The organism is Paenibacillus sp. UNC451MF, assembly GCF_000686845.1.
Taxonomy (GTDB): Bacteria; Bacillota; Bacilli; order Paenibacillales; family NBRC-103111; genus Paenibacillus_S.
Map to the genome: position 1 here is coordinate 159,343 of NZ_JMLS01000005.1, position 57,671 is coordinate 217,013.

Genomic DNA, 57,671 nt, shown 5'->3' on the forward strand with positions numbered 1-57,671 from the left:
GCGTTTTTGCTTGGGAATTGAACATGATACAATGAAGGAATGGATAATTCGGTCTGAAAGAGGTGAGAACATGAACTTCGAGGGTTTTACCGTCAAAGAACTGCTGCGTTTACCTGTTCTAAAGGACGCGAAATTGATCGGCGGCGAGAAGGGGTTGGACCGCATTGTGCGGTTTGTAGATATTATGGAGGTACCCGACATTAAGGGGTGGCTGCGGGAAGGTGCGCTCATCTTGACGACCGGCTTCTCGATACGCCATGATCCGGATTTGCTAATCGATATCGTAGAGCAGCTGGACAAAGCCAATGCTGCGGCATTAGCCATTAAACCGGTGAGGTTCCTGGCTGAAATCCCTCAAGAAGCGATCGATAAAAGCAACCTGCTGCACATTCCCTTGATTCAACTTCCCTTAGGTATGGCTTATATTGATATTACCTACACGGTGATGGAGCAAATTTTGGATCAGCAGGCAGTCTTGCTTCGGAAATCGGAAGAGGTATATAAAATGCTCACGAACCTGGTTCTAAACAACAGTGGGATTCAGGTCATGGCCGACGATGTGGCGGAGCTCATCAAATGTCCGATATGGGTGATCAGCAACACGGGAGATGTTATTGTTTCCTCACCAGCAGATATCCCATACGTTGCTGATACAAATACGCGCTATTGGGATGTTACGGTGGATAAGCAGTTCGTTGGCAAACTGGTCGTGGGTAAGGAGCACCTGGACGAGTTTGAGCAGGTTTGCGTAGAGCAGGCAAGGCTTGTCTTTTCGTTGGAATTGATGCGGAGGAAGATTGCCATGGATACGGAGGTTAGGCTGCGGGGCAGTTTTTTTGAAGAGCTCTTACTGGGATTGCCGCTTTCCAAACAGGAAGTGGAAGACAAAGGACGTCAGTTGGGATTACTCTCGGAATGGATCTGGGAGGTTGCCAGAATTGAAGGGGAGGCTTCTTATTTTGAAGAGCAATCCGCTTTCATGCTGGAATTGAACGAACTCATCAGGCGCGAATCAGAGAACCGGAGAGTCAAGGTGCGTTCTCACATACAGAAACAGGGCGATCGTTTGGTACTGCTGCTGGCTACGGGTAACGGAGGGGATCCACACAAGAAGCAGCAGGTCGGCAATGAAGCTACCGTCAAAGAATGGTCCCGTGTGCTGACCCCGTTTTTGACAAAATGGAGTGGTATCCATACGGGGTTCGGAAGCAAGTGCTCCTTATGGGAAGCCCATCGCAGTTATATCGAAGCGAAAAAAGCGATATTCATAGGCACCAAGCTGGACCGCAATAAAACGGTATTTGCTTTCAACGAAGTGGAAATGTTTCAGCTGCTGCTGGACGCCTCTGAGTATGTACAATTCGACGCGTTGATCGAGAAAAAAATTGGAAAATTATCCCATTACGATCAAGAAAATGGAACTGATCTCGTATCCACATTGTATTATTATTTGTCGACCGGGGGCAGCCTGATGGAAACGGCGAACCAACTGTACGTCCACCGGAATTCGGTGAAATACCGGATGGACCGAATCAAGGAAATAGCTGACGCAGATTTGGACAACCCGCTCAGCCGGTTTGTATATTATTTATGTACGGCGTTTTTTTTATTAAGGAGAACGGATTGAATAGGACCTATTGTGCTGAAAGCACAATAGGTCTTCTTTAGTTTTGGCGGGCCAGTACATTGTTGAATTTTTCGTGAACCTTTAAAATTTATTTATATATTCAGTCTATTAAGAAAAATATAAGTTTGAAAGGGGATGAAGGTAATGATTGGACTAATTCGTGTGTTAACGACAGATGATGAGCAGGTGCTGCAAGAACATGGACGTTTAATAACGGAAAAGTATGGAGTTCCTGTAGTAAGCAAATGCATTCCGGATCAACCGCTCGGTATTTACAATGATGAAACCGAGGAAATGGCAAATCCGAAAATTGTCGCATTAGGAAAAAGCTTGGAACAAGAAGGCTGTAAAGTGATTGTCATCAGCTGCGCGGCCGATCCTGCGATTGAACTGCTGCGCAACAATGTATCCGTTCCTGTCATTGGTGGTGGTAGCGCGGCTTCCTATTTTGCCAGAACGATTGGAAAACCAGTGGGAGTTATGGGAATTACGGAAACGCTTCCACCCGTCATGAAGAACATTTTGGGCGATTCTTTCATCGAGTATACACAGCCTAAGGGTGTAAAGAACACGACTGATCTCATGACGCCGGCTGGGCGAGAAAAAGCGATTTTGGCAGCGAAATCATTAATGGAAAAAGGGATTGAAGTGATTGTTTTCGCGTGTACCGGATTTTCCACTATCGGCCTTGCCGACGTGTTAAGAAAAGAGCTGAACATTCCGGTCATCGATGCGGTGGAAGCCGAAGGGTTGTTTGCCTCTAACCTTTATAAACAGCTCACCGGAGTGTAAGCGGTTGTCTACTTCTGAAGGTTCATTGCCCAAATCGTACGCGCTTCTGTTGGTTTCAGTGTTTTTATGGGCGCTCAACTACATTTCCAGACAGATTCTATTACAAGAATTTTCTCCTTTTTTTCTTTCAGCGCTTAGCCTCACTGTCGTTTCCTGTGTATTTTTAGCTGGTGCTTTCTTAACCAAATCGTTTGTCTCCATTACACGAAAAGAATTGCTGTTGTTGCTGCTGTCGGCAACGATAGGATTGATCGCCAACCAAATCTTTTTGTATAAAGGGCTGCAGCAGACGACGGCAACGAATGCATCTCTGATCTTTACCTTATCACCGTTGATGACCGCGGGGCTTGCCGCTGTTTTTCTGAAAGAGAGAGTCACCTGGCGGATGATTATAGGGTGCCTGATCGCCATCTTAGGTCTGTTTCAAGCGCTGAATATGTCGGGATTTCATATGCAAATCGGCGATTGGATGATACTGGGTGCGACGTTCACCTTTTCGTGCAATCTGATATTTGTCCGTATTCTATCGAAGCGTCTCTCGCCATTTATGGTTACAACGTACAGCTTTGCTGTCAGTTGCATTTTTTATGATCCGTTCGTTCTTTTATTTACCAAGCCGGAATGGAATCATTCCCTATCCATATGGACATTGGCTATTGTATCTATCCTTGTTGCACAAGGGCTGACCAATGTGATGTGGAACAAGGGGATGAAAACGGTCGGGGCCGCCAAAGCCGCGATCGTACTCAATTTGCAGCCGATGATGACGATGCTGCTAGAATTCATCCTGCTAGGTCATATCGTTACTGCCAAGCAAATCTTCGGCGTAGCTCTTGTGTTTGTAGGCGTTCTTCTCGGAACCATGCAGCGCAGCTTCTTTAAGCGGAAACGGCCAGCGGACATCAAGCACAACCTGAATTAGAAACAATGCTATCCATTACATCATAGCTCAATGACAAAATCGGGGGTTAATCATGGAAGAAAAAGAAAAGAAACATCCGAGCATATTTGAACCATTTGCTCTGATTCTGAATATCGTCACAGCGGTGCTCGGTGCCATCATTGGGATGCAAATCGTGACCACACTAGGGGTAACCCCGAGCACTGCCATTATCGGAGCACTTGTAGCCATGCTGATTGCCCGTATCCCGGTTGCGATTTTTAAGAAATACAAATCCATCCATCGTCAAAACCTTGTCCAAACGTCTATCTCTTCGGCTACCTTTGGGGCAGCCAACAGCTTGTTGATTCCGATCGGTATTCCGTTTGCAATGGGAACGCCCGAGTTAATTGTACCGATGCTGATCGGTGCAGCGCTTGCGATGTTTGTCGATGCGGCGATTTTGTACAAAATATTCGACTCCAAGCTGTTCCCTGCTTCCGGCACTTGGGCGCCGGGTGTAGCTACCGCTGAATCGATTTTGGCCGGAGACAAAGGCGGAAAAAGAGCCGGATTGCTTGGCGCCGGTACACTGATCGGTTTGATCGGTTCCTACTTCCATATTTCGATGTCTGCCTTTGGCGTTGCGTTTATCGGTAACATTTGGGCATTGACCATGTTCGGTATCGGTCTGATGATCCGGCAGTATTCCATACCGTGGTTCAATATCGACGTAAACCAACTGTACATTGCGCACGGCGTTATGATCGGTGCCGGAATCGTCGCATTGATACAAGTTGCGATTTTAATTTTCAGTAAGCATAAGAATGATCAGAAAGCGAATGCAAACGAACCCGCGGCTTCCGACGAAAAGCTGACCCGTCCGATCAAGGAAGCGAAGCGTGCGCTAGGCTTTGGTTTTGTCGCTTATCTTATCATTGCCCTGATCATCGCCCTACTTGGCGGGCTCATTACACACATGTCCTTGGGGATGCTGATTGGATTTTTGTTTTTTGCCGCATTTGCTGCCTTCGTTCATGAATTGATCGTTGGGATCGCGGCGATGCACTCCGGCTGGTTCCCTGCTTTTGCCGTGGCGTTTATCACGCTTCTCTTTGGAATGTTGATCGGCTTCCCGCCAGTGGCGCTTGCAATGCTAGCAGGCTTCAGTGCAGCTACGGGTCCAGCCTTTGCAGATATGGGCTACGACCTGAAAACCGGGCACATTCTGCGTGGTAACGGTGAAGATCGGGAGATGGAGCTGCAGGGCAGAAAGCAGCAGTATATTACTGGGATGATTGCCTTTGGCGTTGCTTTGATCACAGTTGTCTTTTCCTATAAAGGATACTTCGCGCAAAATCTCGTACCGCCGATTGACAAAGTGTATGTCTCGACGATTCAAGCGGGTGCTTCTCCGGAAATTATGCTGCAGTTGTTCCTGTGGGCAATCCCGGGTGCGATTTTGCAGTTGGTCGGAGGTCCGAGCCGTCAAATCGGGGTATTGTTCGCTACAGGTCTTTTGATCTTGACACCAAACGCTTGTTGGGCGGTGTTAGCGGGTATTGCTATTCGATTGATCGTATTGAAGATTTGGAAAAAAGAAGCAGAAACACCGATGACCATCATGGCCGCTGGTTTCATTGCGGGCGATGCGTTGTACAGCTTCTTTAACTCCATATTTAAATTCAGAAAGTGAGGCGTATGACATGCCAAAAATAAAATTGGATGAAAAAATGATAGAATATGCAGTCTACGGAGGAGCCGTTCTGGGTGGCGGCGGCGGCGGCTGGATCGAGGAAGGGCTGAAAATCGGGCGCTTGGCGCTCGAGGTTGGACAGCCTGAAATGCTCACCATCGACGAATTTGAAGACGACGATTTGCTCGTTACCGTATCGATGGTCGGCGCACCGGCTGCCAAGGACCAGTTTGTAAAGCCAATTCATTATGCTAAAGCATTAGAAATGTTGTCGCAAAAAATCGGAAAGCCGATTAAAGGGCTCAACACGAATGAAAACGGAGCCGGAACGACCGTCAATGGCTGGTTCCAATCGGCTGTTACCGGAATTCCGCTTGTCGATTTTGCTTGTAACGGACGTGCCCACCCGACGGGAGCCATGGGTTCGCTCAATTTGTCCGAGCTGGACGGCTACGTGTCCCACCAATCTGCTGTTGGCGGTAAAGACGCGAACTATGTCGAGCTGAGCATTTCTGGCACGCTAGAGAAAGCTGCTTCGATGATTCGCAAAGTTTCCGTTGAAGCGGGTGGACTAGTAGCTGTAGCAAGAAATCCGGTTACGGTAGCCTATGCCAAGCAGCATGGTGCGGCAGGCGCCATTTCGCAGGCAATCGAAGTCGGTCGGGCTTTGCTCTCCTATAAAGGGGAAGCGGCTATTGAATCGGTCGTCGCCAGCCTTGGGGGGAAACTGATTACCGCGGGTACGGTAACGGACTTCCAGCTCGAAACAACAGGTGGATTCGACGTGGGTACCGTACAAATTGACGGAGCGTACGAAATGACGTTCTGGAATGAATATATGACCTTGGAAAAGGATGGGGAGCGATTCGGCACTTTCCCTGATCTCATCATGACGTTGGATGCCAAGACGGCAAAACCAATCGTGACTGCAGCCGTTGAAAAAGGGCAGCAGCTTGCCGTCATCGCGGTTCCGAAGGAAAAATTGCTCTTGAGCAGCACGATGAGAAACGAAAAGCTGTTAAAACCAGTGGAAGACATTATTAAAAAGTCCATTATTGCTTATTTATAACATCAGAATTTATACATTTTCAGCGGAATGAACCATTCTTTCTTTTAAACACGTACTGTACAAATTTTATAGAGAAGATAGGAGTGTAAGATTATGGCATTGAAACAAACCCTTATCACATTTGATGTAATGGATGATGGATTCGTAAACGGGGAGAAAGTCAAAGCACTGTTCAGCGGGTATCCTAATGTTGCGGTGACCGTTAACAAAGTTACTGGGCAAAAAGGCAGCACGGATTTTATTAAAATCGTCATTCCAGGGACGAACGGAAAGCTCAAAGGCGGCAATGCGCCAACCTTCGGTATTATCGGTCGTCTCGGCGGCATCGGCGCGCGCCCGAGCCGGATCGGACTTGTCTCCGATGCAGACGGAGCTATTGCTGCCGTTGCTTCTGCCCTCAAGCTGGCGGATATGCAGACAAAGGGCGACGCTTTGAAAGGTGATGTCATCGTCTGCACCCACATTTGTCCTGATGCACCGACGCTTCCGCACGATCCAGTCGATTTTATGGATTCACCGGTCGATATTTTAACGATGAACCAGCATGAGGTCACTCCTGAAATGGAAGCCATTCTCTCCATTGATACGACCAAAGGCAACCGGGTCATCAACCATAAAGGCATTGCCATTTCCCCGACGGTGAAGGAAGGCTACATTCTTCGCATCAGCGACGACTTGGTGCGGATTATGGAGATGGCAACAGGGCAGTTCGCCGTCACGTTCCCAATCACGACGCAGGATATTACACCTTATGGAAATGGTTTGTACCATCTCAATTCCATCCTTCAGCCTTGCGTAGCGACTGATGTTCCGGTTGTCGGGGTTGCCGTTACCGCGCAATCAGCTGTACCGGGCTGCGGCACGGGCGCAAGCCATGAAACCGATGTTGCGACCGCCGTACGCTTTTCGGTCGAGGTTGCCAAAGAATTTACGAACGGTACCTGCCAATTTTATGACAAGGAAGAGTTCGATCGGATCACCAAGCTTTACGGCTCCATGAAAGTATTGCAAACCGGCGGAGAAAACGGCCCCCGGGGATAAAGGGATGTCATGTCCTATTCGAGTGGAGGGGTTCTGAATGGTACGATTAGGTATGATTACAATCGGTCAAGCGCCGCGTGATGACGTGGCGCCGATCGTGCAAAAATATTTGGAGGACCGTGCAGAGCTTGTGCAGTCCGGCGTGCTGGATGGGCTCTCCAGACCATATATCGAAGAGCATTTACATCCGGAAGAAGGCGACTATGTACTGACTTCCCGTCTGACGACCGGCGAATCGGTGGTCATGGCAAGGCAAAAAATGCAACCGATCCTCCAAAGCAAGATCAATGAACTGGAAGCGCAAGGCATCAAGCAAATTTTGTTGCTGTGCACGGGTGTATTCCCGGGGCTTAGCACCAACACTTCTTATTTGATCGAGCCCGACCAAATCATACCGCCTGCGATCAAAGCTATGGTCGGCTCCCGCAGGCTGGGGGTTCTGGTGCCGTTGGCAGAGCAAATAGATTCGCTTCGCTCTAAGTACGAGCCTCACGGACTCGATCCTGTCTTTGCCGTTGCTTCGCCATATAAGAATGATGAGGTCAATTTTCACAAAGCAGCTCAGGAGCTGAAGGAAAAAGTGGATCTTGTGCTGCTGGACTGCATGGGGTATACGGAGCAGGCCAGGAAGCTGATGGCTGAGGCTACTGGGCTTCCCGTTGTGCTGTCCAATGCAGTTATGGCCAAGCTCGTATCCGAGATGATCTAACGGAGGTACCGATAATGAATCCACAGCTTACCGAAATCAGCAAAAATGTACTTATTAATTGTTTAGGTCTGCAGGAAAAGGAATCGTTTCTCATTGTAACCGACGATGTTAAAAAGGAACTGGCGGAAGCGGTCTACGAAGCGGGTAAGCAGCTCGGGGCAGAAGCGATGATGGTTGTTATGAAGGAACGGTTGAAATCCGGCGAGGAACCGCCAGCGGCGATATCCATAGCGATGGAGAATGCCGATGTCGTGCTGTGCATAACCCAGCATTCGCTCACACACACTCAAGCCCGCAAAAATGCAGCGAAGGCAGGAGCGAGGCTTGCGACGATGCCTGGCATTACTGAGGATATGTTCCTGGAAGGCGCGATTGCCGCGGACTACTCCCAGGTCAAGCAATTGACCAACGAGGTCACGGAGCTATTGACGAAGGGCAGCCGGGTAAGGATTGAGAAGGACGGTTATGCTTTGTCCTTTTCTATTGCGGAGCGACAAGGCATTCCTAGCACGGGTGTATATGTCAATCCGGGTGAATCTGGAAATCTGCCTTCCGGCGAAGCGTACATCGCTCCTGTCGAAGGTAGCGGATCAGGGCAAATCCAGATTGACGGCTCAATCGCCGGCATCGGCAAATTAAGCTCCCCTGTACTGCTGACGGTTGAACAGGGACGAATTGTTCAGGCCGAAGGCCAGGAAGCGGAACCATTGCTTCGTATACTGGGCGATGGAGATGGCAGGCAGCTCGGGGAGTTCGGGATCGGGACCAACAACAAGGCGAGAATTACCGGCGTGGTGCTTGAGGACGAGAAGGTCTACGGAACGATCCATGTCGCTTTCGGCAGCAACAATACCTTTGGAGGAACGATATCGGCTGGTGTCCATATTGACGGCGTAGTTACGAAGCCGAACGTTTTTATTGATGATGTATTGATCATGGATCAGGGGAAGTTCATCGCTACTCCTTGAGAGGAGATTGACAATGGGGAGCCGTATTGTGCGGAGCAGGCTGGAGCTTGAAGGCATTGAGCTGCCAGAAGGGCTGTTGAATCCGACGCTCGAGATTATTGCAGGACACGAATCGGTGAGGGGCTTTCAGGAAAAGCCTCTCTCGGATGAAGCGTTGAAGGCGATTCTTACGGCTGCGCGAAGCGCACCGACCTCATCAAATCTTCAGGCGTACAGTATTATTGTTATCACGGCAAAAGAGAGCAAAGACAGGATGGCGGAGCTTTCCGGCAACCAGGGCTTTATCCGGGAAGCGCCTGTATTTCTTGTATTTTGTGCGGATATTTACCGCTTGAAGTATATAACCGAAAAGCAGGGCCACCGTTTCGGTGGCGAATCGCTTGAAATGTTTTTGCTTGCTTCCGTCGATGCGGCGATTGCGCTTCAAAACGCACTGGTTGCCGCTGAGTCTCTGGGTCTGGTAACGGTTCCCGTCGGCTCGGTTCGAAACAACCCCGTGGCGATGGCCGAGTATTTGGAGCTGCCGCCGGGCGTGTTTGCGCTGGCAGGGTTAAGCATTGGATACGAAAAAGAAGGCGTACGTCGAGGTGTCAAGCCCCGACTTCCTGAGAAGGTTACGGTCCATGAGGAGAAGTATTCGACCCGTTTGTTGGATGAGGGATTATCGGAATATGACCAAACGATGATCGACCGGCGTACGTATGACGGTCGCAGGGTCTCCATAGCGGGAGAGCCGGAGCGTGAAGGCATCGATTACGGATGGTGTGAGCACTCGGCAAGACGATGCAGCCGGCCTGAAACGATTGCCGTCTCGGCAAGCTTGCGGAAAAATCTGAAAACGGTGTTGGAACAGCTCGGATTTTCCATTAGGTAAAGTGAATAGTAGAAGGCTGAACGAATGCATAAGAAGCTATAGTAGTTAGAGTTGCACAAAATCCACAACCGGATGAGTTGTGGATTTTTTTGAGTTCAGCATGTGTGCATGTTGATGGCCGGTTGAAGAAGGCAGCCCTCCTACGATTCTACCTATCTTGAAATCGATAGAATAAGATATAATATAGAGAAATGATGTTCACAGCCATACTAGGGGTGCGACCATGATTTTACGTACCAAACTTCATATATCGCAATCGAGATGCTAGAGCAAGAATGCTTGCAGGCCAGCATAAGACGCTATTAAATTTTTATTTAAGTTTATTTCTGTGATGAGGGTCCGTTCCTGTTAGTGAGAATGTAGACAACAATGATAGACCAGTAGGAACTGAGTTCTGGGGTTGTACGAAGTATTCAAGGGAGACAGACAAAATCCTATGATTTACTGAACTTCGAGTTAGGCACTACAGTTTCTCCATATCACTTTAGGGGCGATTATCTTGAGTATACCTGATTTTCAAACCATTATGCTTCCCTTTTTAAAGCAAGTAAGTAATCTTCAAGAGCACAGACACAGGGATACCATCGATGAATTGGCAAAACAGTTTCAACTTACTGGTGAAGAACTTGATGAAAAACTACCGAGCGGTCGTCAGTCTGTTTTCGACAACCGTGTTGGTTGGGCGCGTACTTATATGATGAAAGCGGGGTTGCTTGAATACACTCGCCGAGGTTACTGTAAAATCACTCAACAAGGTTTGGATGTCCTAAAAGGAAATCCTAGTTTCATTAATGTGTCCTATCTACGTCAGTTTCCAGAGTTTAATGATTTTCATAATGCTAAGCCGAACGACGATCAAAAGTCACATGAACAACCTAATATTCCAGAGCAACGTACACCAGGAGAGAACCTAGAATATAGCTATCTGGTTTTGCGTAAAGAGCTTGCTTACGACCTCTTACTGCGGTTAAAAGCGGGAAGTCCCCAATTCTTCGAGAAGGCAGTTGTAGAATTGCTTGTTAAAATGGGATATGGAGGATCTATTTCAGACGCTGGGAAAGCCGTAGGTAAAAGTGGAGACGGGGGCATTGATGGAATCATTAAAGAAGATCGTTTAGGACTGGACGTTATATACATACAAGCAAAGCGCTGGGAAAGTGTAGTAGGACGCCCAGAGATTCAAAAGTTTGTTGGTGCATTGCAGGGCCATAAGGCACGTAAAGGTGTGTTTATAACAACATCTGATTTTACAAAAGAAGCGCGGGATTATGTTACTTACATTGATAACAAAGTTGTATTAATAGATGGAGATCAGCTTACTCAGCTTATGATTGATTACAATCTTGGGGTATCAACGGTAGCGGTATACGAAGAGAAGAGGATAGATCAGGACTACTTCTCGGAAGAGTAACCAAAAAAGGGGGGGACAGTATAGATATCGTGCAATCATCGAGATTTCTAACCCCCCTTGTCACCATAAACTACACAAAAGCATCGACCTTCCGGGTCGGTGCTTTCTGCTTTTTTAACATCTAGTCACGAAAAAAAACGAAGGGGCTTCATATTAGATTACTAGGTACATAGTAATAATATAACAATATTTCCAGTGTTAAAAGGACTTATTTATGATATGTCGAATTTGATAGTATGAATAGAAATAAGCTAAATAAAGGTAAATTCAAGTCGATATTAGTCGGCAACTAAGGGAAAGGTGGTTCAATGAGGAAACCCATTATTAATGCCTCCCAAAAAGTAGATTTGCAGCTAAAAACAGATACAGTTACGAGAACAACAGTCGAATTAACCGGACTCGCTCTTGAGAAGCGACTTAAGCAGAAACGTTCACAAGCATTTGTGGAATCGATGGTTAAGCTGGATGCGATGGGGGCAATTTGCGACCACTCCAAGGTTCAGGAATTAATTCAATCGATCCATAACGAATTTGGGGAACTTAAACCACATCAATTTTTAATTGGTATTGTAGCTGAATGTTTTTTGGGATCCCCGTATGAGGTTCATACTCTCGATTTGAGACAAGAGATCGTTCAGCATTATAAAGTTGGGGAACCGTTGCCTTCGGGTATGGAAAAGGCAAGAGAGCTTGCAAAGCATCCAAGCTATGCCTATATAGAAGTATACACGGACCACATTGGCGCAGTTTCTTCTACAGGGTATGTAGCATTTTCAAGGGGGGCTACATATGTCCAATGAACGTATTATACACACCGCGGATTTGCGGAGCATTGAATCAAGCTTAGGCAATTTACGAGGCGAAATCCAGCACATATCGGGACAAGTGCAATCGGTTGGTCAGTATGTGGAAGCCGTTGGTCAGGAAGTATTGGATGTGCAACAAAGAGTAGATGCTTTGGCTAAGGATTTCCATGAGTTCGTCAAAAAAGATCAGATGGCTAAAGAATTGCAACTTGCCGAGACGCGAGTAGTGAAGATTCGACAGGAAATCGATATTAAATATGGGCATTATGAAGAAGTTCGAAGACGGGTAACCGGAATATTGCAAGCAGTTGATATAAGCCTCGTTAAGAAAGAAACAATTGAAAATACAACGGAAGAGCATATGTTAGCTGCTCCGAGATACTGGCTGGCTCCTTGTTTAATTGCATTAGCAGCTTGGTTGAATGATAACAGGGAACTGGCTGATAGGGCTATGATGGAAGCTCTGCGGCGTGATGACGAGAAAACATCTCTCTTTTTCGCATTGGTGACGAGAAGGGGGACACGCTACAAAGCGAGCCGGGAATGGTTGGACAGGTATTTTGGACTTCAGGATCCTCATCAATTAGAACGGGAAATGATAGTCTTAATTGATGGATTTACAAATGGTATTTTTGGACCTGAGGCTCGAGCAAAATGCGGTAAGCATATTAATGAATGGATTGAAGAGCTTTCGCAAAAGGTCGGATTTGTCGAAGAGCAGCAAGAGCAGTGGAAGGTCGCTCTAGAAGCCAAGGCTAAAAGATTGAACGATGAAGTATATCCTTATTTGAGGCAGTACAGTAGTACCTGGCCTGAACTCGAAACATCATTGCAAGGGGCTAAACTTCACCTTGTAATTCACAATTATTTTAAGGATATTTTCAGTAAAGAGATTACACCTGCAAAAAGTATAGCAGTTGCCGTAGATGCACTACTGGATACATTGGTATCTAAATTTGACGATGAAGAACTCCCATTACGCAAAGATGAACGACTGCAGTCATTAATTATCGAGGAAAACGGAGATCGGAACACGGCGCAGCAACGCTTTAATGCGGAGAAAACGCTTGAACATAGAGTGAGTTTTACTCAATTATTGACGAATTTTGCAATGCATCCTGATGTATCGCAAGCATCGATTGCAACGCAGAAGTTTTCCATAGCTCTATCCAAAGATTGGATACGTCAGGCTCATGACGATTTGACTTTGAATAACCGGGCCGCAGTTCCTAAAAAAATTGATCTGCAGATTGAAGAGTGGACGGGTTCTACGATTAATGGAGATAACGAACAGGAGCTTGTCGAGTCATTAACTAATCATATTCATGACCGAAGAGATAAAGATTTGGCCCAAGTGCGCCTGATGCTTAAACATTGGGTAGGACTAGCAGCGGGAATTATATTTGTTTTCATGGGGTTTGGGGTACCCTTCTTATTTGTGTTTGCGTTAATTGGTATTTTGTATTTCTTTGTATCTAAGAGGAATTTGGCTAAAACCAAAGAAAAAATGAAGCAGGATTATGACAAGCTTTTGCAAAGCTGTAAGGACATTTTGCGGGCTGTTTTGTCGGATGTAGTTGACTGGCGCAAGGAATATGAAGCAGAGGACTTAAATGCAGTGAAAGTAAGTGAGCTTCTGGATGAAATTACTCCGGAACAATATACGTTTTCCGGTCTAGATAATGCTAGAGCTGTTATCAATAATTAAGTGAGGTAGAAGGCCCATGGGTAACACTAATGAATCCAACCCTATGATTGTACAGCGTAATAGAACCACGGATGATTCAAAACGGCAGGAGGGGAAAGTAACCCCCGAAATAATTCAGCGGGTAAATACTAATGATGCTTTAGCAAGTCAATTCCCTGAATGGGATTTGACACCTCCTGGCCAGTTGATAAGAAGAAGGAGTAGTAAATTACTATGAGCGACCCTCGAACATACGCTGATTGGGTACGGTGCTTTGATGAATTAAAATCAGGTGATAACGATGAAGAGATGCTGAATCGAATGGAGCAGGGGAGCATAGAATGGACAGCTGGCATAGCTGAAAAGATGACTCAGCGGCTTTACGAAGTACTGGAGTTCAGATTGAAGCATGCCTCGCAGCAGATGAATCTCGAGTTCTCAAGAGTTCGTGAGCCTAACATTGACGTGGTGAGGGCTCTAATGAATGCTAGAAAACGATTTGCCATAATGAAGCGGTTGGTAGTTATTCCTGCTTTTCCCGAACAGGTGCGAAGCACCTTGACGGACGTTTTGTCCAACTATGTGAAAGATACGCAAGCAGCACTGGAAGACAGCGCTAAGGATGATCGTTCAGGGCATTTGCGGATGCTGATCAAAAATAATTCGCTGCTTGGCTATAATCAGATTGAGCTGTCAATGGAAGATAGAGCACCAGCTGCTAATCCTGGAATGCAGGGTGCAAATCAAAAGAGAAGAAAGGTAATATTCTAATATGAGTGATGCAAAAAGCTGTTTGGAAACGTTGGAAAGATACTTAAAGGCACGGATCCCTTTTATATCGGTTCGAACGCCGGAACGTGCTAGAGCTCTGGAAATACTCGGGCGAATAGCGCACAAACTGAGCATTCCTATATTTTATCATACCATTTCGCAAGGTACGCGAGACATTAGCTCTAATCGACTAGTGAACGATGATCGCTCTGTAATGGGTGGGTTGGATTTTGCCAGTCAAAAAATAGGGCAACAGCAAAATTTATCCTTTATATTTACAGAAGTTCAGGACATAGAAGATGATACAGCGACTGCTAGGCAGTTCCAAGACGTAGTGATGCTTGCTATCGAGACAGGTGGCAGTGTTATTGCTATAACTAATAAACCGGTATGGGGACCATTGCAAAGACATGGGATGTCAATAACTCTTGATCCTCCTAATGAGGATGAAATGCTCCAAATTATACAAGACCAAATTTCGCCCTATCGCAGTGAAATTACTATTGAATGGGGTATTGAAGAAGAAAAAAAAGCAGCAGCCATACTGTCAGGCATTAGCCAGATTGAAGGAGAGAACGTGATAGCTACTCTTCTAGCAAATGGATCAATCCGGAATGATGATTTGAAAGAGCTAACATACGCCAAAGATCGAATATTCTCAGATATATCAGGGATAGAGCGAGTTCAGGTACGTGAGGATTATCAGGTAGGTGGATTGGAAGGGCTTAAGCTGTGGCTTGAAGCCAACGAAAAACTGCTAACCGCTGATCTAAGAGACCGGGGAATTAGACCTCCACGTGGTATTTTGCTTGTGGGCGTGCCCGGTTGCGGGAAGTCTTTATCCGCCAAAGCTATTGCCGCGGCATGGAATTTGCCGTTATATCGACTCGATCTATCCACCATTCAAGGTCAGTACTTAGGCCAAAGTGAGTCTAGGTTAAAAGAAGCGCTGTCTACCGCTGATCATGTAGCTCCTTGCGTGCTATGGATTGATGAAATCGAGAAGGGCTTGGCAGGGGCCTTAGGAAGTGGTGACGGAGGCACATCGACAAGAATGGTCGGTCAATTCCTATTCTGGCTTCAAGAGAGCCTAGCTCGTGTGTTTGTCGTAGCAACGGCCAATGATGTGTCAAAATTACCGCCGGAATTGCTCCGTCGAGGACGGTTTGACGAATTGTTCTTCGTTGATTTACCTACTCCAAAGGAACGGGAAGAGATCATTCGTATCTACGTAAAGAAAGGCATGAGGATGGATTTAGAGGTAACACTGATGGAGCGACTTGTACGGTTATCCGAAGGGTTCGCTGGAGCAGACTTGGAAGCTGCAGTACGCGATGTAGTCAAGCAAGCAGTCGTCAGAGGCGATGAAACAATAACGGATGAGACGTTTATCCGATTTTTTGAGAATGTGGTTCCTTTATCACAGACGAGTCCAGAGCAGATCGATCAAATTCGGGCTTGGGGACGTGAGCGTGCGGTACCTGCAGGTAAGTCATTTGAAGAATCTTCTATTGAAACTGATGATTTTCCAAAAAGAAGAGGCTTTAGAAACGTACTTGTTTAGTAAAATACTGAAAATTCATTTTACAGTTGGTCTTCACAAAAATACCAAAAGCACTGACCATTCGGTCAGTGTCTTTTTTCATTATGGGGTTGAAAGGGGAGGCGACCCAGAACATGCTAAATATAGTTTACCAACAGGTTATTCACATTATAAACAGTCTGAAAATCCTTAATGTGCATAACTTCTTACAAGGATATGAACATATCCACAGCAATAGTTATTCACAAAGCAATCAAGGACAAAAGGCCAATAGTCCTCATGCGTTTCACTATCATCTATCTCGTCTTATTTGAGTGTGTAGGGGCATAGATTATGCTGGCTACTAATACAATAATTTATTATTAAGTCTGTCCACATACTCTTTTACACTAATAAGGGACTCTGATACGATAGAAGCGAGAACAGATCCTTATACAAAGATAGGATGAAACCAACATGACGAATAAGGCGAAAGTCAGCCATTATATAAAAATCAAGGAATACTTGGACGAATTAATGACGGGTGGAGAGCTCAAGGTAGGGGACCGTTTGCCTACAGAAATTGAGCTGGCCCAACAATTTCAAGTGAGCCGGGAAACCGTACGAGCTGCGATGAAGCAGCTGGAGCAGGAAGGAAAGCTGGACGTTAGAAAAGGCGTCGGACGCTTTGTAATACGGCCTTTAAGCTCCATTCCGAGCAGCATCGACCGTTTCATGTCCACGGAAGAAATTATTCGTTCCGCCGGACTAGTGGAAGGGCAACTAGAACAGTTCATCCGGACAGAGCCTTGCCGAGAGGAATGGGCGCAGTTTTTGAAAATTCCACTGGGTAGTCCTGTGATCATTAATGAGCGGACGCGAACCGCTAATGAAGAGCCGGTGGCCCATAATATTAATATTATGCCTCTGGCCTTAGTCGAGCATGCTTTTCAAAACAAGACGCTTACCGGATCCTTGCTTCGATTTCTTGAAGCCGAGTGCGGCATCCGACTGACAGGCACAAGCACCGAGCTGATCGTTCCGCATCACACCGATCCCATCTGCCGCAAGCTGCAAGTGAAGCGGGATTCGACGGTGCTCATGATGAAGCAAATCCATTTTGATCAGCAGCACATGCCTGTGTTATTTTCGTATGACTATTTTCGAAATGATGTGTTTCAGTTCTGGGTGAACCGGCGAAGGTAAGCGAATTCAGCTAAGTCTAGCTTAATAATTTCTTCTTATATCAATGACATACTGTTAACAAAACCCATCTATAATAGGGATAAAGATGTCTAGACAACGCATCTAATTCGAAAAGGGTGGGGAATATGAAGAAATTCATGAACGTGCTTTGTGCTCTAACGGTAACGACGGTTGTATCGGCTGGATGCGCAACGAATACTACTGCACCAAATGCACCTACTTCCACTAGCGGAACGAACGGAAACGGAGCTGCTGCGGAAGCACCCAAGAAATACGAACTTAATCTCATCACAGCTGGTGACACGAACATGACCGATCTTCAAGAAAAGAGCGTAGTTCTCAGCTTCCAAAAGCAGTATCCAGGCGCTCAAGTTCGCGTGGTCAATTCAGGTGCCGGAGATGGCGGAACACAAAAAATATTTGAAAAATTAAAAGCGCAAAAAGATGCAGGCAAGAAGGAATGGGATATCGATCTTGCCATTGTGCATCAAAGCGGTATGCAGCAGCTTATTGATAACGATCTTTTGGACAAATGGGTTCCCCAATCTGCCAACAAGCAGTACGTCGTTTCCTCTGACAGCAAAAATAGCTTGGGCACCAACGTGGAAGGCTATGTTATTCCTCTGTTCCACAGTCAGGTTGCCTTTGCTTACAACCCCGATAAAGTGAAGAAATTCCCTGCAAATTTTGAAGAATTAACAGCATGGATCAAAGCGAATCCGAAGCGTTTCGGATATAACGGAATCCAGAATGGTGCAAGCGGTGTCGCCTTTGCCACTGCCTATACATACTGGAAATCCGGCGATTATAAAAAGATGAGCGAGGGTCCGTTTGATGCGACACTTGAGCAAAAATGGCCGGCGATTCTGAAAGAGCTCAAAGCACTGCCTGTGACCTACACGAATGGGAACAATGGTACCCTCGATATGCTGAACCGCGGCGAGATCGACATGGGACCCGTATGGGTTGATATGTTTAACTTATGGGTGGATGAAGGCCGCATGAATCCTAATTTTGGACTGAAAATCCTCGACCCAGGTATGCCTGGTCAACCGATGTACGTAGTCATTCCTAAGAATGCCAAAAATAAAGAAGCAGCCTTAAAATATGCCGATCTGCTAACCTCCCCGGAAACCCAAGCCAAAGTCATCGTGGAGAAAAACAGCTGGTATCCAGGTATTGACGCAACAGTCGTACTTCCGAAGGTAAGTGAAGAGGGCAAGAAAAAGTTATTTAAAGATATTACGGCAGAGGACCTAAACAAACGAGGGCAGTCTTTCCCGATTAATACTTATTTTGATCATCTAAAAACAGCCTATGAGAAAAACTAGTACACCCTCCATCGTCTTTTGGCACAAGCTGGGCGGAGTGGGGCTTGTTACTCCTGCTGTTGCCGTTGTCGCGCTGCTCTTCGTGTATCCGTTCACGCTCTCCTTTATCTCCAGCCTGCGTTCGCAGGAAGGGGCGTGGACGGTTGTTAATTACGTAGAAGCGATTTCATTGTATGGCGGAGACGTGGTATTTACACTTTGGGTTTGCTTGGCGAGTCTTGCCATACTTACTGTATTTACCGTAACGATTGGCGGGTTTCTGCGACTTGGTGCGTACCCGTTGCTGGAGTTTATATTCAAAATCCCGTTGTTTGTGCCGTTCGTCGTTGCAGGGCATGCGATGCGGGTATTTCTGGCGCCGCACGGCACGCTCAATTCGGCCATTGCCATCACAGGTTGGTTTAACCCGGATGCACTCCCATCCTTTGCGTTCACTACGCTCGGTCTCATCGCCGCTTTGGTTTGGAAAAATCTCGGTTTAGCGCTCCTCTTGGTGCTTGGGGGCTTTCGATCTGTGAATGAAGGCATGCTGGAAGCCGCACGAGGAATGGGAGCAGGCAAGTTAAGGTTGATCTGGCATTTTCTCGTGCCCATGAACAAGAGCAGTATCGGGGTCATGGCGGTACTGACCTTCACCTCCATGCTGGGCTGCTTCTCCATCCCTGCGATGCTGGGTAATGCTGGTGGTCAGCAAATGCTGATGATGGATTTATACCATCAAAGTGTCTATCAGCATAATTACGGCTTAGCGAATGCGATTGGCGTTATTACCTACATTGCGTCTATGGGTGCTGCCATTTACTACTTAAAGGGGTTGGCGAAAAAATGAATAAAGCCATTTCGGCAGCTGCTTCCACCGGCTCTCTGGGGCTGAATGAGAGAAGAGCGCCCATCGCCCGCATGACCCGCCGCCTGCTGATTTATGCGGTATCGATTTTTTTCATTTTTGGTCCGCTTTCCAGCCTTATTCTATGGTCGGTAGCGGAAAAATGGTTCTGGCCTCATCCTTTCCCGAACGCTTGGGGCTTCAAATATTGGACTCAAGTATTTGAAGGGAAGATGCTCTCTTCTCTCGGATTAAGCTTCGTTATTGCTATTACAGTTACGCTGATTTGTCTGGTACTCACTGTTCCGTTATCTTATCTCATTGCCCGCAATCGGCTTCCGTTAAAGCATTTGATCCTGCTGCTGTTTTTGCTGCCTCAAGCATTTCCTCAGCTGCCGGTATTCACGAATGCGATGACCCTCATGTATCGCTTTGACCTCGTAGGCACGTTGACGGGGCTGACTCTAATCCATTTGGTTGGAGCCATTGTATTCTCTGTATGGACTTTGGTATCCGTATTCCAATCTGTCGCAGAATCGATGGAAGAGGCCTCGTATATGCTGGGCGGCGGCAAGGTGTACACCTTTTTTCATGTGGTACTGCCTATGGCTGCTCCGGGAATCATTGCGAGCTCTTTATTAGTGTTTTTGTACTCGCTGGACGAATTTACGGGAAGCCTGCTGATTGGGGCACCTTTTCATATTACGATGCCGGTCTTTATGTACAATGCAGCGAACGGCTACGAGATGCAGGTCGCATCGGTAACGTCCGTGCTGCTAATGATACCGGGAATCGTGCTGCTGTTCTTCCTGCAGCGGTTTATGCGTTCAGAATATTTGGCTGCTTTCGGGAGGGTATAAGATGGGTATTACCATTCAAGGCTTGAATAAGCGCTACGGCAAAAAGAGAGGGATTACGGACATCAATCTACAGCTGCCTGTGGGTGGGCTCACGGCCATTGTAGGGCCGAGCGGATGTGGTAAAACAACGCTTCTAAGGACGCTGGCAGGATTTTTAACGGCAGATGAGGGCCATATCTTGTTCGGCAACCGGAATGTGACCCACACATCACCCCAGCAGCGGAAGGCAGCAATGGTATTCCAGCACTATGCTCTCTGGCCGCATATGACTGTGTTCGACAACGTGGCTTATGGTCTTAAGCTGCAAAAGGTTTCCAAGCAGGAACGTGAAACCCGTGTGCGCGATGTGCTGGAGAGGGTGGAGATCGATACATCGGACGTGACCACCCGGTATCCGCAGCAATATTCCGGCGGACAGCAGCAGCGCATAGCGCTGGCCCGCGCTCTAGTTGTACAGCCTGAGGTGCTGTTGCTCGATGAGCCGTTATCTAACCTGGATGCAAAAGTGCGCCAGAGACTTCGGGTCGGCATTCGCGATATTCAGCAATCTTTTGGTATTACGGCTGTCTATGTTACTCATGATCAGGAAGAGGCTTTATCGATGGCGGATTATGTGATTGTGATGAATGAAGGCCGGGTAGAGCAAGCAGGAACACCGGAAGAGATTTATCGGCAGCCTTCCACTTATTTCACGGCCCATTTTCTCGGGGAAAGTCATACGCTCTCCCTTTATCGCGAGGGTACGCTGCAAAGACTCGTTATTCGTTCGGGTGACTCCAAGATAGAGCCGATCAATGAAGCGGGACAGAGTGAGCAGAAGGATCGGCGAGCAAATCAGGTTGACGCCGGTAAGCAGCAGGTTCAAGAAAAAGATGGGCATTTCGTACTGAAAGGTACAATTCGCAATCACTTATTTATGGGGTCGTATTACCGTTATATGGTGGAAATCGAAGGCCAACCCATATTTGTTGACGATGATGAGCTTCTAGCAACAGGTCCTTGTGTCGTGAAGATACCTCAAGCCAGAGCCTATTGGTTCCCTGTATAACTGACGTATATCCTATCTATTGGAGGTCTTATATTTATGCGATTTATTATTATGGGAGATTTGCATTATTCATTGATGGGCGACAGTGCCGCTGACATATTGGAGGCTAGAGATAGAGTCTACGAGGAAATGCTGGAGCATTTTGTAGGACTGGATGCGGAGTTTCATATTTCTATAGGGGATCTTACGCACGAGGGACTCCCTGAAGAATTTCATTATGTGTTCAATCGAATAGGGAGTAGCGAGCGCAATTTTATCCAAGTGCTAGGCAATCATGATGCTTACAGGCTTCCGAAAGCAGACATTACGGCGCTTACCGGCCAGCAGCGTTACCATGTCATTGATAGTGATGAGGTTATGCTGATCTTTCTCGATACAACCAAAGAAATGAACCGGGACGATTGGGGAGGGGAAATGGAGGCGGAGCAGCTGGAATGGTTAAAAGTCCAGCTTGATCAGTCGGGCCATAAACCGGTATTTATATTCGCCCATCATCCGGTGTATGGAACGACTGCACATTCTACCATGGAAAAAATGTCTATTGATCCAAGTATCGATATGCTAGATCTACTGAACAGGAAGAAAGGTCCCGGATTCTACTTCTGCGGACATAACCACATCAATTCGATCGTTCAAAAGGAGAACTGGCACTATATTCAGACCGCCGCTTGTCTGGATGTTCCTGCTTTTCGGACGGTTGAGCTCACTGACCGAGGGATTCAAATAGATCTTGTTGCGATAGATAAGACAGAATTGGCGGAGCATATCGCGCTCTTTAATTCGAAAATACCGGGTTTCACTCCATTTTCAAGCGCACTAGGAGAGTCTGCGGATCAGAGTCTGCATGTTATTTTCTGAAAAAGAATACACAAAACAGAAAAGGAGTTCTGCCGATTAGTTCCGAGGGCAGGCTCTTTTTTTTGCGCATTAGTACGGAAAGTTGCAATAATTAAGTATTATTTGTATTATAATAAGTAATACAAAGTAGGATTAGAGGTGAATGCATAGACATGGTTATTTCCTTGCAATTAGACAGTGAAACCCCTCTATATGAACAGCTTCGCAATCAGATCGTTATCGGAATCGCAACGGGTGAATTAGCAGCTCAGGAGAAGCTTCCAACCGTCCGGCAGCTGGCCGATGATCTAGGCATCAATACGATGACGGTGAATAAGGCCTATTCACTATTGAAGCAGGAAGGTTATATTGTGATCGATCGGCGGCACGGCGCTAAGGTAAGTCCAAGACCGCAAGACGGTCCCGATCCTTCCCCGCAATTAGAAGCGCAGCTTCAATTAATTATCGCGCAAGCTACGATTCAAGGAATGGATCAGTCACATTTTCAAACAATATGCTCACAGATTTTTTCTAAAATGACGTATCGGCATTCCAACGCTTAATGGAAGGAGTTGAGTCCAATACTCACTGCAATTTTACTTGGCGCAGCCATCATCAATTTCATTGTGTTGTTAGTCACTTACAAGCCTCAGGCTAAATACAGCAAAGGCATGCTGTTCGCTGTTACCCTGCCTGCTCATGTGATGGACGATGCGAATATCCGGAGCATTCAAGCGCAGTTCAACAAGCGGCTGACCAAAGCAAGCCTTTGGATGGCCCTATTTCTCATTCCATTGGTGCTGCTCCATGAATGGTCCGCCTATCAAGTGATCTACTTTTTTGTATGGTTTTCCGCATTCTTTATTTGGATGACGGTTCCGTTTCGCCGTGCTTTTCGGGATACTTTAGCATTGAAACGTGAGAAGGAATGGTTCGTCGGTACGAAGCGTGTTATACGGAGCGATCTGCGTACAGCGTATTTAAAAAATCAAAGCTCGGCTTCCTTGTGGCTGTTCGCCATCCCTTTTGCTATGGCCATCTTTTTAATGCTATGGGGTGCAAGTGAACCGGACCTCCTGAGCCTCGCGGTTAGCGGGTTCGCCCTTACCGTTATGTTTGTCCTAATTTCCCTCATAATGCGCAGAACCAAGGCGAAAGTATACAGTACGAACAGTGAAGTCAACGTAAGCTTGAATCAAGCAAGACGCAGATACACCTCTTACTTGTGGTTATTTATGGCGATTATCGAGAACATACACTTTATGCTCATTGGCTTGTTAATTACTAGTGAGAATGAATCGATGATGGGTGTATGGATGACGGTTACTGTGCTGTTCATTGCAATCCCCGTTGGCCTTGTGATCTATGTGTATCGTAAAATCACTTGTTTAGAGCAAGAAACGTTAGAACAGGACGGTAAAACCATTTACACGGACGATGATGAGTATTGGAGCAATGGATTTACCTATCATAATCCTCAGGATAGAAGTATTTTGGTTCCTAAGCGCGTAGGGGTAGGGGAAACTATAAATACGGGTACTTGGGTCGGAAAAATGATCGCAGGGGGAAGCGTCGGGTTGGTAGCAGTCGTTATTATCGGTGTTTCGTTTATGTTAATTCGTTCTGAGATGACCTCACCTGTTTTAACGGTCACACCCGAGCATAGAATCCAAATAGATTACCCGATGTATTCCTTTGGCTTCAATATGGCAGACATTAAACAAATGGAGCTTGTTGACCGTGTTCCCTCTGGGATCAAAACGAATGGAGAAGCTACGGAGAAGCAGTCTCGAGGACTTTTTCGTCTTAAAGAACTAGGCAATTCAAGACTATATATTTTCAAAAACAATCCACCGTATATTCGGATCAAGCTGGATGATGTGTACATTTTCTATAATGAGAAGGACCCATTGCAAACGCAGCAGCTATTCGAGCAGCTACAGAAGCAGGTTAAAGAGTAACGGCTTTATTAGAGTTCAGAAGTGGTGGGATGTCCATCCACCTGGCCTCGGAATAGCCCGTTTCGTCCTTTGTTTTTGGCGATATAAAGGGCCTTGTCGCAAGAAGTATAGAGTGTTTCCAATTGCGTATGGTGATCGGGAACGATAGTGAGAATACCCATACTGATAGAATACGCAATCGGCAAATCCCGGCTGGTCGCTCCGTTGAGTGATTGTATAATCTGTTGGGCAATCTCGGTGGATTCGGCTTCATCTTTTCCAGGCAGCAGAATTCCAAATTCATCGCCTCCATAACGAACGAACAAAGCGTCTTCCCCTAAATGCTGCTTGATACGAGTTGTCAGATCTTGCAGCACTTGGTCCCCGATGTTATGACCATAAGTATCATTAATGGTTTTAAACCAGTCAATATCGAACAGCATGTAAGAGAGGGGTTTCTTCTTCTTGGCATAATCCGTGAGGTATTGTGCTGCATAGGAGGTAAATGTTCTACGGTTCAAAGTACCTGTCAAATCATCATAGCTGGCCAAGCGGATCAATTCCTGGTCCGCTTTTTCTTTCAATAAAAGGATAAATCCTGTATTTCCCAAAATCATAACAATATAAAGGGCCAGAAAGGCCATTGTCTGATAGACCCCCGGTATAAAGAGGCTTGTCTTTTGGGGGGAAAGTAGAGCTACAGTCCCTCTAATCAAAGAGGTTGCAATAACAAAGAGATAAAGATAACCCATCATTTTCATAAGCAAGGTGCGGGTTTTCCCAAGGATCATCCGATAAACAGGGATTACGATTGCGGCGGTTATAATCGATGAGTAGGCTATCCGCACATACTCTTCGTTATAAAAGAGCACGATCAGTTGAAATCCGATAATACTAAGGGCCGTCACGATAAAATATATCTTTTTCGTCATGGGACGAAGCGCACTTTGCAGACTTAGAATGGCTAAAACTTCTAACGTGGCCCCAATAAATAGAATCGAGTTAGCTAGAGATATAGACAAAGCGTCGGGGATTTTTCCGCGAAAGGCTTGAAAGAACCATGTTGTGGTCTGTGCGCATTTTGCTAAAAAGAAGGTTTTTACGGTTATATCCTTTGCATGGTCATGCCAATACGCACTAATAAGGATTAAAGTAAATAAGTGCCCGATTCCTAGCGATATAAAAATCGTTTTCGCATCCAAGAGTAAATCCATGATGAGCCACCATCTTCTAAAGGAATTTCCAGTCTATCTGAGTATAACAAACGTCGGGACTCTTATGTACACCTATGTCTTTCCATTGTTACTATCCCGGAATGGAGGGAATATCTTAGTTGTACATTATACCTAAAGATATTTACCCTGTGTAAAACCAAATAAAATTTAATTAACTATTCCACTCGGTTTTATGTATTCCTGATCTTATATGATAATTGTAGGAGGAATTTGGAAAGCTATTAACATTGGACCGAATTTCGGGCACGGCATTTTTACTGAATTCATGAGCGGTGAGAAAGAGGGGATGACGACGTAATGGTATCGCTTCTATTGACTTTGAAACGTTTAATAAGCGGAATATGGCGAGCTTTCAAGCTGAAAAACTTCCAAGCTCTTTTCATATTAGTAATGATCATGCTGTTGTCAGGTACCATTTTCTATGTGAGGGAAGAAGGCCTCAGCGTGATCGATGCTATGTATTTCTGTGTTACTACGCTCAGTACAGTAGGGCATCCTAATTTCGAGCCCCGAACGATAATGGGAAAAGTGTTTACGATGGTCTATATTGTTGTGGGCACAGGGTTGTTCCTAGGGATGATAGGGTACATCGCTTATGCTCTGATCAAGCAGCCAGAAGGCGAAAAAAACAAGAAGTAACGAGGGGATTTCAGTAGGAAATGGCATTTTTTGTTTTTCTGCGGTTATTTTGTAGTAGAATAAGGAGGAAATAAGGTATAAGTTGTAGAATCTTGGAGCAAGTGATTTAGAGCATAGGCTTCAGTATTGTTCACTAGGCCAAGCTACAACGAAAAAAGGATGTGACCTTGAAATGGACAACTCCAAGTATGAGAAGCACTATTCGGAGCAAGGATTTTGGTCCAAGCTAGGTAAATATGCTAAGGATGCTGGAGCCAAAGTGGTATACAGTGGGCTGCTCCTCTTTTACGCTCTTCAAAGTCCTAAGACATCGACGAAAGCTAAAATTCAGATCTATGGGGCACTCGGTTATTTGATTCTGCCTATCGATATAGTTCCCGATCTATTGCCTGTCGTTGGATATGTAGATGACTTAGGTGCCCTGATGCTGGCTATAGGTGCAGTGGCAATGAGCATAGATAGCTCAGTTAAACAAAAAGCAAAAGATAAACTGAAGGATTTCTTCGGTGAAGATGCTGTCAATAACCAGGATATTATTGATGTTGATGCGCACATTGTAGATTAAAGATTTGGGAAGCAACATGTAATTCCTGGCCCCCATTGTCATATTGCGAAAAAGGAGCTTTGTCACTGTACGGTGGCAGGCTCCTTTTTGCGTTTGTTTCAAATTAAAGCTTGGTGGTAATTATTGGGGTAAGTTTATTCCGCTTATGAGGAGGATTTCTATGAAAAGCCAAATCAAAGTGTATCATCCCTTTGCCGGAAAATATGATCCATGCACACCGATCGCAGAAAAATCGTTCGTCACTCCCCCTCAATTATTTTTCGATTATCAGCCAGAAGACTTGAAGCAGTATAGTCCGAAAGAAGCATTGAGAAAAGGTACCTTGTGGCCGGACTTATTCAGTCCCTATGAGTCCAAACGTGAATAGGAGGGATTTTTCATGACGAAGAAAATGAAGCCGTTACCAGAAACTTACTATACAAAACTTGAAGGGCTGCAAGCTATTGATTTCACGTTATTAGAGCTTCAGCTTTATTTGGAGACCCATCCAATAGATACAAAGGCACTTCAGCAGTTTAAAGATCTAACCGAGCAACGTACCGGTTTGGCCGCCGAGTTTGAAGCAAAATATGGTCCATTGCAGCATTACGGACGAAGTAAAGTCGAGAGTAGTACAGATTGGGTGGCTTCTCCATGGCCTTGGGAAGTGTAGAAGGAAAGCAAGCTTGAATCTATCATAGAGGAGTGGGTGTTCATGTTCATTTATGAGAAAAAATTGCAATACCCGGTTAGGGTGGGCAAATGCGATCCTCAGATGGCTAAATTTCTTATTGAACAGTATGGAGGAGCGGATGGGGAGTTAGCCGCTGCTCTTAGATATATGAACCAGCGATACACGATTCCCGATAAGGTGATCGGTCTACTGACCGATATTTCTATGGAAGAGTTTTCCCATTTGGAAATGATCGCCACCATGGTCCTTAAATTAACGAAAGATGCTTCTGTCGAGCAGCTTAAAGAAGCGGGATTGGGCGATTCTTTTGTGAACCATGGGGGAGCTTTGTTTTATCAGAATGCCGCAGGGGATCCTTGGACAGCCAGTTATATAGCAGCCAAAAACGATCCGATCGCCGATCTTTACGAGGATATTGCAGCAGAAGAAAAGGCTCGTGCCACTTATCAATGGCTGGTTGATATGACGGATGATGTGGATTTGCAGGACAGTCTCAAATTTTTGCGAGAGCGTGAAATTGTTCATTCCATGCGCTTCCGTGAAGCCGTGGAAATGTTAAAGGAAAATAGAGAGAGTCAGAAGGTGTTTTAGAAGAAGGCTAAGGCTATGTGGAAAGCACTGACCATCAGGTTGGTGTTTTTTTGCTGTTACGCTACCATTTCATGAAAATCTTTGGTCTAGGGCCGAGAAGGAAGGTTAACAAGACTTTCGGTGCGTAGCTTTCGATCTTTATTTCGGGTCTATTTTCCTAATGGATAAGAATTACTTTAATTTATTAAATTTAATTAGTTCAAATGTTATAATAGTTGTAATTGCTTTCGGTCTCTCTATGGCAGCTTCTACTTTCAAGGCCTGAAGGACGATAAAGAAGAAAAGTTGATTATATAGTTCTTGACTAACAGGAGTAACCTGCCACATATAGAACAGGAGAGTGCAGGCTTCATGATTGAATTACCCGGTTACCGAACACTGCATTTAATAAGTGCTAATGGAGATATAGAGCTATATAGACTGTTGCGTCAAGAAGATGGGCAGAGCTTTGTCGGTAAGACGACAAGCGAACCGTTTCCCCGACCTGCCATGGTGGATGCATTTCAGTACGAATATGATATTCTTAGGAATTTAAATGGACAAGGCGCGATAGAAGCCTACGCTCTAGAATTTGCAGCCAATAGGCCTGTTACACTCCTTAGAGATATGGGAGGTCAGTTTCTCGATCAAATTTTGAGAACACGAGCCAATACTTTTGGGCTTGTGGAGCTACTTAGTATTACAGCAGCTGCGGCTGATTGTCTTCTACAGATCCATCGCGCAAATATTACGCTTAATGAAATTACCCCCTCTCAATTTTTCGTCAATCCCGACACACTTGAAGTGAAGTTTATCGATATCCGCATGTGTTCAACCCATCTGGATATAAGTCCGCTATCTCTATTGACGGATCGGTCTGACATTGTACTGCCTTACATATCACCGGAGCAAACAGGCAGAACCGGGTCAACACCGGATTATCGTTCGGACTTCTATTCACTGGGTGTTACCTTATATGAATGGTTGTCGGGCAGTTTGCCTTATAAGCTGCATGATGAACTGGATTCCATCTATCATCATCTTGCCAGCAAACCGGAGCCACTTCATCTTAGGGTTCCATCCATACCTAAAACGGTCTCTGACATTATCGGCAAATGTATGGAGAAAATGTCTGATAAGAGGTACTTAAGTGCGTTTGGAATCAAGTCCGATCTGGAGGAATGCTTGAACCGTGTTCTGACATCGGGTACTGTTGAAGCCTTTGAGCTGGCAAGCAAGGATATCCCAGACCGCTGGATTATTCCTAACCATTTTTATGGACGACGCACTGAACAAAGGCTGTTACTAGAAGCACTGCAGCGAAGTACGGATGGGGCTGAGGAGGTTGTTTGGGTCTGCGGAAACGGAGGAATCGGGAAAACAACCCTTGTCAATGAAACTCTGGCAGGCTCATTGTTCGAAGGTTTTTTCGCTAGAGGGAAGTTCGATCCGCTTCATACTGCACGTCCTTATGAAATGTGGATTCAAGCCATCGGAGAATTGGTCAGTCAACTGCTTATGCAAAGCATGCTTCAGGCGGAAGTGTGGAAGCTGCGTATTGTGAATGCGGTAGAGGGCTACGGACAGCTGCTGATTGAGCTAGTCCCCAAGCTTGAACTATTGATTGGTCCACAACCTCCTGTACAGCCGCTGCCACCAGTGGAGGCTCAGCGTCGGTTTCAACTTATTATGAATCGTTTTATTCAACTGTTCCTTCAGCAGGGGCGACCGTTGGTCTTGTTTTTTGACGACCTCCAGTGGGCGGATGAAACGTCACTGCAATACCTTGCGTACCTTCTGGAGGACCGCAATACGAAGGGTCTGCTTGTTGTCGGGGCTTATCGTAGTATGGAAATGATGGAGGAGCTTCCTTTCAACCGTTTAGTTAAAGAGCTTGCAGAGCGACATACGGCGATGAGCACCATTCATCTGGAAGCTTTTGAAATGGCAGATATGAAGCAGCTGTTAAAGGATGCTATGCGATACGAAACGGCTGAAACGGATGAACTGGCTGCGGTATTGCTGCACAAAACGGAAGGCAACCCATTCTTTCTCAAGCAATTTCTGCAGGACTTGATTGATAACAGCCAAGTATCCCTCGATGAATCGAGCCGAAGCTGGCGATGGAACAAGCAGCATATTACTGAAATGAACGTTCCAGATAATGCGGCGGATTACATGTTGGAGAAGCTGAAGCTTCTATCCTATAGAGCCGTTTATGTTCTTGGGCGGGCTGCCAGTCTCGGCAATCGCTTCGATCTAAACATGCTTGCCTCCATCGCTGAAGTCCCTTTGGAAGACTTGTCAAAAGTATTGGGGGTTGCATTGCGCGAAGGTTTGCTGCAGCCTGTCAGCAGTGAAGAAGGGCTGTTGTACAAGTTCCAGCATGATCGCATACAACAAGCTGCCTATGCACTTGTTCCCGAAGCCGAGCGCTCAGACCTGCATTGGAGTATTGGATTGTACCTGTCCCAGCTGATGGAGAAGGACGAGAGCGAGCTTATTTTCGAGGCGGTAAACCATCTGAATCAGGCATGGGAACGAGCGCAGCGTCCGGAACTAAAGCTGAAATTGGCAGAGTTAAACTTACAAGCAGGCTTGAAATCGAAGCAAGCGACAGCTTATGAGACTTCGCTGGGGTACCTGCGCTTCGCTACGTCACTATTGGGAGAGGATAGCTGGGATCATGCTTATAGTTTGACTTTCCAAGCTTTCCGGGAACGGGCGGAGGCGGAGTTTCTATGCGCGCAATTTGTGACCGCTAATGAGTTGTTTGATCTACTTATTCACAGAGCAGAGACGGATTTGGACAAAGCGCTCGTGCTCACTATGAAGATTCAGCTGGAATCAACTCATGATAATTATAAAGAGGTCATTTCCTTAGGCCGTTCCACATTGGAATTATTAAATGTCCGCCATAATTTTGATCCAAGCACGTTCGAATTGACGCTCCAATGGCTAAAGCTCACTCGAAAAATTCGGAAGCATCCGTTCGAATCGCTAAATCAACTCGCGCCTATGACTGACGAAGCACGCAAAATAGCAATGACTGCCCTAGTCCATACAGGCCACGCCAGTTTTTATATCAATAAGAAGGGCTGGCTTGCCTCATCATTCACCATGGTTGAAATGACGTTGGATTACGGGATGACCCCGGAGGCTTCTATTGGCTTCATTGGGTATGCTATGTTTTTGTATTTTATATTTCATAAGCATGAAGAGGCATTTAAGTGGGGGATGCTTGCATGTAATATATCCAAACCATATCCGACACTGTATGTGAAGACGTTGACTTCATTTGCATTATGCTCGGATAGTTGGCGACAATATGACCCGACGATGCTGGAGACCATGACCGAGCATGCCGGTAAGGTAGGATTGGAATCCGGTGATTTGTGGCACGGGAATCAGAGTGTACTCATCAATGGCGGGATGCTTCTAAACTTTGGTCATCCGCTGGAAGATATCTATAATCGACTGATTGCACATTCAAAGGATTTTCAACGGCATAATAATAGTCTTCATTGGAAGCAGGCAACTATATTCGTCGCTCTTCTCATCCGTTTGATGGGTAACCGAGCACCGGATGACCCATTCATAATAGAGGATATCTATAAGGCGGATTTCGCTGAATCGGTTCACGGGGACGAATTTAACATGATCCAAGAGCTTGTCTACGTTCTTGAGTATTTGCCAGGCTATCTGTTCGGCCAATATCGAGAGGCGAAAGAGGCTCTGGAGAAGACGGCTGCGATCGTTGAGGCGCGTAAGGATAACAATGAAAACGGCACTTTATACATGTATCAATCTTTAGTTTGGGCGCAGCTGTTCGAGGAAGCCTCGACCCAGGAACAAAGAGTCTATCGGGTAAGCATGAGCAAGCATTTAAAGAAATTGAAACGGCTCGCCATGCGATGCCCTCATAATCATTTGCATAAATATTTGCTGATTGAAGCTGAAATGGCACGGGTGGCGCGAAAGCATCGACAAGCGGAGGAAATGTACGAGCAATCGATTGAGGCTGCCCGCTTGTACGGGCATATTCACGATCTAGGGATTGCCGCTGAGTGCTATGGCAAATACGGCTTAAGCCAAGGCAAGCAGCAGTTGGCGAAAATCTATATGACAGAAGCATATGAAGCTTTTCACCAATGGGGTGCAAAGGCCAAAACAGCAGATATGGAGCAAAAATACGGACATCTTTTGCATGTTAAACGAGAGTCAATCCTTGAACGTGTCGATCCTCTTTCCGTTGCCTTGTCGGCGCAAGCTTTATCAGGCGAAATGGAGATGGACCGTCTCCTAGAAAAGCTGATGCGAATAATGCTTCAAAACGCGGGTGCAGAATATGGAGCCATTATTTTCAACCATGAGGGCAGTTGGTCCGTTGAAGCTTATGGAACCGCCGAAGAGCAGTGCATCGAATCGATTCCGCTTGAAGAAGATTCTGACCTGGTCCCAGCAGCTATTATCGGATACTCGGCAGTAACACAGGAGGAAGTTGTGCTGAATGATGCAGCCAAAGAAGGGATGTTCGCTCGGAACAGCTATGTCAGAGATAAGGGATTGAAATCGGTCCTCTGCCTGCCCATCATGCTTCAGAACAAGTTGATTGGTCTGCTCTATATGGAAAACAAACTGTCTGCCGGCGTGTTCACACCTCAGAGATTGGAGATGCTGAAGCTGCTTGGCTCACAGTGTGCCATCTCTCTCGAGAATGCCAGGCTCTATTCGGGGATTCAAAACCTTAACAATAGGCTGGAGGATCAGGTTGAAGAGAGGACTAGAAGTCTGGAACAATCGATGCGTGAAACTTTCGCGGCCCTGGTGGAGGTTTCCGTCTATGAGGAACGGAATCGGATTGCCCGTGATATTCATGATATTGTAGGGCATACACTTACATCAACACTTCTTCAGATTGAGGCAGGCAAGAGGCTGCTTCATAAAGATTTGGAGGGTGCCTCCACGCGGCTCAAAGAGGCGCAGGATCTTGTTAGGCACAGTCTGAGTGAAATCCGCGGATCGATTCATATGTTAAAGGAAGATAAGTATGCCGATCTGGCATTAACGTTGAATCAATTGATTCAAGATGCCGAACGGAATATGGGGGTCGTTATTCATGCGGCCATTCACGATTTGCCGGAGCTATCGACAGCTCATAAGAAAATGATCTATCATGCGCTGCAGGAAGGCCTAACCAATGGAATTCGCCATGGCAGGAGCAAAGAATTCCGCTTCAGTCTGGAGCTTGTCGGCGCTTATTTACAGTTTAGGCTCGAAGATCGTGGAACAGGAGCCGATACTATACATATAGGATTTGGATTAAAAGCAATGAAAGAGCGTGCTGAACAACTGGGTGGCAGTTTATCTATCGAGTCTTGGCCTGACCGAGGCTGTTTGTTGAAGATTGAGCTGCCTCACCCGATGAGATTGAATGGGGATAGGTAATGAGAAAGATAACGATTGTAATCGCCGATGATCAGATGCTGACACGAGAAGGCCTCAGAACGATTCTTGATTTGGAAGATGACATGGAAGTTATAGGGATTGCGAAGAACGGGTTGGAGGCTTGCGAGATGACGGAAGCGCTCCATCCGGAATTGGTACTGATGGACATCCAGATGCCTATGATGGACGGGATTACCGCATTGAAACGAATCAGGCAGAGCTGTCCAGAAACCTTTATTTTGATTCTGACCACATTTGTGGATGAGGACTATATTATAGATGCAATGGCCAATGGAGCAAGCGGATATATGCTGAAGGATATGGATGGCGATAAAATGATAGACTCAATACGAGATACGGTGTCCGGTCAGTTTATCCTACCTGCCGCTGTCGCATCCAAGCTGGCGTTGCATGTCAACAAGCTGTTGGCAGATCAGGAATATAGAAAAAATTTGGCTCCGACGAAGCTTGACCCCGTCAGGCTGACGGAGAGAGAAAAGGAAATTGCCGAGCTCATCATACAAGGTTTAAATAACCGTGAAATTGCCGAAGCGCTTCAGATTGCCGAAGGTACGGCTCGCAATTATATCAGTAATCTTTATGGTAAATTGGAGGTTAACGATCGGGCGCAGGCTATTATTCGTCTGCACACACTAAGTTGAAAAAAATGGTCTCTAGTGGCTATAATCCGTAAGAAGAGTAGTAAATGAAGAGGCGATCACCTCCCAGTATGGAAAAGGGAGGTGGTCGCCCTTTTTTTCTAGAGGCTGTGTAAAGAAATACAAGGATAAGTAAGCACGATAATTTGTATTGACAATAGAAAACCATGAATATAAAATCAATTAACGATAATGATTATCATTTTCATAAACATATGAACTCGGGAAGCAAGGAAGGTACATGAGATGATAGATGAAGCGAAGAGGTTATTCACCAGCCAATTGGATATTGCCTATGATGACCGTCTGATAGTGAATGACTTGAATTTATCCATACCTGCCGGGAAAATTACGGCCCTTGTAGGTTCGAATGGTTCCGGCAAATCAACGATTCTGAAGACGATGGCGAGAATTATTCATCCTAAGGGTGGACAAGTTTATTTAGATGGCAAATCGATACATGAGCAGGCAACCAAAGTGGTGGCGAAGCAGCTTGCTATTTTGCCGCAAAATCCTGTTGCGCCGGATGGATTAACCGTAAGTGAGCTTATTTCTTATGGGAGGTTCCCGCATCAGAAAGGCTTCGGCTCTCTCGGTAAAGAGGACTGGGACGTTATCCAATGGGCGCTTGAGAAAACAGGCATGACCGAGTTCGCAGATCGTCCGGTGGATCACCTCTCTGGTGGGCAGCGTCAACGGGCATGGATTGCGATGGCTCTGGCACAAAAGACAGATATTCTGTTTCTCGACGAGCCAACCACCTTCCTGGACATGGCTCATCAGCTTGAAGTCTTGAAGCTGCTGCAAAAGCTGAACGCCGAAGAAGGACGCACGATAATAATGGTGGTCCATGATTTGAACCATGCGGCGCGTTATGCACATCATATGGTTGCAATCCAGCAAGGCCGGGTAGTGAGTGAAGGAACACCAGAGAAGGTTATGACTAAGGAAGTACTACGCAAAGTGTTCGGGATTGAGGCGGACATTATCGCTGACCCTCGTACTGGTGTACCGCTCTGTTTACCCTTCGAGCTGTTTACTAAAAGCAAAGAGACTGTAACTCAATGATTCCAAGTAAGGTACATAGGAAGCTTAAGTCAAAGCGGAATTCTCAAATAAATGGTGCCCTGTTCAGCGTAGCATTGGTTTTGGCAGGACTGGGGTTGTTATCAGCCATGTTTTTAGCTATATCGTTCGGCGCAAAAGAGATGACCATTGGAACGGTATGGACAGCTATGGTGAAATATAATCCAACACTGACCACGCATCAAATTATCCATGAGCTTCGGCTGCCAAGAGTGATAGCAGCAGCCCTTATGGGGGCGGCTTTTGCCGTTGCAGGGGCCTTGATGCAGGGGGTAACTCGCAATCCGCTGGCCGATGCTGGTATTCTCGGAGTTAATGCGGGCGCTACGTTCATGGTCGCTCTAAGCTTTGCGTTCTTTCCGAATTTGCCTTATTCTGCTCTAGTTGTGCTTTCGTTTATGGGAGCGTCGCTGAGCGCTTTATTTATTTTTGCGCTCAGTTCGACTACTCCTGGAGGATTAACACCCTTAAGGCTAACTATTGCAGGAGCTGTCGTTGCGGCGCTGCTGCATTCCCTCAGCTCGGGTGTGGCGATATACTATCAGCTGAGTCAGGATTTGGCTTATTGGTACGCAGGAGGCGTCGCTGGAGTCAAGTGGACCCAATTGAAGCTGCTTATTCCTGTTATAACAATAACTTTAGCGGGAACGCTGCTTCTCGGCCGTTCCGTATCTCTACTGGCTTTGGGGGATGAAGTGGCAGTCAACCTGGGGGTCTCCACGAAGCGGGTTCGCCTACTCGCAATGATAGCGGCTTTGATTCTTGCAGGGGTTTCCGTTTCAGCCGTGGGATCAATCGGTTTTGTTGGACTTGTGATCCCCCATATTGCACGCAAGCTGGTAGGTGTGAATTATCGATACATCATCCCGATGTCATCGTTGCTTGGTGCCATACTGCTTGTATTGGCTGACCTGGGCGCAAGAATGGTCAACCCCCCAAGAGAGCTAGCGATTGGTGTCATGGTTGCGCTCGTAGGTGTCCCTTTCTTCCTCTATCTTGCTCATAAAGAAAGGAGGAGTATATAGGGATGCAGCAAATGTACGCCAGAGAGAAAAAGGCCTTCAAGGTAGGCTTCATTCTCATTGTCATATGCTTAAGCGCAGTCATAATCAGTTTAAATACGGGGACGATTCGGCTATCCCCCTTGGCGGTTTTACAAACGCTCATTGGAAGAGGCAGCCCGGATGACACGATGGTTCTATTCGACTTTCGACTTCCCCGTATATTGGTAACTATGCTGGCGGGGATCGGTTTGGGAATGTCCGGTGCGATATTGCAAGGATTATCACGAAATGCTCTAGCAGACCCGGGTATTCTCGGCATTCATGCTGGGGCTTCATTAGGACTTATTACTTTTGTCACCTATTTTAATACGATGACCGGCATGATCTCCCTGCTTATTCCGTTGTTTACTTTTACGGGAGGGGTTGTGACGGCTGGACTTATTGTTCTGTTGGCTTATGACCGTCAAAAAGGCTGGCTGCCTGTGAGGTTAATTTTAGTAGGCATTGCCATTGCGGCCGGTTTCAGTGCAGCTACGCTATTTTTATCGTTAAGCCTGGATGAAAAAACATATGCATTTGCCTCCAGGTGGCTGATAGGTAATGTCTGGGGAAAGGATTGGGTTCATGTTTACGCCTTACTTCCGTGGATATTGCTGATTGCGCCTTATGTCTATTTTCAATCCAAATCGTTAAATGCGTTATCGCTTGGCGATGAGCTGGCTGTCGGTATCGGGGCTTCCGTACGAAGGCAGCGATTGCTGCTGCTGGCTGCGGCTGTGGCATTATCCTGCGCCAGTGTATCCATGGTGGGGGGGATCGGCTTTATCGGATTGGTTGCACCTCATCTGGCCCGCCGATTTGTCGGACCGATGCATCAACATATTTTGCCTATTTCAGGCCTCATCGGCCTGGTTATTCTGGTGGTTGCGGATACTATCGGACGATCTGTCTTTCAGCCCAATGCCATACCGGCAGGTGTAGTAGTCGCTGTAGTCGGGGCACCTTATTTTCTTTATTTGCTTCGAAAAACCAAATAATGATACATCGAGGAGACATTATGAAAAAGACACTTATGTTATGGAGCCTTATTCTTATTTTTATTTTATCTGCGTGCGGTACCAATGCCCCTCAACCAAAAACAGATGCGAGCGGGGAGAAGGCGGAGAGCAGAGAGCCGCGAATCGCTTCCTTATCGATCCATTTAACAAACCATTTGCTAGCTCTCGGCATTACTCCGGTCGGTTCTGTTATTGGCGGTGATTTAAAAGCATTCTTGCCCCATGTGGCAGATCGCCTTACGAATACAAAGCCGCTTGGGGTTGCGACAGAGCCTGATATGGAAGCTCTATTGGCTCTGAAGCCTGATGTTATCTACATCGATAAGCAATACGCCGGGGATATTGCAAAGTACGAAAAAATCGCCAAAACCGTCTCCTTCGACTTGGATGAGGGGACTTGGAGAGACACTTTGAGAAAAGTCGGCAAGCTGGTAAATCGCGAGCAGCAAGCAGAAGATTTTATTAAAGAGAATCAGGCTCAGGCGGAGCGCGTTAAGAAGCTTATCCAGACTAAAATCGGTGATGGTACCGTGATGGCGGTTCGGGTTACAGCGAAGGAGCTTCGTGTATTCGGCTTTAGACGTCCGATGGGTCCCATGCTGTTTGAAGATTTAGGGCTTAAACCGGCTAAAGGAATCGAGAAAATTAGTAAAGATAAATCGTTTGAGGTCATCTCGCAAGAAGTGCTTCCTGATTATGATGCGGATGCGATATTCGTCATCGTGAATAATGAAGATGGAGCCAAGAAGTTATACGCACAGCTGCAGTCCAGCCCAATCTGGCAAGGGTTAAAGGCAGTGAAGGCAAACCACATCTATCCTATTCCTGACCAACCGTGGCTAGATTACTCGTCAATGGGGAATAAAATGTCCCTGGATTACGCGGAAAAAATGTTTTCGAAATAAATGTCACTTCATAAAAAAGCACTGATCTTATGGGTCGGTGTTTTTTTGTATTTAGGGATTCATTATAAAGTTTTTTTAATGAAATCCTCGACATAGAGTGACAGTGATTATTTACCAACAATGGTAATATACATCAGGGTTTGATCTCGTAATTTGGAGGAGGAGACAAAGTTGATCGCAAAGAAACATGCCATTCTGGGGTGGGTGAGCAAATGAAACAAAGGTACTTATCTTTACTGATTGCACTAATACTTGTTTTAAGCCAATTACAAGCTGTCTTCGCTTTGAGTCCTCCAGATGCTAACAACCATTGGGCACAATCAACGATTGAGAAATGGGTGACCCAAGGCTACATCGACGGCTATGCCGATGGAAGCTTCAAACCGAATCAGGAAGTGAGCCGTGCTGAGTTTGCCAAGCTGGTGAATAAGGCGTTTCACACGAAAGAGGGTACTGCTGCAATCAGCTTTAGCGATGTTCAAGCATCGGATTGGTTTTATAATGAAATCAAATTGGGTGTAGGTGCCGGTTATATTTCAGGGTATCCCGATGGGACTTTTAAGCCCAATCATCCTATAAGCAGACAGGAAGCAGCTGTAGTCATTCATAAGGTTTTAAAGCTGGAAGAAGCGCAACAAGATAACTTAAGTCGCTTTAAGGATGCTCAAAGCATTCCTGGATGGTCTAAAGGCGCGGTGAACGCTATTGTTAAGCTAGGCATTATGCAGGGCTATGAGGATGCAACGTTCCAAGAAGACCATAACATAACGAGAGCAGAAACCATAGTGATGTTGGATAGAGCATTAGCTAAGCTAGATACGAACCCGACAAAGGCACAAGGGATTTCAGGCTTTGTAACTCTGGACGGAAAGCCTGTTGAAGGGGCTATCGTTAAACTGTTTGCTAAGGACGGCTATAAGGTTCTAAAAACAGCAACAACCGACAAAAATGGTGCGTACAATCTTGAAGCGGGAGCAGGCACTTTTGACATTACGGTGGAGAAGAGCGGTTCACTAGGGTATAAAAGTGATATCGTGGTCAAAGACGGGGATGTAACGTTACAAAATGTATCTTTGACAAAAGGCGTTAAAGTCACAGGTAAGGTGGTGAATTCATCTGGAACGGGTGTAGCGGGCAAAGAGATAAGCTTTACGACCAACCCGACTTTTGTAACGACCACAGATGAGAATGGAGCCTACTCTTTATATGTGCTTCCGGATAAAACCTATACCATCCGACATTTAGACGGGGATACATACAAAGAACTTGCAGCTAATATTGCAATAGGTAATACAGACAAAGATCTGGGAGCTTTGGTTGTGGACGGTTCCACTTCAGGGTCCAGCAGCTCCAGATCCAGGCACAGCAACAATCCCAATGCGGGGAGAGACGTTACACCGCCAACCTTTGCCATCACTTCCCCTGCGCTATCGGTTGGAGAAGCAACCTATGCCACTTTTAGCCAGACCCAAACAATTAAGGGTACGGCGGCTGACGACGTAATGGTTGCTCGTATTGACTACTCTGTGGACGGGGGAACACTGGGAACTGCGGCAGGAACGACTGTGTGGTCCATAGCAGATTTGCCGCTTCATGCCGGTGAGAATAAAGTAACGGTCACAGCTGTCGATCTGTCCGATAATAAGGCTTCAACAACCATAACGATCATCCGGGAGATAGATAAGGTTGCTCCTGCCTTAGACATTCTGATTCCTGCAAAGGATGCCACCTATACTACAGAGAGCAGCAGTATTGCTATTGGAGGTACAGCATCGGACAATGATGTTATAGCTTCAATTACCTATAGTGTTCAGGGCGGACCTTCAGGAACGGCGGAAGGAACGGAGAAATGGCTCATTGCTAACGTCGACTTGCTGCCGGGAAGCAATGTGATTATGGTTACCGCAACGGACCGATCTGGTAATACGACGCGGAAGTCGATAACGGTAGTGTATAACGTAGACAAAACCGCACCTGCGGTAGTGATTACTCTGCCTACTTCGGAAGCTACTTATGTAACTTCAAGTCCTACGGTCACCCTCTCGGGAACAGCTGCGGATAATAAAGCTCTGAAGAGCGTGACATATTCCGTTTATGGCACGACGAAGAGCGCGGTCGGTACCGACATGTGGACCATACCGGACCTTCAGCTTCAGCTGGGTGAAAATAAAGTAACCATAACGGCAGAGGATGAAAGCGGGAATACGGCCAATAAAATCATTACGATTATTTATGATCCCGATGCTCCTGCTATATTCATTACATCACCTAGCACGGAGCCCTATGCCACCGTCTACCAATCCATTCTTACACTGAGCGGGACGGCAAGAGACAATCAGGCCCTGAGCAGCGTTACGTATGCGGTGTATTATGATTCAGTAACTGATGGGGTCTATGGTACAGCGGTAGGAACAGCCAACTGGAGCATACCGAACCTGCAGCTGAAGCCAGGATACAATATGGTTACCGTAACCGCAACGGATTCAGCTAACAATAAAGTATCGGCTTCGATTATTATATTTAATGCCGTTGACACAGATAGTGACGGGCTGCCCGATTTCTTGGAAGCAACGATTGGCACAGACCCTGCTAACCCGGACACAGATGGAGATGGCTTGTTGGATGGCTATGAGTACATTGTGCTGCAAACCGATCCATTGAAGCGAGATACGGATGGCAACGGAGTTACAGATGATGCAGAGGATTTCGATGCCGACGGTTTAACCAATATTCAAGAAATGGCGTTGAAGACGAACCCTTATAGTGCTGACAGTGATGGGGATGGACTACCCGATTCGCAGGAAATCGCTACTTACCGTACCGATCCGATGAAAAAAGATACGGATGGTGACGGTCTCGGTGACGGTGGCGAGATCAGACTCGGTTTTGATCCCTTGAAGGCCGATACGGATGGCAACGGAGTCATAGACTCCGAGGAGAAAATATCCCAGGCTGTTGACGGCAATAAGTTCTCTTCGATAGCGAATAGCCTGACATCACCATCGCTTACGATCCATGGTTCAGGGGATATTAATGAATCCATCAGCATTTCGGATGCAACGAATCTGCCCTTGATCCAAGGCAATTCAGCGATTGTAGGGAAAGTGATGGATATTAAATTACCGAATCCATTTGATTCGGCACAAATCAGCTTTACAGTGAGGCCTGAAGCCTTGACGACCCATAGCTTGAATGATTTGGTTATCGCTTGGTTTAAGGAAGACGGAACCATCATTCCGCTGGAGACAACCATAGATCCGTCGACCGGACAGCTTACGACGACCGTTACCCATTTTAGTAAATATGGGGTCATTGACTTGGTGCAATTAGCACTGAACTGGGAACTTACGACCGAATCCGCAACGGTGGAGAAGGGCCAGGCGGATATCGTATTCATATTGGATACGACGGGGTCAATGGGTTCGACGATCAATAATGTGAAAAGCAATATTATCAACTTCGTCGATAAGCTCGATGGGGATAAAGTGAGCGTTAGGCTCGGATTGGTCGAATATAAGGATATAATCGAGGATGGCCCGAGCTCAACTAAAACCATAGGCTGGTACACCGATCCCGAGCAATTCAAGAACAAGGTCAGCGGTATCGACGTTTATGGCGGCGGAGATCTGCCTGAGTCATCTGTGGATGCCCTGGAAGAGGCGAGAAGGATGCAGTTCCGCAAGAACGTAACCCAGTTTATGGTTCTTGTGACGGATGCGGATTATAAGGAAGAGACTCGCTTTGAAGAAGTGAAATCCATGAATGAAGAGATTGCATTGATTCAAAAAGACGGTATTATCACGTCAGTTATCGGCAGCAGCTACGACAAAAACCGATATGGCGACTTATACCAGAAGACAGATGGACTATGGGCCGATATTACGGATAATTTCTCGGTTACATTAGACCAGCTGAAGGATAAGATCACGAGCAAAACCAACGATGGCGTGTGGGTTCGTCTGAATACAGGCAGAGTCGTGAAGCTGAATAAAGAGCCCGATAAGCTGGATACGGTAACCGATACGGATGGCGATACCGTTCCTGACAGCAAAGAATTGAATGAAAAGCTAACGGTGGATCTGCCTAATTGGGTTAGAGCGATACTAACCGCCCGATTCCCTGGCAAAACGTTCCCTGATAAAGTGGAGGTCTGGACTTATCACAGCGATCCGACTCGCGTCGATTCAGACAACGACAATAAAAGCGACCTTATCGATGAGAGACCTTTAGTAGCCTATAAACCGGCTGTCGTACTTATTCATGGCATCAACTCCAGCACGGGCTCGGCATGGGGCGCGGAAAACGATGTAGACAATAATGGAATGCTATCCGCTGCATTCAGTCCGCTCGATAGCGGCGATATGCAGACAGGGAAGTTCACAAGGGATATTTCCGGTAATGAGACCTACACAGGAAACTCTTACAAAAAGTCGGATACCCAGCTCTATAGCAATATTGACACACAATATATACGTGGGGCCTTGAAATCCGGAGAGTTTGCCGAATATCTAGTAAGCGAAGGCTACAGCACGAATAACAATCTTTTGATCTTCAATTGGGAAGCTAACGATCATGTAAGTATGGCTGCAAAACAATTCCAGCAGTATTTAGTAGATATATCGAAGCATTTCAAGGACAACAATGAGGATGTGGACATTTGGCTAGGCGGTAGACCGCAGTTTGATCTTGTCGGGCATAGCGCGGGTGGATTAGTTTCTAGAATGTATATTGAAAATTACATGGATGATTCGTTACCGCACATCGATAGTCTGGTTACCGTAGATACGCCTCATTGGGGCTCGAATTTCGTTCATAATCCGGGAGGTTGCGGGACCTTTGGTCACAATGTGTTAGATGATTTGGATAGAGATGATAGCTATCTATGGTATCTAAATGAATGGAATGTGAACAGGTGCTTGGGTAAGATCAAGGGCGAAGCACTCAAGCTCAATCACAGCTCCACTAACTATTATCTTATTGCTGGATACTCTTTCGGAGTAGGTTTGCCATGGCAAACTAAAGAGCCTCTTCTGGCGCGGGTTCCTAAGGAGCCGACGGATCTGGAGCTGTACAGAAGTGTAAGGGATATTGTCAAAACCAATACGGGTTACGATCCTGGGAAAGCAGCCCAAGATTCATTGATTGGCGGGTTGGACCTGACAAGCGAAACATTGTATGGAGACATTGTTGTAACTGTGGGCAGTCAATTGGGTGTGCCATCGGAAAAGCAAACGGATAAGTGGCTGGAAGGCAAACGTCCGCGGTATATCGGTGCTACGGATCAATTTATTTACGCAGGCAACTCCAAGAAAACCATGCATACAACCATCGAACATCAACGAAGAATACATGAGCTGATTTATAAGCTGCTTAACGGGATTGCAGTGCCAGACATCTCAAACCCTTAATAAGGATTATAGGTAAAGGAGTGTGCAGGTTTCTTCTGTGCACTCCCTTTTTTTCGAAACAAAACAGAAGCGAAAGCGTACAACCAAATGACAATAAAAGGAAAGAGGGGAGCTCGATGGTCTTGTTCAAAGAAACCAAGCTGTACTTCTATTTGATCGTCTATTTTGTTGTAATGGGTATAACTCATTTCATTATAAATTGGGTGTCAGGGACTTCTAGCGAGATTATAGGTTTGGTGTTAGGGATGCTGGTGCTGCTGTGGTGGAAGTTCGTCATAGGTCCTGTAGTGATGCTTATTATCACCGTGGTTGAGTTATATAAGAAGTATAGGATTGCTAACACATTAGCGTTCCATGATGTAATAGTACACGGTATACCTGTCATCATCGTCTTATTATTTTTAGGTTTTGGCTCGCTCTTTTGAGTGTTGGTGCTTACCATTGATAGAGCTCTGTTGATGGGGTATAGTTTTGTCCATGAGGCTAACAGGAGGAGGGGATCTGATGGATGTTAAGCTGCAGTCGTTATTTCGGCCGATACAAGCCAACGGAAGAAGGCCTTCCAATCCATATAGAGAGTGGCTGCCTGCTCCCATACTCCAGCCATATGTCTCCTGTTATTGGGCTTCAGAACCAGATTCAACGGATACGGTTAGTGAACTGAATCCTCAATCTATTGACCGAGTCATCCCGGACGGCTGCACCGATATATTGTTCGAGCAGAACCTTAAGGATAATAGCTATAGCCTAAGATTTTGCGGGATGTTCGATAGCCCGTTCGCCATTGCTTATGATTCCGATCATCCGGTTCGCAAGCTGGGTGTCCGGTTTTTTCCGGGAGGAGCGCATTTGTTCCTGAAAGCATCTCTATCGGACTTTACTAACTGCTTCTTTCCTCTGGATTCCATAGGACTGTGGATGGCCGGGGATATGGGAGAACGAATATTTGCGGAAAAATCGGTGGAATCCAGAATTCGAATTATAGAACAGCATCTAATCGCATTATTGCAAATGAGTAATCCACTCGATGATCATCGGATGAAAAATATGCTGTACCGCATTTTTGATTCGGGAGGCAGCCTTCCGGTCACCAAGCTAGCTGAATCCGAATGTCTCAGTCCGCGACAAATGAATCGAAAGTTTCATCAGTGGTTGGGCATGGGACCCAAAAGATTCAGCGAGATCGTGCGCTTCCAAGCCGTTGTTAGCCAAATTCGTCAGAATCGGCGGGAAGACTGGACAACACTCGCGCTGCAGCATGGATTCTTTGACCAGGCGCACTTGATTCACGTATTTAAACGATTTTACGGAGAAACACCATCAGCGGCGGCAGAAGAATATTGCAGTGTGTCCGTTTTATACAATACCGCCCCGTCTTGAATTAGTATAATGAAACCACGAGCACAGCTATACAAACACATTGGATGGAGGGAGAAAAGCGACATGGCTTCAATATATCATTCACAAACGTTAAGCGTGGCGGTACAACGCGGACCAGGTCAGGTTTACGAATACATTTACAACTTGAGTAACTTTCCGGAATGGGCAACCTCTTTTTGCTTGTCGATTCGGGAGTCAGGTGAAAAATGGATCATGGAGACGCCGGAAGGTCCGGCAACCATACGTTTTGTTGAGAAAAATCAATACGGCGTCCTGGACCATTACGTAGGCACACTATCAGGTGACGAAAACTTGGTGTCGATGCGGGTGGTCGCGAATGGCATGGGCAGTGAGGTGCTGTTAACGGCGTTCCAGCTGCAGGGAATGTCGGATGTGAAATTTGCGGAGGATCAGGGTATGGTCCAGCGTGATCTGGAAACGTTGAAAAGCGTTCTGGAGGGCCAGGCAGTCTAAAGATGTTATATTGGATAAGAGGAGAGTGCCACGAGGTGCTCTCTTTTTCGTCGTTTAGGATAAGTTTCCTATAAAAGTTCACGAAGAGTTCCCATTCATCCCTATGGAATAATCTTACTACCTCGACAAGTATCGACACTATTTGCGATCATGTGATATCATTTAGATCTTGATAAAGTGGTAACGTAGTAAAGCAAAAATAGTAAAAGGTGGTTCGTAATTGGATGAAACGTTTAGCAGCTATGGCATTAGTCATCACCGCAGCAATTTCGATCTTTACAGGATGCTCCAGCACGAAGGATGCTTCTTCTGCTTCTGGGGACAGTAAAAAACTAGTCATTGGTATTGACGACAAATTCGCTCCTCTGGGTTTTAGAGATGAGAAGAATGAAATCGTCGGTTTTGATATCGACTACGCGAAAGCGGCAGTCGAGAAAATGGGGTCAACGGCTGTATTTCAACCGATTGATTGGAAAACCAAAGAGTCTGAGCTGAGCAGTGGCCGGATTGATCTGATTTGGAACGGATACACGATTACGGATGAGCGCAAAGCAAAGGTATTGTTCACCAAGCCGTATCTGAAAAATGCACAAGTGGTCGTAACTCTGGCCAAATCGAACCTAACCAAGCTGGATGATCTGACCGGCAAAGTCGTAGGGCTTCAATCCCTTTCTTCTGCGTCAGATGCTCTGAACGAAAGCCCGATCAAATCCAAGATTAAGAACGTAACGGAATATGCAGACAACGTTCTTGCTCTAAACGACTTGAAGATCGGTCGTGTGGATGCCGTTGTTATCGATGAAGTCGTCATCAACTACTATATGTCCAAAGATAAAGGCACCTTCAAGCTGATGAATGAATCGCTCGCGCCTGAAGAATACGGCATAGGCGTGAAAAAAGGTAACGAGGCGCTGCTTCAAAAGCTGCAAAAAGCACTGGACGAAATGAATCAAGACGGCTCTGCTGCGAAAATTTCGCAAAAATGGTTCGGCGAAGATAAGGTATTGAAGTAAATTGAACGGATCAAGATAAGCGGAACGGGTTTCTTTTTGAGGAAATCCCGTTTTGCTTTTGGGGGAGTTTTTCATGTCTTTAGATAAATTGATCTCAATGGTTAAACCTATGCTGGAAGGCGCTCAAATGACGGTCCTCCTGTTTCTGATCGCTATCGTAGTATCGATTCCGCTTGGTTTCTTGCTCACGTTAGCAGTCAAAAGCAGCAGCAAGACATTAGCTGGGCTCGCCCACGCTTACATCTATATCATGCGCGGCACTCCGCTGCTGCTGCAGCTGCTGGTCATCTGCTTCGGGCTTCCGATGCTGCCTGGGATCGGCGAATATTTGGTGCTCGACCGGTTCGCCGCGGCTTGCGTAGGTTTTATCCTGAACTATGCAGCTTATTTTGCAGAGATTTTCCGCGGCGGCTTGTTGGCAATCGATAAAGGACAGTACGAGGCTTCTCAGGTGCTGGGATTCAGCAAATGGCAGACGTTGACGCGGATTATCCTGCCTCAAATGTTCCGGGTCGTTCTTCCTGCAGTGTCCAACGAATCCATTACACTAATCAAGGACACAGCTCTGCTGTATGCCGTAGCGGTACCGGACCTGCTGCACTACGCCCAGACCGTAGTCAATCGTGACTTTACAATCGTGCCTTTCTTCGTGGCGGGTATCATCTATTTGATCATGACGCTATTGTTAACCGCATTGTTCAAATGGTTGGAAAGAAGATTTAAATTTGAATAAAAGGACTGGCTGATGTGGCTATCATAGAAGTATCTAATCTTACGAAATCCTACGGCACACTGGACGTGCTGAAGCAAATGTCGTTTCAGGTCAACAAGAACGATGTCGTTGCGGTCATTGGTCCTTCCGGTTCGGGTAAAAGTACGATGCTCCGAAGTCTTGTCCACCTCGAACAAATCAATGGCGGCACCATCTCCATAGATGGAGAGAAGCTCGTTGAGAACGGGGTATACTCCAAGCCTCCTGAGATTAAACGGATTACGGCGAAGATGGGAATGGTATTTCAGCATTTCAATCTTTTCCCTCATCTCACGGTTAAGCAGAATTTGGAGCTTGCTCCGAGAATTGTTAAAGGGGAATCGGCTGCGGATATTGGCAGACGCAGTTCTGAGCTGTTGGCGAAAGTCGGTCTCTCGGGCCGCGAGTCTCAATACCCGTCCAAGCTGTCCGGAGGCCAAAAGCAAAGAGTTGCTATTGCCCGGGCTTTAATGATGAATCCCGATATTCTGTTGTTCGACGAGCCAACCTCCGCATTAGACCCTGAATTGACGGGAGAGGTGCTGCAGGTAATGAAAAAACTGGCCGAAGAGCACATGACCATGATTGTCGTAACCCACGAAATGGGATTCGCCAAGGAAGTGGCCAGCCGCGTCATGTTCATTGATCAGGGAGAAATCATTGAATCCGGATCACCGGAGCAGATCTTCACGAATCCGCAGTTCGATCGGACCAAAGCTTTCTTGAACCATAGTTTGAAATAGTAAAGTTGAAAAAAGCACGGACCCTTGGGTCGGTGCTTTTTTTCATATACAAAGGATAATATGTAGATCTAGTCTTTGAAAATAAGATCGATCTTCTCAATCTCCTCTTGCGTCAGCTGTACTTCTAATGCTTTCAAATTATTGATGACCTGCTCCGGACGCTTGGCTCCTGGAATGAGCACGTCGATGGAAGGTCGGGTTAAATACCATGCGAGTACGACATGGGCGACTTCCGCCTGCTTCTCGTTGGCGATTTTGCGGACTTGTTCCACCTTGTCCAGATTGCGGATGTAGGCTTCGCCTTGGAATAGTGGGTTTCTGGAACGACCGTCTTCAAATGTCGAATCTTTGGTATATCTGCCGCCTAACAGGCCGGAGGCTAGAGGGAAGTAAGGGACGAAGGAAATTTGATGCTCTGCGGTGTACGGCAGAATAGCTTCCTCTACACCCCGTCGGAACAGATTGTATTCGGATTGAAGTACATCGACTTGTCCGCCTGCGTTAGCTTCGGTAAGCTGTTCGATGGAAAAGTTCGAAACGCCGATAGCGCGGATTTTACCTTCGGCCTTGAGCTGCTGTAATGCCCTGACAGCTTCATCCTTCGGTGTCGTTTTATCCGGGAAATGAATATAAAATAAATCGATATAATCGGTCTGCAAACGCTGTAAACTAGCATTTACCGACTCTATTAAAAATGCAGGAGAATTATCGATCTCAATCTTGCCGTCGACAAACTTATGTGCGGCTTTCGTTGCAATAACGGTTTCCTGGCGCTTTCCGGTTTCTTTCAATACCTCGCCTATCAACTGCTCGGATCGTTCCGGGCCATAAATAAATGCCGTGTCAATGAAATTTATGCCATGTGCTAAAGCCGTTCGGACCACTTCTTTGCCGGTTTCGTCATTCAAATGAGGGAACAGATTATGCCCACCAACAGCGTTGGCTCCAAGCCCAATACGGTTTACATATAAATCCGTTTTGCCGATACGTGTTTGCTCACCCATACAATAAGTCATCTCCTTTATTGGCATACTTAAATTATATAACTATTTAAGCCTATAGGAAAATGCGAATTTTAAGCTTGTTTTGTATAGGCTTCAGGTGTTTTACCAACTGTAGCTTTGAAGTCCTTGATAAAATGGGACTGATCGTAGTATCCGAGCTTCAGAGATAGCTCCAGCAGATCCAGTTGATGGCCTCTATCCATAGCCTCCGCTGCGTTTTGGAGCCTATACAGCTTGATAACGGTTTTGGGGCTAAGACCAACGTATTGCTCGAACAATCGCTGCAGCTTTCTTTTGTTTATGGAGAAGCATTCCGATACTTGGTCCACCTTGGTGATCTCACGGTCCTCTGCAATCCGGTCGATGATTTGATTAATCAGGACGATATTATCATCCTGTTCGGGCAGCTTCGGGCGAATCAGGCTTTCGGCAAGCTCAACCATCCTCGTTTCTTCGGTTTGGGATAAGATCAGCTCTTCTGCCGCCTCAGCCTCAATCCCCAATAGGTCATGAATTTCCATAGGACGCTGGAGCAGCTCGGAAACCGGTTGTTGAAGGAATGGATAAAAACCGCCGGGCTTGAATTTGGCGCCTACCACGCATCCCTTTTCTTGCAGGAGAATAGAGTAAGTTTGTTTCGCGGCTCCGTAGACGGCTGATTTGCCAGGCTCGAAGATAAGATTGACGCAAGGATTTGGAACTATACTCTGCAAATACGGCTCTTGTCCTCTTAAATCCCAGCTGACGATCCAGAAGTGCTTGATGAAGAAGCCGATATCTTCAGAAGGGGTGTATCGATTGAGATGATATTTGGCTTGATCTAAATTCAGAATGCCCATACTGGGCTTAGTACTGTGTTGAGTCATGAATGCTCCTCCTGTTCATGTTAGGCCTGCAGAATGAAGGTATCCCATGTCGCGTTTTTACAATACTTGGGTGACGGGACAAGCTATAGTTATATTAAAGCATATTACTTGGAATAAAGGAGTGGGATGATGGAACTGAAATATGAATTTTATATTGGTGCTACACCTGAGCAAGTCTGGGATATCCTCGTGACGCCGGAAGGAACACGAAAGATTTTTTTCGGCAGTGAGCTGCAGTCGACTTTTCAAGTGGGAGAACCTTTCCAATACGTAGGGCCAGGTAATGACGGGGATGAGACCGTACATGTGTACGGCACTATATTGGCGTATGAACCGAACCGTCTGTTAAGCTGTCTCGAGCACCCAGGTCCGTCCTACTATCCTAATCATGCGGAGTTGGAGTCGAGAATTACAATGACGCTGGAAACGGTTGGAGAATGCACGAAGCTGACATTAGTCAATGATCAATGGAGCGAGAACCACCCGTCGATCTCGAATACGACCAATAGCTGGTGGATGATCCTGAGCAACATCAAAACGTTGGCTGAAACAGGAAAAACATTAAATTTAGGCTGGTAGACAACCGTTATACTACTTGAGAAAAAGACGTCCAAGGGCGTCTTTTTTTATATTCAATCTGAAAAGTCGCGTTAAAGCGGTGAAGAAATTAATAAGGGTGAGGATAGGGCAGGAAGTTTTCGTCTAGAGCGTTTTGTCCCCAGCTTTTTCGTGGAAATAGGGGAATTTCCGGCTTAGGGTACCCATATGCAGTTTTTCACGACAAAACCGGTTTGATATACTTAATAGAAACAAATAGCGAAAACATAACAATCAGGGAGCTGACTAAAGTTGAATCATGAGGAGCTGCTGGGACGACGGAGCGAGATTTTAAAACGTCATATTGGGAATTTGGTCAATAAAAATAATCAGCATGGCTTAAGTGAGCAAGAAACGATTTTTCTAAAGGATATGGTCAAAGAATTTCATCGGAATAAATACGAATTAAATGCCAGCCGGAAAAAATAATTCTTTAACTTATAACAGGGAGTCTGAACGCGTTGAAGCGGACAGGCTCCTTTTGTTTTGGAAAAATTATGCAGGTTTTATGAGTTCGACAGCATCATGAATAAAAAAAAATATATATTTCCTCTAGCGTGTAAATGATTGCGCTTCCGAAACCGATATAGGTCTGTAGACTCATTCTTGCATTCTGTGCGCTGGATGATACATCGTTAAATTTTAGCGGTATCCTTTTAAAAAATGGAGGCAGGAGACCGAGTTCTTAAGATCAAAAAAAAGCCGAAAACCCACACCACGAGAGAGGATGATGTAAATTGAAAGGCAAGCTCCAGAGGATATTCAGAAGAAATTTTAAAACTAAGCTGATAGCAACGTTCTTGCTGATTTTAATCGTTCCATCATTAATTCTAGGTATTTTAGCCTATAATCAAGCGAAGCACGAGATCGAGAAGCAGATCGTGGATAGCGCTAGCGATAATGTTCAGTTGGTCGATTCTATCATCAACAGCTTTATTCAACCGAAAATGAACGATGCGGATTATTTCTCTAAGCAAACCAACGCGACAATGTACAAAGGAGAAGATAGTCCAGCGATACGGCAAAGCTTTGATACGTATTTGGGGATGCATGCTGAAGTATCCAGTTTGAGCCTTGGCACGCAAACCGGTTTGTACGTTCGAATGCCTCAGCAGGAGGTAAAGGCGGATTTTGATCCCCGAACAAGAGATTGGTACAAGGATGCCATGGCGAATAAGGGGAAAGCGATTATTACAGAGCCTTATATTTCCGCTGTGACAGGCGAGATTATTGTGACGGTCGCCAAGGCCACGGAGGACAGCTCCGGCGTTGTGGCTGTTACCCTGAGCATCGAGCAGATTAAAAAGCTGGCCGGGTCCGTTACCATAGGTAAGGAAGGCCACGTGACGATATTGGACAAATCCAAAAAGTACATTGTCCACCCGTCCATGAAATCGGGAGAACCGGCGAAAGATTCCGCATACGATCGTTTGTATCAAGAGAATTCGGGACAATTCGAGGCCGAACTTGAGGATAAGGACAAGAAACTGTATTATACGACCAATGAGCTCGTAGGATGGAAGATCGTCGGGGTGATGGACTCGTCGGAAGTGCTTCAATCCGCTAGTCCGATATATAATATTACCCTTTGGACGATCATTGTTTGCTTGCTAATTGGGGGATGCTCGATATATTTCATCCTGAGAGCGATCATCAAGCCGATTCAAGATTTAAAAGGGCATGCGGCAAGAGTTAGTGACGGGATACTAACGGAGACAATTCATATTCAATCTAATGATGAGATCGGTGATCTCGGTCGTGCCTTTATTGAGATGCAGGCGCATCTTCGTTCATTAATTCAAGATGTAGAGGCTCGATCGGAATTGGTTGCCGCTTCCTCGGAGCAGCTTACTGCAAGTGCTCAGCAGACCAGTGCAGTAACGGAGCAAGTGACCTCGGCCGTGCAGGAAGTCGCCAGCAGTGCCGAGAAGCAGATGGACAGTGTTGATCATAATGCGCAGGCCTTGCAAGAAATTGCTACTGGGGTTGGTCGAATCGTAGACAGTGTTACCGTATTGTCCGATCTCTCTAAGCATACGACCATGCAGGCCGAGGAAGGTGAAGAGTCTGTTACGCAAGTCGTGGAGCAAATGTATTCGATCCACGAATCTGTGCAGAAGTCAGATCGAATGATCCGATCGCTCTATGACCGCTCAAAAGAAATTAACACAATCTCCGATGTGATCAGCGGTATCGCCAGGCAAACGAATCTGCTTGCCTTAAATGCTGCTATCGAAGCGGCTCGTGCAGGTGAACATGGTAAAGGCTTTGCAGTAGTAGCCAATGAGGTACGCAAATTAGCGGAGCAATCCCAAGATTCGGCTGCCCGGATATCGGATTTGATTGAGGAAATTCAACGGGAGACGAAGGAATCAGTCGAGACGACGGAAAAAGCAGCGCGGGATGTTGAGGGCGGATTAAAAGTGTCCAACGAGGCTATCTACAAATTTGAACAAATATTGAGCAGTATGAGAAAAACAGCGCCTCACATTGATGAAGTATCTGCCATAACGGAGCAGATTTCTGCCGGCGTTCAAGAGGTAACGGCTGTTGCGAATGAGCTTGCCCTTATAGCCAGAGGGAATGCGGCGACCTCAGAGGAAGTAGCGGCGTCTGCTGAAGAGCAGCTGGCGTCTATGGAAGAAATTTCGGCCTCGGCACAAAATCTGGCGTCTTTGTCGGAGGAGCTGAAGGCACTGATTCAAAAGTTCACTTACTAATCAAGATGGAATATGGAAAGGGCAGCGCAGCAGCTGTCCTTTTTGGGCTTTCTACAGCATCCTACTGCAAAAAGGTTGGCTTCTGATTATAGACTGAACCACAATGAGCCCGGTACATTGGAATAAGAAATACGGATACTGATAAGCTTTTTCGCTGACTGTGATTAAATCTCGTAAACGCTCACATTTTGAATCAGCTGCGACATGATTTGATATATAATCAAGACAAGGAATTGCTCGGAGATGATAGATATTGCGGCGCGGGGGGACCTTATGAAAAACCACCGAATCAATTATTTCAAGAAGCTGTTTCTTTTTTGTATTTGCATAGGGGTCCTGCCGGTCATTGCGCTGGGATACTTTTCTTATGCGAAATCTTCGGAACTGCTGCTCGATAAGGCCAAACGAAATAACACGGAAATGGTGGAACAAACCCGGCTCCGCTTTGAACAAAAGCTGAAATTAATCGATAATACCCAGACTCAGTTTATTAGCTCTGCTGCGGTCAATTCAGCTATGGATAAGAAGCTGGACAAAGATAACTACGTCTTGTACGAAGAATTGATTCAATCGTTATACCGGCTGCAAACGTATGAGTTCGGTTTATCCGAGGTGTATTTGGCGAACCTGGGACAGGACTGGATTCTGGATGGAAGCGGAAAAAAGGCAGCGGAGCAGCACAAGCTGTCCACCGTTATTCAAGAATATGCCGGTGTTCAGAAAGCTTCTTTTTGGACAATGTACAAATCGCCTTTGGTTCAAACCGGAAGTCCGATTGAATGGAACATGATGCTCGTCAAAAAAATTCCGATCCACTCGATAACCCCTCTCGGCTTATTAATCGCCTCATTGCCAACAGCAGAACTGAATAAAATGCTGCCTCAACGGAGTGAGCCGGGGGATTTTTATGTGCTGGACGATCAATATCGGGTAATCGCTTCGGGGGATCGAAATCAAATAGGGGTGAACTTATCCGGTACTCCCTTCGTGGTACGGATTGACCAGGATCAGCTTGATGGCGACCAGTTCCAGATGGAAATCGATAACGAGCCCTACGGAATTACATACAGCAAATCCAACTATAACGGTTGGATGTATGTCACGAAGGTCCATATTGAGGATATAACCAAGGAATCGAGGGCGATCGGTTGGGTCACAGCCGCTATGTGCCTAGGCCTTCTTGCATTGATTATGCTCCTGTCATTTCAAGGCTCTCGCAAGCTGTACCGCCCTATTCGCAAGCTGTACGATATTGTCTTGAGATCTCCAGAGATGGCGAGCTTATCACCGCAGAGCGATGAATTATATTGGATCGAGAAAAAATTGCACGTCCTGCTAGGAGATCAGGAACGTATGAGCGGACAGCTCCGGGAATTTTTCATGCATAAATTACTTCAGGGAGCTGTCGGCATGAACGAAATGAGGGAACGGATCCGTTCACGGGAGCTGGCTTCCTTGCAGTGGATGCGGGTCGTTTGTGTCCGAATCGATACCCTTGAAGGCAGTAAATACACGGAGATGGACAGGGATTTGCTTCTGTTTGCCATCAATAACATGGTCGGTGAGCTCATTCCTGAGCCAACGCGTTTGCCGCCTGTCGTCATCCATGAGTTTCAGGTCACTGTTGCAGGAGGCGATACGGAGCAGCCGGAAGTAACGAAAGAGCGCACCTATGAACTCGCTAAGAGGATCCAGGAAGCGGTAAGGCAATATTTGAAGCTTCCGATAAGCATCGGTATCAGCCGTGCTTTTACGGACCCGCTGAATGCCCCTCGCGCCTTGGTGGAGGCCAAAGAAGCGCTAGCGTACGGCATGCGCCTTGGGGATGAGTCGATTCTTTTTATTGAAGATATGTACCATCAATTCATGGCGGACCCTATTACTTTTCCGCAGCAAATCGTGAGTGAAATGCTGGATCACATCAAGCTGATGGATGAAGGGAAATCAGTTCAACTGCTCGATGAGTTCATGAGAGTCATCACCGGCAGGCAGATCAGCCAGCAGGAATTCCAGCTATATTTACTGCGGCTTTTGACTGAGCTTATGCGGCTGTATCAGGAGCTGGGAGGGCATATGCACGATATCGTTAAGAACGATAACTCCTTAGTGAATGAGCTGATGATGCTGAAATCGACGCCTCAAATGGTCAATTGGCTGCACTCGTCCGTTATTAAGCCGATGATTAGCTTTATAGAGAAGCGCAGCGATGTGCTCTATGCCAAAATATCCGATCAAGTCCTGGATATCATTCACCATGAATACGACAAGCCTTTGACACTAGAGCTGTGCGGGGCCCGATTGAATTATCATCCGGAGTATGTAGGCCGTGTGTTCCGTAAAGAGACGGGCTTTGCCTTCGGCGACTATGTATCCAGATACCGGTTGCATATTGCCAAAAGCTTACTGACCGGCACGACGATGACGATAACGGAAATTTCCGAGAAGCTCATGTACAACAAGCCACAAAATTTTATCCGGTATTTTCGCAAAATGGAAGGAATGACACCGGGGCAATATCGTGAGTCCTTTCACGGGAAGAAACCGGAATCCTTCGTTCCGACCGGGTTATAGCCCAATCATGTACTTATTTTGCCGACGAAGACTATCGCTTGTAGATCGGCATTATCAATATAGGAAGATGGCCATTAAAGGAGCGATTGGATGAAAACGATCGAGCAGCACCAGCACCTGTCTTCAAATGAGAGTGGTGAGACATACGTGCCTGCCGTGCACATGATTGGAAATGCCCATTTGGACCCGGTCTGGCTGTGGCAGTGGCAGGAGGGCTATGCGGAAATAAAGGCGACCTTTCGTTCCGCTCTGGACCGGATGAATGAGTTTCCGGAGTTTGTGTTCACCTGCGCGGGGGCGGCTTACTATCAGTGGATTGAAGAAAATGACCCAGCCATGTTCGCAGAAATGACTGCACGGATTGCCGAAGGGCGATGGGTCATAGTAGGAGGCTGGTGGATCCAGCCGGATTGCAACCTGCCCTCGGGGGAATCATTCGCTCGCCATTCATTGTACGGGCAGCGCTATTTTCTAGAGAAGTTCGGATTAACCGCCAAGGTTGGGTATAACGTCGATTCCTTCGGGCATCACGCGATGCTGCCGCAAATTTTGAAGCTGAGCGGGATGGATTATTACGTCTATATGCGTCCAGAAGAGCATGAGAAGAGTATGACTGGCAATTTGTTTTGGTGGGAGAGCCAAGACGGCAGCAGGGTCATGACATACCGCATCCCCCGCGGCTACAACACGCACGAATTCCGGACATCGGAGCCCAAGATTTATGATGTGATGGAGATTGCCAAGGAGCAGTGTGTCGATCAAATGTGTTTTTACGGGGTGGGCAACCACGGCGGCGGGCCGACCATTGCCAACTTGCATGAAATTCGTGTGGTCAGCGAGAAGATCGGACAGGAGGAAGTCATTCTTAGCTCCCCCAATGTGTACTTTGAGCGGATGAAGAAGCTGAAACCACCTATTCCCATCCTCGTCGATGAGCTTCAGCACCATGCCAGCGGCTGCTACTCGACCCATTCGGAGACGAAGGCGAGCAATCGTAGAGCCGAACATAGACTGTTGACGGCTGAGAAGATATCGACAGTAGCCTATCGGCTGCTCGGACATACATACGATCCTGTGTCATTCCGCAAGGCTTGGGAATGCGTTATGTTCAACCAGTTCCATGATATTATGGGCGGCTGCAGCATCAAGGAAGCGTTCGGCGATGCGAGGGAATCGTATGGATATGCGCTTCAAGTCGGAGCGGTTGCACTTAATGCAGCGGTACAAAAAATTTCATGGGCCATCGATACGTCGCGTCCTGGCATTACTTATTTGGACAAAAATCAGGATCGGACGCTCTGGGAACAAAATGATCAAGGGATTCCGGTGGTCGTGTTCAATCCGCTGTCATGGGATGTGACGGCACCGGTTGTCGTGACACAGCACATGAAAGGGATAACGGATGAATCCGGTCGTCCTGTCGACCTTCAGCATGTCCGTGCATCACGGACCAACGGCAATGATAAGTACGATACGCTGTTTATGGGCGCTATTCCTGCTATGGGCTACAGGGTCTATTGGATATTTCGCAATAAGGAATTTGCTGCAGGTTCTCATAGTGTAGCGGCTTCATCGGGGATAGCGGTCTCAACCGGCAGCTTATCGGCTGCGGCTAATTCCTTGGAGAACGAATACGTTCGATTGGAGATTGAGCCGCATACCGGTTATATCAAAAGCTTGTTTGACAAGCGGGAGGGCGTAGAGTTAATCGATGGCCGGGGTGCGGTTCCTATCGTCGTAGACGAGCATGACAGCGACACATGGGGACATGGAATTTTCCAATACCGCAATGAATTGGGCCGCTTTACAGATGCGCAGGTCAAGCTGATCGAAGACGGACCTATACGGGCTATGCTCAGAATAACGAGTTGTTACGGGCATTCTGCGATGCGTCAGGACTTTACGCTGTATAGGAACAGTGCGGATGTCAAAGTCAGAGTGAAGCTGGATTGGCACGAAAAGCACAAAATGCTGAAGCTGTCGTTTCCGGTGAAGGTCGATGAGCCACAAGCGACGTACGAAATTCCATACGGCTTTTTGCAGCGTCCGGTAAACGGGGAAGAGGAGCCAGGGCAGCAATGGGTGGATGTGACCGGAACTGCAACTTACCATAGTGCCACGGAGGGGGAGGTAACTGGAAAATGCACCTGCGGATTAGCCCTCTTGAACGACAGTAAATACAGCTTCGATGTCAAGGAGAACGATCTGCGTATGACTCTCGTACGCGGAGCTATATTCGCCGATCATTATGGTGAGCGGGACGATTTGTGTGAGTATATGGATCAAGGGGAGCAGCAATTCGCCTACACTTTAGTTCCGCATGCCGGTAGGTGGCAGGAAGCGGGGGTAGCCCGCAAGGCGTTCGAGCTGAACGTGCCTCCAGTTCATATAGTAGAGACTT

The 57,671-nt window shown here is 46.4% G+C and carries 48 protein-coding genes (1 of these 48 running past the window's edge); 45 read left to right on the top strand and 3 right to left on the bottom strand.

The genetic code is table 11. The features are described from left to right. The first annotated feature begins 70 nt into the window (after window positions 1-70). The 22 genes from BP97_RS0110170 to BP97_RS0110285 all read left to right on the top strand — a co-directional run bounded on the left by BP97_RS0110170 (window position 71) and on the right by BP97_RS0110285 (window position 23,922). A complete protein-coding gene (locus BP97_RS0110170) occupies window positions 71-1,627 on the top strand; it encodes a PucR family transcriptional regulator (RefSeq protein WP_028549003.1) in 1,557 nt (518 codons plus the stop codon). Between the two features lie 144 nt (window positions 1,628-1,771). After that, window positions 1,772-2,419 carry an aspartate/glutamate racemase family protein gene (locus BP97_RS0110175; RefSeq protein ID WP_028549004.1) on the top strand — a complete coding sequence of 216 codons (648 nt, stop codon included), beginning with the start codon at window positions 1,772-1,774 and terminating at the stop codon, window positions 2,417-2,419. Window positions 2,420-2,423: 4 nt separating this feature from the next. After that, window positions 2,424-3,341: a DMT family transporter gene (locus BP97_RS0110180; protein ID WP_051620486.1), complete on the top strand. Its 918-nt coding sequence runs from the start codon at window positions 2,424-2,426 to the stop codon at window positions 3,339-3,341. A gap of 52 nt (window positions 3,342-3,393) precedes the next feature. Next, on the top strand, window positions 3,394-4,995 hold the full coding sequence (locus BP97_RS0110185) for an OPT/YSL family transporter (protein WP_028549006.1): 1,602 nt from the start codon (window positions 3,394-3,396) through the stop codon (window positions 4,993-4,995). Window positions 4,996-5,005: 10 nt separating this feature from the next. After that, window positions 5,006-6,064, top strand: a complete 1,059-nt coding sequence (locus tag BP97_RS0110190) for a DUF917 domain-containing protein (RefSeq protein WP_028549007.1) — start codon at window positions 5,006-5,008, stop codon at window positions 6,062-6,064. Between the two features lie 93 nt (window positions 6,065-6,157). Continuing rightward, a complete protein-coding gene (locus tag BP97_RS0110195; protein ID WP_028549008.1) occupies window positions 6,158-7,105 on the top strand; it encodes a DUF1177 domain-containing protein in 948 nt (315 codons plus the stop codon). 37 nt (window positions 7,106-7,142) lie between these two features. Then, complete coding sequence (locus tag BP97_RS0110200; RefSeq protein WP_028549009.1) at window positions 7,143-7,814, top strand: AroM family protein; 672 nt, start codon at window positions 7,143-7,145, stop codon at window positions 7,812-7,814. A gap of 14 nt (window positions 7,815-7,828) precedes the next feature. Then, window positions 7,829-8,782, top strand: a complete 954-nt coding sequence (locus BP97_RS0110205; protein WP_028549010.1) for an aminopeptidase — start codon at window positions 7,829-7,831, stop codon at window positions 8,780-8,782. 13 nt (window positions 8,783-8,795) lie between these two features. Further along, window positions 8,796-9,656, top strand: coding sequence for an NADPH-dependent oxidoreductase (locus BP97_RS0110210; protein WP_028549011.1), 861 nt, complete (start codon window positions 8,796-8,798; stop codon window positions 9,654-9,656). Window positions 9,657-10,155: 499 nt separating this feature from the next. Beyond that, window positions 10,156-11,067 (top strand): restriction endonuclease, encoded by a 912-nt coding sequence (locus tag BP97_RS0110215; RefSeq protein WP_028549012.1) that lies wholly within the window; start codon window positions 10,156-10,158, stop codon window positions 11,065-11,067. A gap of 308 nt (window positions 11,068-11,375) precedes the next feature. Then, window positions 11,376-11,867 (top strand): hypothetical protein, encoded by a 492-nt coding sequence (locus BP97_RS0110220; RefSeq protein ID WP_028549013.1) that lies wholly within the window; start codon window positions 11,376-11,378, stop codon window positions 11,865-11,867. A 106-nt stretch (window positions 11,868-11,973) separates the two neighbouring features. Continuing rightward, window positions 11,974-13,581: a hypothetical protein gene (locus BP97_RS0110225; protein ID WP_231506265.1), complete on the top strand. Its 1,608-nt coding sequence runs from the start codon at window positions 11,974-11,976 to the stop codon at window positions 13,579-13,581. Window positions 13,582-13,794: 213 nt separating this feature from the next. After that, window positions 13,795-14,331: a hypothetical protein gene (locus BP97_RS35830; RefSeq protein WP_051620487.1), complete on the top strand. Its 537-nt coding sequence runs from the start codon at window positions 13,795-13,797 to the stop codon at window positions 14,329-14,331. A gap of 1 nt (window position 14,332) precedes the next feature. Next, a complete protein-coding gene (locus BP97_RS0110240) occupies window positions 14,333-15,895 on the top strand; it encodes an AAA family ATPase (RefSeq protein WP_028549015.1) in 1,563 nt (520 codons plus the stop codon). A 435-nt stretch (window positions 15,896-16,330) separates the two neighbouring features. After that, window positions 16,331-17,059 (top strand): GntR family transcriptional regulator, encoded by a 729-nt coding sequence (locus tag BP97_RS0110250; RefSeq protein WP_036745689.1) that lies wholly within the window; start codon window positions 16,331-16,333, stop codon window positions 17,057-17,059. Window positions 17,060-17,184: 125 nt separating this feature from the next. Next, complete coding sequence (locus BP97_RS35835) at window positions 17,185-18,390, top strand: extracellular solute-binding protein (protein ID WP_051620488.1); 1,206 nt, start codon at window positions 17,185-17,187, stop codon at window positions 18,388-18,390. After that, window positions 18,377-19,219: an ABC transporter permease gene (locus BP97_RS0110260; protein ID WP_081824008.1), complete on the top strand. Its 843-nt coding sequence runs from the start codon at window positions 18,377-18,379 to the stop codon at window positions 19,217-19,219. The genes BP97_RS35835 and BP97_RS0110260 overlap by 14 nt, the downstream gene beginning before the upstream one ends. Further along, the gene (locus BP97_RS0110265) at window positions 19,216-20,076 is read left to right on the top strand and encodes an ABC transporter permease (RefSeq protein ID WP_051620489.1); all 861 of its coding nucleotides are present in this window, start codon (window positions 19,216-19,218) and stop codon (window positions 20,074-20,076) included. Before BP97_RS0110260 ends, BP97_RS0110265 begins: the two co-directional genes overlap by 4 nt. Before the next feature lies 1 nt (window position 20,077). Continuing rightward, window positions 20,078-21,124 (top strand): ABC transporter ATP-binding protein, encoded by a 1,047-nt coding sequence (locus BP97_RS35840; RefSeq protein WP_036745691.1) that lies wholly within the window; start codon window positions 20,078-20,080, stop codon window positions 21,122-21,124. 36 nt (window positions 21,125-21,160) lie between these two features. Next, window positions 21,161-21,982 carry a metallophosphoesterase family protein gene (locus tag BP97_RS35845; protein ID WP_051620490.1) on the top strand — a complete coding sequence of 274 codons (822 nt, stop codon included), beginning with the start codon at window positions 21,161-21,163 and terminating at the stop codon, window positions 21,980-21,982. Between the two features lie 152 nt (window positions 21,983-22,134). After that, entirely contained in the window at window positions 22,135-22,524 is a 390-nt protein-coding gene (locus BP97_RS0110280; protein WP_028549020.1) for a GntR family transcriptional regulator, read from the top strand. Between the two features lie 9 nt (window positions 22,525-22,533). Continuing rightward, the gene (locus BP97_RS0110285) at window positions 22,534-23,922 is read left to right on the top strand and encodes a DUF5808 domain-containing protein (protein ID WP_231506266.1); all 1,389 of its coding nucleotides are present in this window, start codon (window positions 22,534-22,536) and stop codon (window positions 23,920-23,922) included. An 8-nt stretch (window positions 23,923-23,930) separates the two neighbouring features. Here the strand turns inward: BP97_RS0110285 and BP97_RS0110290 are convergent, their stop codons facing one another. Then, window positions 23,931-25,115: a GGDEF domain-containing protein gene (locus tag BP97_RS0110290; protein WP_028549022.1), complete on the bottom strand. Its 1,185-nt coding sequence runs from the start codon at window positions 25,113-25,115 to the stop codon at window positions 23,931-23,933. A 318-nt stretch (window positions 25,116-25,433) separates the two neighbouring features. On the opposite strand from BP97_RS0110290, the gene BP97_RS0110295 reads away from it, so the two are divergent. The 18 genes from BP97_RS0110295 (at window position 25,434) to BP97_RS0110380 (ending at window position 47,512) form a co-directional block, all read left to right on the top strand. Beyond that, the gene (locus BP97_RS0110295; protein ID WP_028549023.1) at window positions 25,434-25,775 is read left to right on the top strand and encodes a potassium channel family protein; all 342 of its coding nucleotides are present in this window, start codon (window positions 25,434-25,436) and stop codon (window positions 25,773-25,775) included. Between the two features lie 172 nt (window positions 25,776-25,947). Further along, window positions 25,948-26,340, top strand: coding sequence for a YkvA family protein (locus BP97_RS0110300; protein ID WP_028549024.1), 393 nt, complete (start codon window positions 25,948-25,950; stop codon window positions 26,338-26,340). Window positions 26,341-26,500: 160 nt separating this feature from the next. Then, complete coding sequence (locus BP97_RS0110305) at window positions 26,501-26,707, top strand: spore coat associated protein CotJA (RefSeq protein WP_028549025.1); 207 nt, start codon at window positions 26,501-26,503, stop codon at window positions 26,705-26,707. 12 nt (window positions 26,708-26,719) lie between these two features. Next, entirely contained in the window at window positions 26,720-26,992 is a 273-nt protein-coding gene (locus tag BP97_RS0110310; RefSeq protein WP_081824010.1) for a spore coat protein CotJB, read from the top strand. Between the two features lie 42 nt (window positions 26,993-27,034). Continuing rightward, on the top strand, window positions 27,035-27,604 hold the full coding sequence (locus BP97_RS0110315) for a manganese catalase family protein (protein WP_028549027.1): 570 nt from the start codon (window positions 27,035-27,037) through the stop codon (window positions 27,602-27,604). Window positions 27,605-27,955: 351 nt separating this feature from the next. Then, window positions 27,956-33,031, top strand: coding sequence for an AAA family ATPase (locus BP97_RS0110320; RefSeq protein ID WP_028549028.1), 5,076 nt, complete (start codon window positions 27,956-27,958; stop codon window positions 33,029-33,031). Further along, a complete protein-coding gene (locus BP97_RS0110325; protein WP_028549029.1) occupies window positions 33,031-33,693 on the top strand; it encodes a response regulator in 663 nt (220 codons plus the stop codon). The genes BP97_RS0110320 and BP97_RS0110325 overlap by 1 nt, the downstream gene beginning before the upstream one ends. Before the next feature lie 243 nt (window positions 33,694-33,936). After that, window positions 33,937-34,758: an ABC transporter ATP-binding protein gene (locus BP97_RS0110330; protein WP_028549030.1), complete on the top strand. Its 822-nt coding sequence runs from the start codon at window positions 33,937-33,939 to the stop codon at window positions 34,756-34,758. A 107-nt stretch (window positions 34,759-34,865) separates the two neighbouring features. Beyond that, a complete protein-coding gene (locus BP97_RS0110335; protein WP_231506274.1) occupies window positions 34,866-35,801 on the top strand; it encodes a FecCD family ABC transporter permease in 936 nt (311 codons plus the stop codon). 2 nt (window positions 35,802-35,803) lie between these two features. After that, window positions 35,804-36,817 carry a FecCD family ABC transporter permease gene (locus BP97_RS0110340; protein ID WP_028549032.1) on the top strand — a complete coding sequence of 338 codons (1,014 nt, stop codon included), beginning with the start codon at window positions 35,804-35,806 and terminating at the stop codon, window positions 36,815-36,817. Window positions 36,818-36,834: 17 nt separating this feature from the next. Further along, window positions 36,835-37,743, top strand: coding sequence for an iron-hydroxamate ABC transporter substrate-binding protein (locus tag BP97_RS0110345; RefSeq protein WP_028549033.1), 909 nt, complete (start codon window positions 36,835-36,837; stop codon window positions 37,741-37,743). A gap of 212 nt (window positions 37,744-37,955) precedes the next feature. Next, entirely contained in the window at window positions 37,956-43,151 is a 5,196-nt protein-coding gene (locus BP97_RS38765; RefSeq protein ID WP_051620491.1) for an S-layer homology domain-containing protein, read from the top strand. 116 nt (window positions 43,152-43,267) lie between these two features. Beyond that, window positions 43,268-43,576 (top strand): hypothetical protein, encoded by a 309-nt coding sequence (locus BP97_RS0110355; protein WP_028549034.1) that lies wholly within the window; start codon window positions 43,268-43,270, stop codon window positions 43,574-43,576. Window positions 43,577-43,655: 79 nt separating this feature from the next. Continuing rightward, window positions 43,656-44,531, top strand: a complete 876-nt coding sequence (locus BP97_RS0110360) for an AraC family transcriptional regulator (protein WP_028549035.1) — start codon at window positions 43,656-43,658, stop codon at window positions 44,529-44,531. Between the two features lie 63 nt (window positions 44,532-44,594). Then, a complete protein-coding gene (locus BP97_RS0110365) occupies window positions 44,595-45,005 on the top strand; it encodes a hypothetical protein (protein WP_028549036.1) in 411 nt (136 codons plus the stop codon). A gap of 224 nt (window positions 45,006-45,229) precedes the next feature. Further along, the gene (locus BP97_RS0110370; protein WP_028549037.1) at window positions 45,230-46,018 is read left to right on the top strand and encodes an amino acid ABC transporter substrate-binding protein; all 789 of its coding nucleotides are present in this window, start codon (window positions 45,230-45,232) and stop codon (window positions 46,016-46,018) included. Between the two features lie 73 nt (window positions 46,019-46,091). Continuing rightward, window positions 46,092-46,751, top strand: coding sequence for an amino acid ABC transporter permease (locus tag BP97_RS0110375; RefSeq protein WP_028549038.1), 660 nt, complete (start codon window positions 46,092-46,094; stop codon window positions 46,749-46,751). Between the two features lie 14 nt (window positions 46,752-46,765). After that, window positions 46,766-47,512, top strand: coding sequence for an amino acid ABC transporter ATP-binding protein (locus tag BP97_RS0110380; RefSeq protein ID WP_028549039.1), 747 nt, complete (start codon window positions 46,766-46,768; stop codon window positions 47,510-47,512). 68 nt (window positions 47,513-47,580) lie between these two features. Here the strand turns inward: BP97_RS0110380 and BP97_RS0110385 are convergent, their stop codons facing one another. Both BP97_RS0110385 and BP97_RS0110390 read right to left on the bottom strand, forming a co-directional pair. Next, entirely contained in the window at window positions 47,581-48,516 is a 936-nt protein-coding gene (locus BP97_RS0110385; RefSeq protein ID WP_028549040.1) for an aldo/keto reductase, read from the bottom strand. A gap of 71 nt (window positions 48,517-48,587) precedes the next feature. Beyond that, complete coding sequence (locus tag BP97_RS0110390) at window positions 48,588-49,382, bottom strand: helix-turn-helix domain-containing protein (RefSeq protein ID WP_028549041.1); 795 nt, start codon at window positions 49,380-49,382, stop codon at window positions 48,588-48,590. Between the two features lie 129 nt (window positions 49,383-49,511). On the opposite strand from BP97_RS0110390, the gene BP97_RS0110395 reads away from it, so the two are divergent. The 5 genes from BP97_RS0110395 to BP97_RS0110415 form a co-directional block, all read left to right on the top strand. After that, window positions 49,512-49,961 carry an SRPBCC family protein gene (locus tag BP97_RS0110395; RefSeq protein WP_028549042.1) on the top strand — a complete coding sequence of 150 codons (450 nt, stop codon included), beginning with the start codon at window positions 49,512-49,514 and terminating at the stop codon, window positions 49,959-49,961. Window positions 49,962-50,231: 270 nt separating this feature from the next. After that, window positions 50,232-50,408, top strand: coding sequence for a hypothetical protein (locus BP97_RS40660; protein WP_197035443.1), 177 nt, complete (start codon window positions 50,232-50,234; stop codon window positions 50,406-50,408). A 308-nt stretch (window positions 50,409-50,716) separates the two neighbouring features. Further along, window positions 50,717-52,699 (top strand): methyl-accepting chemotaxis protein, encoded by a 1,983-nt coding sequence (locus tag BP97_RS0110405; protein ID WP_028549043.1) that lies wholly within the window; start codon window positions 50,717-50,719, stop codon window positions 52,697-52,699. A 273-nt stretch (window positions 52,700-52,972) separates the two neighbouring features. Next, complete coding sequence (locus BP97_RS0110410) at window positions 52,973-55,270, top strand: helix-turn-helix domain-containing protein (protein WP_028549044.1); 2,298 nt, start codon at window positions 52,973-52,975, stop codon at window positions 55,268-55,270. 90 nt (window positions 55,271-55,360) lie between these two features. Further along, window positions 55,361-57,671, top strand: partial view of an alpha-mannosidase gene (locus tag BP97_RS0110415; RefSeq protein WP_051620492.1) — the 5' portion only. The gene runs 269 nt beyond the window's last position; 2,311 of the gene's 2,580 nt are visible here — the first part of the coding sequence; it begins with the start codon at window positions 55,361-55,363; its stop codon lies beyond the right edge, outside the window.

What these genes read in the sequence shown, in the direction of transcription:
- BP97_RS38765 (WP_051620491.1), top strand. Translation starts at nt 37,956, where the DNA reads ATGAAACAAAGGTACTTATCTTTACTGATTGCACTAATACTTGTTTTA.
- BP97_RS0110185 (WP_028549006.1), top strand. Translation starts at nt 3,394, where the DNA reads ATGGAAGAAAAAGAAAAGAAACATCCGAGCATATTTGAACCATTTGCT.
- BP97_RS0110300 (WP_028549024.1), top strand. Translation starts at nt 25,948, where the DNA reads ATGGACAACTCCAAGTATGAGAAGCACTATTCGGAGCAAGGATTTTGG.
- BP97_RS0110190 (WP_028549007.1), top strand. Translation starts at nt 5,006, where the DNA reads ATGCCAAAAATAAAATTGGATGAAAAAATGATAGAATATGCAGTCTAC.
- BP97_RS0110290 (WP_028549022.1), bottom strand. Translation starts at nt 25,115, where the DNA reads ATGGATTTACTCTTGGATGCGAAAACGATTTTTATATCGCTAGGAATC.
- BP97_RS35830 (WP_051620487.1), top strand. Translation starts at nt 13,795, where the DNA reads ATGAGCGACCCTCGAACATACGCTGATTGGGTACGGTGCTTTGATGAA.
- BP97_RS0110260 (WP_081824008.1), top strand. Translation starts at nt 18,377, where the DNA reads ATGAGAAAAACTAGTACACCCTCCATCGTCTTTTGGCACAAGCTGGGC.
- BP97_RS0110200 (WP_028549009.1), top strand. Translation starts at nt 7,143, where the DNA reads ATGGTACGATTAGGTATGATTACAATCGGTCAAGCGCCGCGTGATGAC.
- BP97_RS0110280 (WP_028549020.1), top strand. Translation starts at nt 22,135, where the DNA reads ATGGTTATTTCCTTGCAATTAGACAGTGAAACCCCTCTATATGAACAG.
- BP97_RS35845 (WP_051620490.1), top strand. Translation starts at nt 21,161, where the DNA reads ATGCGATTTATTATTATGGGAGATTTGCATTATTCATTGATGGGCGAC.
- BP97_RS0110305 (WP_028549025.1), top strand. Translation starts at nt 26,501, where the DNA reads ATGAAAAGCCAAATCAAAGTGTATCATCCCTTTGCCGGAAAATATGAT.
- BP97_RS0110410 (WP_028549044.1), top strand. Translation starts at nt 52,973, where the DNA reads ATGAAAAACCACCGAATCAATTATTTCAAGAAGCTGTTTCTTTTTTGT.
- BP97_RS0110170 (WP_028549003.1), top strand. Translation starts at nt 71, where the DNA reads ATGAACTTCGAGGGTTTTACCGTCAAAGAACTGCTGCGTTTACCTGTT.
- BP97_RS0110240 (WP_028549015.1), top strand. Translation starts at nt 14,333, where the DNA reads ATGAGTGATGCAAAAAGCTGTTTGGAAACGTTGGAAAGATACTTAAAG.
- BP97_RS0110390 (WP_028549041.1), bottom strand. Translation starts at nt 49,382, where the DNA reads ATGACTCAACACAGTACTAAGCCCAGTATGGGCATTCTGAATTTAGAT.
- BP97_RS0110220 (WP_028549013.1), top strand. Translation starts at nt 11,376, where the DNA reads ATGAGGAAACCCATTATTAATGCCTCCCAAAAAGTAGATTTGCAGCTA.
- BP97_RS0110265 (WP_051620489.1), top strand. Translation starts at nt 19,216, where the DNA reads ATGAATAAAGCCATTTCGGCAGCTGCTTCCACCGGCTCTCTGGGGCTG.
- BP97_RS0110320 (WP_028549028.1), top strand. Translation starts at nt 27,956, where the DNA reads ATGATTGAATTACCCGGTTACCGAACACTGCATTTAATAAGTGCTAAT.
- BP97_RS0110370 (WP_028549037.1), top strand. Translation starts at nt 45,230, where the DNA reads ATGAAACGTTTAGCAGCTATGGCATTAGTCATCACCGCAGCAATTTCG.
- BP97_RS0110210 (WP_028549011.1), top strand. Translation starts at nt 8,796, where the DNA reads ATGGGGAGCCGTATTGTGCGGAGCAGGCTGGAGCTTGAAGGCATTGAG.
- BP97_RS0110360 (WP_028549035.1), top strand. Translation starts at nt 43,656, where the DNA reads ATGGATGTTAAGCTGCAGTCGTTATTTCGGCCGATACAAGCCAACGGA.
- BP97_RS0110205 (WP_028549010.1), top strand. Translation starts at nt 7,829, where the DNA reads ATGAATCCACAGCTTACCGAAATCAGCAAAAATGTACTTATTAATTGT.
- BP97_RS0110175 (WP_028549004.1), top strand. Translation starts at nt 1,772, where the DNA reads ATGATTGGACTAATTCGTGTGTTAACGACAGATGATGAGCAGGTGCTG.
- BP97_RS0110335 (WP_231506274.1), top strand. Translation starts at nt 34,866, where the DNA reads ATGTTTTTAGCTATATCGTTCGGCGCAAAAGAGATGACCATTGGAACG.
- BP97_RS0110365 (WP_028549036.1), top strand. Translation starts at nt 44,595, where the DNA reads ATGGCTTCAATATATCATTCACAAACGTTAAGCGTGGCGGTACAACGC.
- BP97_RS0110395 (WP_028549042.1), top strand. Translation starts at nt 49,512, where the DNA reads ATGGAACTGAAATATGAATTTTATATTGGTGCTACACCTGAGCAAGTC.
- BP97_RS0110330 (WP_028549030.1), top strand. Translation starts at nt 33,937, where the DNA reads ATGATAGATGAAGCGAAGAGGTTATTCACCAGCCAATTGGATATTGCC.
- BP97_RS0110250 (WP_036745689.1), top strand. Translation starts at nt 16,331, where the DNA reads ATGACGAATAAGGCGAAAGTCAGCCATTATATAAAAATCAAGGAATAC.
- BP97_RS0110310 (WP_081824010.1), top strand. Translation starts at nt 26,720, where the DNA reads ATGACGAAGAAAATGAAGCCGTTACCAGAAACTTACTATACAAAACTT.
- BP97_RS0110385 (WP_028549040.1), bottom strand. Translation starts at nt 48,516, where the DNA reads ATGGGTGAGCAAACACGTATCGGCAAAACGGATTTATATGTAAACCGT.
- BP97_RS0110325 (WP_028549029.1), top strand. Translation starts at nt 33,031, where the DNA reads ATGAGAAAGATAACGATTGTAATCGCCGATGATCAGATGCTGACACGA.
- BP97_RS0110375 (WP_028549038.1), top strand. Translation starts at nt 46,092, where the DNA reads ATGTCTTTAGATAAATTGATCTCAATGGTTAAACCTATGCTGGAAGGC.
- BP97_RS0110355 (WP_028549034.1), top strand. Translation starts at nt 43,268, where the DNA reads ATGGTCTTGTTCAAAGAAACCAAGCTGTACTTCTATTTGATCGTCTAT.
- BP97_RS35835 (WP_051620488.1), top strand. Translation starts at nt 17,185, where the DNA reads ATGAAGAAATTCATGAACGTGCTTTGTGCTCTAACGGTAACGACGGTT.
- BP97_RS0110295 (WP_028549023.1), top strand. Translation starts at nt 25,434, where the DNA reads ATGGTATCGCTTCTATTGACTTTGAAACGTTTAATAAGCGGAATATGG.
- BP97_RS35840 (WP_036745691.1), top strand. Translation starts at nt 20,078, where the DNA reads ATGGGTATTACCATTCAAGGCTTGAATAAGCGCTACGGCAAAAAGAGA.
- BP97_RS0110195 (WP_028549008.1), top strand. Translation starts at nt 6,158, where the DNA reads ATGGCATTGAAACAAACCCTTATCACATTTGATGTAATGGATGATGGA.
- BP97_RS0110340 (WP_028549032.1), top strand. Translation starts at nt 35,804, where the DNA reads ATGCAGCAAATGTACGCCAGAGAGAAAAAGGCCTTCAAGGTAGGCTTC.
- BP97_RS0110315 (WP_028549027.1), top strand. Translation starts at nt 27,035, where the DNA reads ATGTTCATTTATGAGAAAAAATTGCAATACCCGGTTAGGGTGGGCAAA.